The sequence below is a fragment of the Streptomyces sp. NPDC051020 genome (genome assembly GCF_040683105.1).
Taxonomy (GTDB): domain Bacteria; phylum Actinomycetota; class Actinomycetes; order Streptomycetales; family Streptomycetaceae; genus Streptomyces.
The window spans coordinates 1-55,185 of sequence record NZ_JBFBCG010000055.1 but is presented as its reverse complement, the minus strand read 5'-3'; the positions used below and the strand labels follow the sequence as shown (position 1 = coordinate 55,185).

At 69.7% G+C, this 55,185-nt stretch carries 49 protein-coding genes, 1 tRNA gene, 4 pseudogenes and 1 riboswitch; of the genes and pseudogenes, 27 read left to right on the top strand and 27 right to left on the bottom strand.

What is annotated here, in order from left to right; translation table 11 throughout:
* Positions 1–92 precede the first annotated feature (92 nt).
* The 4 genes and pseudogenes from AB0N06_RS26570 to AB0N06_RS26555 form a co-directional block, all read left to right on the top strand.
* Positions 93–506 (top strand): annotated as a pseudogene (locus tag AB0N06_RS26570) (transposase); the annotation flags it as partial.
* Positions 507–919: 413 nt separating this feature from the next.
* The gene (locus AB0N06_RS26565) at positions 920–1,894 is read left to right on the top strand and encodes an ABC transporter ATP-binding protein (protein ID WP_366137177.1); all 975 of its coding nucleotides are present in this window, start codon (positions 920–922) and stop codon (positions 1,892–1,894) included.
* Positions 1,891–2,772: an ABC transporter permease gene (locus AB0N06_RS26560; protein ID WP_366137176.1), complete on the top strand. Its 882-nt coding sequence runs from the start codon at positions 1,891–1,893 to the stop codon at positions 2,770–2,772. The genes AB0N06_RS26565 and AB0N06_RS26560 overlap by 4 nt, the downstream gene beginning before the upstream one ends.
* Positions 2,773–2,788: 16 nt before the next feature.
* Positions 2,789–3,283, top strand: a complete 495-nt coding sequence (locus tag AB0N06_RS26555; RefSeq protein WP_366137175.1) for a hypothetical protein — start codon at positions 2,789–2,791, stop codon at positions 3,281–3,283.
* A gap of 617 nt (positions 3,284–3,900) precedes the next feature.
* On the opposite strand, the gene AB0N06_RS26550 is transcribed toward AB0N06_RS26555, so the two are convergent.
* Positions 3,901–3,974, bottom strand: a tRNA-Pro gene (locus tag AB0N06_RS26550).
* Between the two features lie 126 nt (positions 3,975–4,100).
* Between AB0N06_RS26550 and AB0N06_RS26545 the strand changes: the two genes are divergently transcribed.
* Both AB0N06_RS26545 and AB0N06_RS26540 read left to right on the top strand, forming a co-directional pair.
* Positions 4,101–4,802 (top strand): transketolase, encoded by a 702-nt coding sequence (locus AB0N06_RS26545; protein ID WP_366137174.1) that lies wholly within the window; start codon positions 4,101–4,103, stop codon positions 4,800–4,802.
* A 57-nt stretch (positions 4,803–4,859) separates the two neighbouring features.
* Positions 4,860–5,762 carry a transketolase C-terminal domain-containing protein gene (locus tag AB0N06_RS26540; RefSeq protein WP_366137173.1) on the top strand — a complete coding sequence of 301 codons (903 nt, stop codon included), beginning with the start codon at positions 4,860–4,862 and terminating at the stop codon, positions 5,760–5,762.
* A gap of 92 nt (positions 5,763–5,854) precedes the next feature.
* On the opposite strand, the gene AB0N06_RS26535 is transcribed toward AB0N06_RS26540, so the two are convergent.
* Positions 5,855–6,232, bottom strand: a complete 378-nt coding sequence (locus AB0N06_RS26535; RefSeq protein WP_366137172.1) for an MmcQ/YjbR family DNA-binding protein — start codon at positions 6,230–6,232, stop codon at positions 5,855–5,857.
* Between the two features lie 259 nt (positions 6,233–6,491).
* On the opposite strand from AB0N06_RS26535, the gene AB0N06_RS26530 reads away from it, so the two are divergent.
* Positions 6,492–9,980 (top strand): ThuA domain-containing protein, encoded by a 3,489-nt coding sequence (locus tag AB0N06_RS26530; RefSeq protein WP_366137171.1) that lies wholly within the window; start codon positions 6,492–6,494, stop codon positions 9,978–9,980.
* Between the two features lie 27 nt (positions 9,981–10,007).
* On the top strand, positions 10,008–10,865 hold the full coding sequence (locus AB0N06_RS26525) for a sugar phosphate isomerase/epimerase (protein ID WP_366137170.1): 858 nt from the start codon (positions 10,008–10,010) through the stop codon (positions 10,863–10,865).
* Between the two features lie 60 nt (positions 10,866–10,925).
* Here the strand turns inward: AB0N06_RS26525 and AB0N06_RS26520 are convergent.
* The 4 genes and pseudogenes from AB0N06_RS26520 to AB0N06_RS26505 all read right to left on the bottom strand — a co-directional run.
* Positions 10,926–11,132, bottom strand: a pseudogene (locus tag AB0N06_RS26520) (epimerase); the annotation flags it as partial.
* A gap of 256 nt (positions 11,133–11,388) precedes the next feature.
* A complete protein-coding gene (locus tag AB0N06_RS26515; RefSeq protein ID WP_366137169.1) occupies positions 11,389–12,225 on the bottom strand; it encodes an ABC transporter ATP-binding protein in 837 nt (278 codons plus the stop codon).
* A complete protein-coding gene (locus AB0N06_RS26510; RefSeq protein ID WP_366137168.1) occupies positions 12,222–13,241 on the bottom strand; it encodes an ABC transporter substrate-binding protein in 1,020 nt (339 codons plus the stop codon). The genes AB0N06_RS26515 and AB0N06_RS26510 overlap by 4 nt, the downstream gene beginning before the upstream one ends.
* Before the next feature lie 72 nt (positions 13,242–13,313).
* The gene (locus AB0N06_RS26505) at positions 13,314–14,177 is read right to left on the bottom strand and encodes an ABC transporter permease (protein WP_366137167.1); all 864 of its coding nucleotides are present in this window, start codon (positions 14,175–14,177) and stop codon (positions 13,314–13,316) included.
* A 262-nt stretch (positions 14,178–14,439) separates the two neighbouring features.
* Here AB0N06_RS26505 and AB0N06_RS26500 point away from each other — a divergent pair, with 262 nt between their 5' ends.
* Positions 14,440–15,483 (top strand): LacI family DNA-binding transcriptional regulator, encoded by a 1,044-nt coding sequence (locus tag AB0N06_RS26500; RefSeq protein WP_366137180.1) that lies wholly within the window; start codon positions 14,440–14,442, stop codon positions 15,481–15,483.
* Between the two features lie 429 nt (positions 15,484–15,912).
* Here the strand turns inward: AB0N06_RS26500 and AB0N06_RS26495 are convergent, their stop codons facing one another.
* The gene (locus AB0N06_RS26495) at positions 15,913–16,104 is read right to left on the bottom strand and encodes a hypothetical protein (RefSeq protein WP_366137181.1); all 192 of its coding nucleotides are present in this window, start codon (positions 16,102–16,104) and stop codon (positions 15,913–15,915) included.
* Between the two features lie 12 nt (positions 16,105–16,116).
* On the opposite strand from AB0N06_RS26495, the pseudogene AB0N06_RS26490 reads away from it, so the two are divergent.
* The 3 genes and pseudogenes from AB0N06_RS26490 to AB0N06_RS26480 form a co-directional block, all read left to right on the top strand.
* Positions 16,117–16,887, top strand: a pseudogene (locus tag AB0N06_RS26490) (polysaccharide lyase family 8 super-sandwich domain-containing protein); the annotation flags it as partial.
* Entirely contained in the window at positions 16,879–17,268 is a 390-nt protein-coding gene (locus AB0N06_RS26485; RefSeq protein WP_366137179.1) for a polysaccharide lyase beta-sandwich domain-containing protein, read from the top strand. The pseudogene AB0N06_RS26490 and the gene AB0N06_RS26485, both read left to right, overlap by 9 nt.
* 162 nt (positions 17,269–17,430) lie before the next feature.
* A complete protein-coding gene (locus tag AB0N06_RS26480; RefSeq protein ID WP_366137166.1) occupies positions 17,431–19,371 on the top strand; it encodes a DUF2264 domain-containing protein in 1,941 nt (646 codons plus the stop codon).
* A 226-nt stretch (positions 19,372–19,597) separates the two neighbouring features.
* On the opposite strand, the gene AB0N06_RS26475 is transcribed toward AB0N06_RS26480, so the two are convergent.
* The 8 genes from AB0N06_RS26475 to AB0N06_RS26440 form a co-directional block, all read right to left on the bottom strand.
* Positions 19,598–20,317 (bottom strand): hypothetical protein, encoded by a 720-nt coding sequence (locus AB0N06_RS26475; protein WP_366137165.1) that lies wholly within the window; start codon positions 20,315–20,317, stop codon positions 19,598–19,600.
* Between the two features lie 441 nt (positions 20,318–20,758).
* Positions 20,759–21,988: a GNAT family N-acetyltransferase gene (locus AB0N06_RS26470; protein WP_366137164.1), complete on the bottom strand. Its 1,230-nt coding sequence runs from the start codon at positions 21,986–21,988 to the stop codon at positions 20,759–20,761.
* A 263-nt stretch (positions 21,989–22,251) separates the two neighbouring features.
* The gene (locus tag AB0N06_RS26465) at positions 22,252–23,895 is read right to left on the bottom strand and encodes an IS200/IS605 family accessory protein TnpB-related protein (RefSeq protein WP_366137178.1); all 1,644 of its coding nucleotides are present in this window, start codon (positions 23,893–23,895) and stop codon (positions 22,252–22,254) included.
* Positions 23,896–24,187: 292 nt separating this feature from the next.
* Entirely contained in the window at positions 24,188–24,793 is a 606-nt protein-coding gene (locus AB0N06_RS26460; protein ID WP_366137163.1) for a GAF domain-containing protein, read from the bottom strand.
* Positions 24,790–25,440, bottom strand: a complete 651-nt coding sequence (locus AB0N06_RS26455; protein ID WP_366137162.1) for an ATP/GTP-binding protein — start codon at positions 25,438–25,440, stop codon at positions 24,790–24,792. Before AB0N06_RS26455 ends, AB0N06_RS26460 begins: the two co-directional genes overlap by 4 nt.
* Positions 25,418–25,789: a DUF742 domain-containing protein gene (locus tag AB0N06_RS26450; RefSeq protein ID WP_366137161.1), complete on the bottom strand. Its 372-nt coding sequence runs from the start codon at positions 25,787–25,789 to the stop codon at positions 25,418–25,420. The genes AB0N06_RS26455 and AB0N06_RS26450 overlap by 23 nt, the downstream gene beginning before the upstream one ends.
* Positions 25,790–25,791: 2 nt before the next feature.
* Positions 25,792–26,226: a roadblock/LC7 domain-containing protein gene (locus AB0N06_RS26445; RefSeq protein WP_366137160.1), complete on the bottom strand. Its 435-nt coding sequence runs from the start codon at positions 26,224–26,226 to the stop codon at positions 25,792–25,794.
* A 7-nt stretch (positions 26,227–26,233) separates the two neighbouring features.
* Positions 26,234–28,096 (bottom strand): ATP-binding protein, encoded by a 1,863-nt coding sequence (locus tag AB0N06_RS26440; protein WP_366137159.1) that lies wholly within the window; start codon positions 28,094–28,096, stop codon positions 26,234–26,236.
* Positions 28,097–28,700: 604 nt separating this feature from the next.
* Here AB0N06_RS26440 and AB0N06_RS26435 point away from each other — a divergent pair.
* The 3 genes from AB0N06_RS26435 to AB0N06_RS26425 all read left to right on the top strand — a co-directional run bounded on the left by AB0N06_RS26435 (position 28,701) and on the right by AB0N06_RS26425 (position 31,288).
* Positions 28,701–30,344, top strand: coding sequence for an alpha/beta hydrolase (locus AB0N06_RS26435; RefSeq protein ID WP_366137158.1), 1,644 nt, complete (start codon positions 28,701–28,703; stop codon positions 30,342–30,344).
* Positions 30,345–30,449: 105 nt separating this feature from the next.
* On the top strand, positions 30,450–30,860 hold the full coding sequence (locus AB0N06_RS26430; RefSeq protein WP_366137157.1) for a hypothetical protein: 411 nt from the start codon (positions 30,450–30,452) through the stop codon (positions 30,858–30,860).
* Positions 30,857–31,288, top strand: a complete 432-nt coding sequence (locus tag AB0N06_RS26425; RefSeq protein WP_366137156.1) for a hypothetical protein — start codon at positions 30,857–30,859, stop codon at positions 31,286–31,288. Before AB0N06_RS26430 ends, AB0N06_RS26425 begins: the two co-directional genes overlap by 4 nt.
* A gap of 132 nt (positions 31,289–31,420) precedes the next feature.
* Here the strand turns inward: AB0N06_RS26425 and AB0N06_RS26420 are convergent, their stop codons facing one another.
* Both AB0N06_RS26420 and AB0N06_RS26415 read right to left on the bottom strand, forming a co-directional pair.
* A complete protein-coding gene (locus AB0N06_RS26420; RefSeq protein ID WP_366137155.1) occupies positions 31,421–32,665 on the bottom strand; it encodes an MBL fold metallo-hydrolase in 1,245 nt (414 codons plus the stop codon).
* Positions 32,666–32,768: 103 nt separating this feature from the next.
* The gene (locus AB0N06_RS26415) at positions 32,769–33,209 is read right to left on the bottom strand and encodes a PPOX class F420-dependent oxidoreductase (RefSeq protein ID WP_366137154.1); all 441 of its coding nucleotides are present in this window, start codon (positions 33,207–33,209) and stop codon (positions 32,769–32,771) included.
* A gap of 159 nt (positions 33,210–33,368) precedes the next feature.
* On the opposite strand from AB0N06_RS26415, the gene AB0N06_RS26410 reads away from it, so the two are divergent.
* From AB0N06_RS26410 to AB0N06_RS26390, 5 genes are all read left to right on the top strand, one after another.
* A complete protein-coding gene (locus AB0N06_RS26410) occupies positions 33,369–33,932 on the top strand; it encodes a carboxymuconolactone decarboxylase family protein (RefSeq protein WP_366137153.1) in 564 nt (187 codons plus the stop codon).
* A 118-nt stretch (positions 33,933–34,050) separates the two neighbouring features.
* Entirely contained in the window at positions 34,051–35,679 is a 1,629-nt protein-coding gene (locus AB0N06_RS26405; protein WP_366137152.1) for a 5-guanidino-2-oxopentanoate decarboxylase, read from the top strand.
* The gene (locus AB0N06_RS26400) at positions 35,676–36,899 is read left to right on the top strand and encodes a Glu/Leu/Phe/Val dehydrogenase dimerization domain-containing protein (RefSeq protein WP_366137151.1); all 1,224 of its coding nucleotides are present in this window, start codon (positions 35,676–35,678) and stop codon (positions 36,897–36,899) included. The genes AB0N06_RS26405 and AB0N06_RS26400 overlap by 4 nt, the downstream gene beginning before the upstream one ends.
* Before the next feature lie 100 nt (positions 36,900–36,999).
* Positions 37,000–37,131, top strand: coding sequence for a hypothetical protein (locus AB0N06_RS26395; protein ID WP_366137150.1), 132 nt, complete (start codon positions 37,000–37,002; stop codon positions 37,129–37,131).
* Between the two features lie 124 nt (positions 37,132–37,255).
* Entirely contained in the window at positions 37,256–37,846 is a 591-nt protein-coding gene (locus AB0N06_RS26390) for a TetR/AcrR family transcriptional regulator (RefSeq protein ID WP_366137149.1), read from the top strand.
* 58 nt (positions 37,847–37,904) lie between these two features.
* Here the strand turns inward: AB0N06_RS26390 and AB0N06_RS26385 are convergent, their stop codons facing one another.
* Together AB0N06_RS26385 and AB0N06_RS26380 are read right to left on the bottom strand one after the other, a co-directional pair.
* The gene (locus tag AB0N06_RS26385; protein ID WP_366137148.1) at positions 37,905–38,906 is read right to left on the bottom strand and encodes a DUF6745 domain-containing protein; all 1,002 of its coding nucleotides are present in this window, start codon (positions 38,904–38,906) and stop codon (positions 37,905–37,907) included.
* A gap of 66 nt (positions 38,907–38,972) precedes the next feature.
* Complete coding sequence (locus AB0N06_RS26380) at positions 38,973–39,299, bottom strand: hypothetical protein (RefSeq protein ID WP_366137147.1); 327 nt, start codon at positions 39,297–39,299, stop codon at positions 38,973–38,975.
* A 161-nt stretch (positions 39,300–39,460) separates the two neighbouring features.
* Between AB0N06_RS26380 and AB0N06_RS26375 the strand changes: the two genes are divergently transcribed.
* The 6 genes from AB0N06_RS26375 (at position 39,461) to AB0N06_RS26350 (ending at position 45,008) form a co-directional block, all read left to right on the top strand.
* On the top strand, positions 39,461–40,417 hold the full coding sequence (locus AB0N06_RS26375) for an STM4015 family protein (protein ID WP_366137146.1): 957 nt from the start codon (positions 39,461–39,463) through the stop codon (positions 40,415–40,417).
* A 6-nt stretch (positions 40,418–40,423) separates the two neighbouring features.
* Positions 40,424–40,681, top strand: a complete 258-nt coding sequence (locus AB0N06_RS26370; RefSeq protein ID WP_366137145.1) for a hypothetical protein — start codon at positions 40,424–40,426, stop codon at positions 40,679–40,681.
* Positions 40,682–40,695: 14 nt separating this feature from the next.
* Positions 40,696–41,850 (top strand): STM4014 family protein, encoded by a 1,155-nt coding sequence (locus tag AB0N06_RS26365; RefSeq protein WP_366137144.1) that lies wholly within the window; start codon positions 40,696–40,698, stop codon positions 41,848–41,850.
* 70 nt (positions 41,851–41,920) lie between these two features.
* Positions 41,921–42,736 (top strand): STM4013/SEN3800 family hydrolase, encoded by an 816-nt coding sequence (locus AB0N06_RS26360; protein ID WP_366137143.1) that lies wholly within the window; start codon positions 41,921–41,923, stop codon positions 42,734–42,736.
* Complete coding sequence (locus AB0N06_RS26355) at positions 42,733–44,082, top strand: STM4012 family radical SAM protein (protein WP_366137142.1); 1,350 nt, start codon at positions 42,733–42,735, stop codon at positions 44,080–44,082. Before AB0N06_RS26360 ends, AB0N06_RS26355 begins: the two co-directional genes overlap by 4 nt.
* A gap of 8 nt (positions 44,083–44,090) precedes the next feature.
* Complete coding sequence (locus AB0N06_RS26350; protein ID WP_366137141.1) at positions 44,091–45,008, top strand: STM4011 family radical SAM protein; 918 nt, start codon at positions 44,091–44,093, stop codon at positions 45,006–45,008.
* 143 nt (positions 45,009–45,151) lie between these two features.
* Here AB0N06_RS26350 and AB0N06_RS26345 read toward each other — a convergent pair whose 3' ends face one another.
* The 3 genes from AB0N06_RS26345 to AB0N06_RS26335 form a co-directional block, all read right to left on the bottom strand.
* Positions 45,152–45,997, bottom strand: a complete 846-nt coding sequence (locus AB0N06_RS26345) for an SGNH/GDSL hydrolase family protein (protein ID WP_366137140.1) — start codon at positions 45,995–45,997, stop codon at positions 45,152–45,154.
* Between the two features lie 326 nt (positions 45,998–46,323).
* Positions 46,324–47,256: a LysM peptidoglycan-binding domain-containing M23 family metallopeptidase gene (locus AB0N06_RS26340; protein ID WP_366137139.1), complete on the bottom strand. Its 933-nt coding sequence runs from the start codon at positions 47,254–47,256 to the stop codon at positions 46,324–46,326.
* Positions 47,257–47,259: 3 nt separating this feature from the next.
* A riboswitch (cyclic di-AMP (ydaO/yuaA leader) is annotated at positions 47,260–47,417 on the bottom strand.
* A 249-nt stretch (positions 47,418–47,666) separates the two neighbouring features.
* Positions 47,667–49,805, bottom strand: a complete 2,139-nt coding sequence (locus AB0N06_RS26335) for an alpha-galactosidase (protein ID WP_366137138.1) — start codon at positions 49,803–49,805, stop codon at positions 47,667–47,669.
* Positions 49,806–50,001: 196 nt separating this feature from the next.
* Here AB0N06_RS26335 and AB0N06_RS26330 point away from each other — a divergent pair, with 196 nt between their 5' ends.
* Positions 50,002–50,814 (top strand): tyrosine-protein phosphatase, encoded by an 813-nt coding sequence (locus AB0N06_RS26330; RefSeq protein WP_366137137.1) that lies wholly within the window; start codon positions 50,002–50,004, stop codon positions 50,812–50,814.
* Between the two features lie 22 nt (positions 50,815–50,836).
* Here AB0N06_RS26330 and AB0N06_RS26325 read toward each other — a convergent pair whose 3' ends face one another.
* From AB0N06_RS26325 to AB0N06_RS26305, 5 genes and pseudogenes are all read right to left on the bottom strand, one after another.
* Entirely contained in the window at positions 50,837–51,010 is a 174-nt protein-coding gene (locus AB0N06_RS26325) for a DUF6126 family protein (protein ID WP_366137136.1), read from the bottom strand.
* Between the two features lie 33 nt (positions 51,011–51,043).
* On the bottom strand, positions 51,044–51,652 hold the full coding sequence (locus tag AB0N06_RS26320) for an XRE family transcriptional regulator (protein ID WP_366137135.1): 609 nt from the start codon (positions 51,650–51,652) through the stop codon (positions 51,044–51,046).
* A 62-nt stretch (positions 51,653–51,714) separates the two neighbouring features.
* Complete coding sequence (locus tag AB0N06_RS26315) at positions 51,715–53,112, bottom strand: aspartate aminotransferase family protein (RefSeq protein ID WP_366137134.1); 1,398 nt, start codon at positions 53,110–53,112, stop codon at positions 51,715–51,717.
* Positions 53,109–55,010, bottom strand: coding sequence for a 1-deoxy-D-xylulose-5-phosphate synthase (dxs, locus tag AB0N06_RS26310; protein WP_366137133.1), 1,902 nt, complete (start codon positions 55,008–55,010; stop codon positions 53,109–53,111). The genes AB0N06_RS26315 and dxs overlap by 4 nt, the downstream gene beginning before the upstream one ends.
* A gap of 26 nt (positions 55,011–55,036) precedes the next feature.
* Positions 55,037–55,185 (bottom strand): annotated as a pseudogene (locus AB0N06_RS26305) (4-hydroxy-3-methylbut-2-en-1-yl diphosphate synthase); the annotation flags it as partial.

Genomic DNA, 55,185 nt, shown 5'->3' with positions numbered 1-55,185 from the left:
CGTACCGCCTCCACGGCCGCACGACGGAGAAGCGACCTCAGGAACGATCATCGCGGACCCGCCCTCATCCCCGCAGTGAATTGGGCAGCAGAGTCATGCTCGCCGACGGCAGCGAGGCGATCGCCGACCTGGCCCTACTGCGCGACCAGCGCGAGGTCTTCGGACCGGTGGCCTCCACCCCGACCGCCTGGCGCCTGCTGGCCGGCATCGATCCCGCCGCCCTCACAGCACTGCGCACAGCGCGGGCAGCCGCGCGAGAGGTCGCCTGGCTGCAGGGCGCCGAAACCAGGGCCGGCATACCCGGGGCCCAAGCCGGCGGGCGCGAACTGCCCGGCCTGGTCCTGGACATCGACGCCACGCTGATCACCTGCCATTCCGACAAGGAGGGGGCAGCGGCCGCCTACAAGCGCGGCTTCGGCCACCACCCGATGCTGTGCTTCCTGGACAATTCCCCTGCCTTCGGCGGGGAGACCCCTCCCGGCGAGGCATTGGCCGGGCTGCTGCGGCCGCTTCCCCTCCCGCCGATGAATGGGCGAACGACAAGAGTGTCAAGACCGCCGAGGTCGGCGCCTCCGACGTGCGTTACATCCGTCTCGAGGCGACCACCGGCGCCGGCGGGGACCTCGCAGCGGCTGCGGAGATCAAGCTGTTCGGCCGCCCGCTCGGGTGACGCAACGGCGTCGTTCCGGGCCCCAGATGGGGCCCGGAACGACACCCAAGAGCTCATGTCCGCCAAACTCCCCCAGAAGTTGGCCCAGATGTCGCCCGCCGATCACCGGTTTGCCCACGTTCGAGTGCCGATGCGGTCAAAGCTGAGGCAGTCAAACGATCATCACAAGCAAGGAGGGCACTCAGGGTGGATGGCGGAACTGGTGCCGGGAGGAGCCCGGCGGCCCTGTACGCAATCGAACTTCAGGGCTTGACGAAGAGCTTCGGCGAGGTCGCGGCAGTGGCCGGGGTGGACCTCCGGGTTCCGGTGGGCCGCGTCCACGGCCTGCTCGGCCCCAACGGCGCGGGAAAGACGACGCTGCTGCGGATGCTCTTCGGCCTGATCCGCCCGGACGGCGGTTCCCTGCGCATCCTCGGCAGGGCCCAGGGGCGTGGCGACGACCCGGCCCTCAGGGAGGGCATCGCGGGGATGGTGGAGAGCCCCCGCTTCTACCCGTACCTGTCCGGCCGGGCCAACCTGGAGCTGCTGGCCGGCCTGGACGGCGGCGCGGCCGGCACCCGCGTGGACGAGGTGCTCGAGCAGGTCGGCCTGCTCGGCCGCGAGAACGAGAAGGTCGGCGGCTACTCCTTCGGCATGCAGCAGCGCCTGGGCATCGCCGCCGCGCTGCTGCGCGCCCCCCGGCTGCTGGTGCTCGACGAGCCGGCGAACGGCCTGGATCCGGCCGGTATTCGCGATATGCGGGCGCTCGTCCGCCGACTCGGCGACAGTGGTCTCACCGTGCTGCTGAGCAGCCACAACATGGACGAGGTCGGAGCTCTCTGCGACAGCGTCACGATCATGCGCAGCGGCCGGGTCGTATACGACGGATCGATCGAGGATCTTCGGGCCCAGGCGCCGGCTCCCGCCCACCGCCTGCACACCGCCGACGACCGGGAGGCGCTGGTGCTGGCGCGCACCCAGCCGTCGATCAAGGTGGAGAAGCACCGGGACGGCGGCCTCGCCGTCCTGGCCGATCAGGACGGGCTCGACGACTACGTCCTCGCCCTGTCCGGGGCCGGGATCGCGGTGCGCGGGCTCCGTCTCGTCCAGACGTCGCTGGAATCGCTGTTCCACATGCTCACCGAAGCCCCGGAGGAGGTCGGCGACGGCCAGGCGGACGATCCCGACTCCACGACTCCCGAACGGCCGCAGACGGCCGACAGCGTGGTAGGAGCAGCCCGATGACAGAGACGACTGTCGACCGCAGCCTCCCCGCTGCCGTGCTTCCGGAGGGTCCGGCGCGCCGCTCCTGGGGTGCCGCTGCGGTCTACCGGTGGGAGCTTACGAAGCTGGCCGCGCAGTGGTGGGTCTGGGCGATCCTCTTCGGCTGCTTCGCTGGGCCGTTCGCGTTCGCCGTGGCCCTGCGGGTACAGAGCACCGAACCGACCGACACGCTCTTCGGCCGCTGGGTGCACGACACCGGGTTCGCCATACCTCTGGTCGTGCTGGGATTCGCAGGCCAGTGGGCGTTCCCGCTGCTGAGCTGCCTCGTCGCCGGGGACATGTTCTCCTCCGAGAACCGCCACGGCACCTGGAAGACGATTCTGACGCGCTCCCGCAGCCGCACCGACATCCTGGTCGGCAAGTCGCTCGCCGCCGCCACCTACTCGGTGGCCGTGGTCCTGGCCGTCGCGGTCGGAAGCATCGTCTCCGGCTTGCTCCTGATCGGCCATCAGCCGTTCGTCAACCTGTCCGGCACCCTGGTGCCGGCCGGCCAGGCCACCGTGTTGGTGGCGCTGAGCTGGGTCACCGTGCTGCCGCCCGTTCTGGGGTTCACCGCAATGGGCCTGCTCTTCTCGCTCGTCACGCGCAACAGCATCGCGGGTGTGCTCGGCCCCGCCGCCGTTGGCGTGGTGATGCAGATGTTTGCGTTCGTCAACGGCTTTGATCCCGTTCGGCACCTGCTGCTGACCACCCCGTTCGACGCCTGGCACGGCCTACTGGCCGACCAGCCGTACTACGGGCCGCTCAGGGAGGGATCCCTGGCCTGTGCGGCCTACGTGGTGATCTGCATGGCGGCCGCTTACGTCGTCATGCGCCGCCGCGACTTCACCGAAGGCTGAAAAGGAGCACGCTCACATGACCTTGCTGTCACCCGCCGGACGGACGCGCGGCAGGCGCGCGTACGCGAAGTCCGCCGCGGTCACCGCACTCGTGGCCGTGCTGCTCGGCGGCGCGACCGGATGCAGCGGCCCGGACGTCACCCGTGCGCGGCTCGAGGCGTCCATCGAACCTACCTTCATGAACCTGTACAAGCTGCAGCAGAACGTGCTGCAGGGCTCGTTCACCGACCAGTCGTCCCAGGACATGGCAGCCCACTGCACCAAGGGCGGCCAGGAAATACCCCAGTCCCAGGGCGGAGCCGGAGTCGACTGGTCCTGTCAGGTGCAGTGGCCGTCACCCACCGGTCCGATCCTGGCCATCGCCTACGAAGTGGCCGTGCAGCCCACGGGCTGCTACACCGCGCAGGGACCGGCCAACCTGGTCGGGCAGCAGAAGATCACGGGTGCCGACGGACGCGTCCACACCAACCCGCTCTACGAGTTCGACAACTGCCTCGACACCACCGGCTGAGGTACGAGCAGCGACCCGCGGAGCGCCACGCGCCATGGAGTCCGGGCCGGCCCGCGCTTTCGCGGGCCGGCCCGTTTCGTTCTGCTCGCTGTGCTCTCGCCGCGGGCGAGGTGGAGGCGGTCCGCGCGACCAGCTGGGAGAGCCCCGATCCGCAAGGCGTCGTACGGAACCCAACGGCCGCCAAGATCAACTCGACGCAGTCACGGGGTCGCAGCCACCAGGTGTACTCCCCCACCGGGACACGCACGCAGGCCGCTCACCTGCGGCGACGAGATGCGATGCGTTCAGGACTTCGCGACACGGCGCGCGCAGCGATAGATGCCGGGCGAAGTACCGGCCAGACAAGGGGCTTTGTCCGGGGCGCAAAGGGGGTCAAGCGGGATGACCTCATTTGACTGGGTCGGGAGCGGTGGTGCCCCTCGACCAGCCATAGGTGTATTTGCCGGCCCGTGGCCTGGGGAGCGACCGGAACGGGGGGCAGCAGGTCAACCCCATATTGACGCGGGTCGTGGTACAGGGAGCGATGGGAGCATGGGGAGCAGGAGGGGGCTCCCCGGTTGCTCCCGGATACGACTCAGGGGCCATCCGTAGATGACCCCTGAGCTGCGACGTTACCGTCGGGACGACAGGATTTGAACCTGCGACCCCTTGACCCCCAGTCAAGTGCGCTACCAAGCTGCGCCACGTCCCGATGCTCGCCTGACCTGGGCTTTCCCCCTGGCCGAACGCGCATGAGAACAATACCGCACTTGAGCGGGTGCTCACGAACCCATTCCATGCTTGACCTCAACCATCCTTGAGGTTGAATGCTGGTCGCATGACGATCAAGGCCGCCGCTCCGGCGCACACATACCGTGACCTGAACCGCCTGATGAGCCTGATGACCGGCGACGAGAAGCACGGGCCCGCCGCCACCTCCACCCTCGACGCCCTCTGGGTTCTGTACGACCGGGTGCTGCGCGTCACCCCCGACACCGTCGACGCCCCGGATCGGGACCGGTTCCTGCTCTCCAAGGGGCACGGACCGATGGCGTACTACGCCGTCCTCGCCGCGCACGGCTTCCTCGACGAGGAGTTGCTGCCCGGATTCGGGGGGTACGAGTCACCGCTGGGGCATCACCCGGACCGCATGCTCGTCCCCGGCGCGGAGATCGGCAGTGGTTCACTGGGACACGGATTGCCGCTGGCTGTCGGCAGTGTGCTCGGGCTCCGGGCACAGGGGCTGACCCTCCCCCGGGTCTGGGTGCTGATCGGTGACGCCGAGCTGGACGAGGGCAGCAACCACGAGGCGATCGCCTACGCCGGCCCGGCCGGCCTCGAGCAGCTGCACACCCTGGTGATCGACAACGCCTCCGCCACCTTCGGGTGGCCCGGCGGCATCGCATCCCGGTTCGAGGCGGCCGGCTGGTCGGCCGCGACCGTGGACGGGCGCGACCACGAGGCACTGTACGCGGCATACACGGCACCACACCCCGAGCAGCCACGGGCCGTGGTCGCCCGCGTCTCCCCCAAGAACTGACCGCCGCACCACCGCACACCAACGATTCAGCGATTCAGAACGAGGGAGAACCGATCCATGGACACCATGCGTGACCGCTTCATCACCACCGCGTCGCGGCTGCTGGACGACGACCCCAGGCTCGCCGTGGTGCTGGCCGAGATCAGCCGGGACGGCTTCGACCGCGCCGCGCGCGCCCATCCGGACCGGGTGATCAATGTAGGTATCCGGGAGCAGCTGCTGGTCGGCGCGGGGGCCGGACTGGCACTGACCGGGATGCGACCCATCATGCATACGTTCGCCCCGTTCCTGGTGGAGCGGCCCTTCGAGCAGGTGAAGCTCGACTTCGGGCATCAGGGCGTGTCCGGGGTGCTGGTCAGCGCCGGAGGTTCGTACGACTGGCCCGCGGGCGGCGTCACTCACATGGCACCCGGCGATGTCGCACTGATGGACACCCTCGACGGCTGGACGGTGCAGGTACCGGGCCATCCCGACGAGGCGGAGGCCCTGCTGCGGCAGGCTGCCGCCAGGGAGGACAAGGTCTACCTGCGGCTCTCGCTCCAGCAGAACGAGCGGGCCCGGGCAGTCGGCGTCGGTGCCGGGTTCACGCCGGTGCGAGAGGGGAGCAACGGGGCGGTGATCGCCGTCGGCCCCATGCTGGACAACGTCCTGGCAGCGACGGACGGCCTGGATGTGACGGTGCTGTACGCGACAACCGTGCGCCCCTTCGACGCGGCGGGGCTCCGGCGCGCGGTCGGGGTCCGGAAGACGGCGGACGTGGTGATCGTCGAGCCGTACCTGGCGGGCACGTCGACGAGCGCCGCCAACGATGCACTCGCCGATCTGCCGCACCGGGTGCTGGGGCTCGGGGTGGGGAAGGCAGAGCTTCGACGGTACGGACAGATGGACGAACACCTCGCCGCACACGGCCTGGATCCGCACGGGCTGCGGGAGCGGATCACCGGCTTCCTGGGCGCCTGACCGGGGTGTGGGCGGCCGCGGCCGGTCGTATCCGCCACCGGCGCCCTTCCGCATCCGCGCCCAACGCGTCCCGCTTCCCGGTCCAGCACCGGTCAGACAGCGCCGTCGCCGTGGGTCGCGACCCGGCCCAACTCCGGATGGGCGTCCTGGAGTTTTCGGGATGCCGCCTGGCGCCAGGAGTCGGTGAGGATCGCCGTCAGTTCCTCCACGTCGTCCAGTGCGGCGAGCCGCACCCGGACCCACGCATAGGTGTTGTCGTGGCCCTCGCGCGTGAAGAACTTCTCCGGTTCGGCGGCGATCAGCTCCGCCCGGTCCTCGACCGGGCACTTCACGCCCATCGTCGCGTCGTCGTCGCCGAGCGCGGCGAAAATCTTCCCGGCCACCCGGAATGTGGGCTGCCCCCAGGCCAGTTTCTCGGCTGTGTCGGGCAGGGCAAGAGCGATCGTGCGGACGTCGTCGGCGGTGGTCATCCACGGTCTCCGATCCGGTGAACCAGCCAGGTGCGGTCGGATTCGACCGTAGCGCCCGGCACTGACAATCGCCCGGGGCCCGGGACCCGGCCACCGCCCAGGGCCATCCGCAGCAGGGCCGCACCTGCCTCACAACAGAGTCACAGAGGGCCCTGCCGACCCATTGACCCCGTGGAAGACGTGAACCTACTCTGAACGGCGTACTCCAGAAAGCGCTTTCTAAACCCCGCAGTCGGCACCTACCGCACAGGGAGCGCCCATGAGTCACCATCCGTTCAGCAGAGACCCGTCGCGAGGATTACCCTCACCTGTCCTCGCTCTTACCGCACTTCTCGCACTGATCCTCGGCCTGTTGGTGGCCTCGCCGCCTCGCGCCCACGCGGCCCCGTTCCGGGTCCTGGTCTACTCCGAGGTCACCAACTTCAGGCACGACTCGATCCCGGCGGGGATCGACGCAATCAAGAAGCTCGGTGCCGAGAACGGCTTCGACGTGGAGGCCACCGACGACTCGGCCGTCTTCAATGACACCGATCTCGCCCGCTTCCAGGCCATCGTCTTCAACAACACCAACTCCACTCCGCAGACCGGCGACTTGCTGAATACCGACGAGCGGGCCGCCCTGCAGAAGTACATCCGTGCGGGCGGCGGCTGGGTCGGGCTGCATGCCGCCTCGGCGAGTGAGCGCGACTGGGACTGGTACGAGGGTCTGGTCGGCGCGATCTTCGATCAGCATCCCGCCGTGCAGACCGGCCGGGTCAAGGTGCTCGACCATGCACACCCCTCCACCAAGGGCCTTCCGGACCTCTGGGAGCGTACGGAGGAGTGGTACAACTGGCGTACCAATCCGACCTCCAAGGTGCACACGCTCGCGCAGATCAAGGTGCGCGACGGCATCAGCGGCCTGAACGAGGGCGTGGACCATCCGTGGTCCTGGTGCCAGAACTACGACGGCGGCCGCTCCTGGTTCACCGCCGGCGGCCATGCCTCGTCCGCCTTCCAGGAGGAGGGCTTCGTCAAGCATCTGCTGGGCGGCATCGAGTGGGCCGCGGGCGCCAAGTCCGGTGACTGCACGGCTACTCGAACCGGTTCCTTCCAGCGCACGGCCCTGGCCACCAGCGACCTCGCCGACCCGTTCGAGCTGGCGGTCGCCCCGGACCGCCGGGTGTTCTTCGCCCAGCGCACCGGGAAGCTCAAGGTCATCGACCAGCAGACCATGAAGGTCACGACGGCGCTGGACTTCGCGTACACGCCGGAGATGACCAGCCAGTCCGACGGGCTGCTCGGTCTCGCGCTCGATCCGGGCTTCGCCACGAACAACTGGCTCTATCTGCTGCATTCCGACAAGACCGAGAACCGGCTCAACCTCTCCCGCTTCACGGCCACCGGCAACACGGTCGACCCCGCCTCGGAGAAGAGACTGCTGACCATTCCGACCTGGCGCGGCGAGGGCCGGGCCAACTCCCATATGGCCGGTTCGCTCGCCTTCGACAAGAACGGGAATCTGTACGCGGCGACGGGTGACAACACCGACCCGTTCGCCTCGGACGGCTTCAGCCCGATCGACGAGGGCGAGGGCCGCCGAGCCTGGGACGCCCAGGGCACGGCGGGCAATACGAACGATCTGCGTGGCAAGATCCTGCGCATCACCCCGAAGGACGACGGCACATACACCGTCCCCGAGGGCAATCTCTTCGCACCCGGTACGGAGAAGACCCGTCCGGAGATCTATGCGATGGGGATGCGCAACCCGTTCCGGATCACCACGGACCCGGTGAGCGGCGCGCTGATGGTCGCCGACTACGGCCCGGACGCCAGGGCCGCGGTCGCCAATCGCGGACCGGAAGGCACGGTCGAGTACACCCGGATCACCAAGGCGGGGAATTTCGGCTGGCCGTACTGCATCGGCAACAACACCCCGTTCAACGACTACGACTTCGCAACGAGGACGTCCGGTCCGAAGTTCGACTGCGCGGCGATCGTCAATGATTCGCCGAACAACACCGGGCTGCGGAATCTGCCGCCCGCGCAGCCCGCGACGGTCTGGTACGCCTACTCCGCATCCGCCGAGTTCCCGGAGCTCGGGACCGGTGGCGGTGGCCCGATGAGCGGTCCGGTCTACCACTACGACCCCGACAACACGTATCGCACCAAGTTCCCCGAGTACTTCGAGGGGAAGTGGTTCACCTACGAGCTGACCCGGCAGTGGTTCAAGACGTTCTCCTTCCAGCAGAAGGACCAGACATTCATCAATCCGCGGTTCGCACCCGTCAAGGCCGGTGAACTCCAGTCGATCAACGGCGTCTTCGCGGACATGAAGTGGAACCAGCCATTCGATGCCGACTTCGGTCCCGACGGGGCGCTGTACGTCATCGACTTCGGGCGCGGCAGCGGCACCGGCCGTGGCGGCACCAACGAAGGGGCGGGCATCTACCGGATCGACTACGTCGGTGACGGACGGCTGCCCGACGCAAAGATCACCGCGAGCCGGGACAACGGTCCGGCGCCGCTCACCGTCACGTTCTCCAGCGCCGGTTCCGGGCTGCCCGACGGCCGGCCGGTCACCTATGCCTGGGACTTCGACGGCAACGGCACCACGGACTCGACGGAGCCGAACCCCTCGTACACATACCGCACCAAGGGGCTCACCACGGCGCGGCTGACCGTCACCGGACCCGGTGGTCTGACCGCGCAGGCGGTTCAGGACATCACCGTCGGCAACACCCGGCCCGAAGTGACGATCAAACAGCCTCCGAACGGGGGGATTTTCAGCTTCGGCGACACCATCCCGTTCACGGTGCAGGTGAAGGACAAGGAGGACGGGAGGAACGGACTGCCGATCGACTGCTCGCGGGTGGTCGTGCAGTCGCAGCTCGGCCATGACACGCATCTGCATCCGCTCGACAACTACACCGGCTGCACGGGCGAGATCGTCACGGATGCCGGGGACAGCCACGGCCCTGGCCAGAATCTGTACTACGGGATCACCGCCCGCTACGAGGACAAGGGCGCCCCGGACACCCCGGCGCTCACCGGCTCGACCTCATTGACGCTGCGCACCGCGTTCCGTGAGGCGGAGCACTTCACGGCGACGGGCGGAGCGCACGACGGGGTGGTGGTCGGCAACAGGACCGACGCCTCCGGCGGGAAGCGGCTGACGGAGATCGAGGACGGTGACTGGATCAGCTTTGATCCGGTGCATCTGAAGAACATCGACTCGGTGACGGTCGGCGCGGCCTCCGGCGGGATCGGTGGCACTGTCGAGTTCCGCGCGGGTTCCCCTACGGGGCAGCTGCTCGGGAAGGTGACCGTGCCGAACACCGGGGACTGGGGCAAGATCGTCTCGCCGACCACGGCCCTGGAGGACCCGGGAAGCAGCGTGAAACTGTACGCGGTGTTCACCAACCCGGAGTGGTCGAGCGACAAGGCCGACCTGTTCGCCGTGGACTGGCTGCACTTCAATGGGTCCGGCGTCGAGAAGAAACCCGGTACGCAGGTCACGGTGAAGGCGGACCCGGCCACAGGCAGCTCGCCACTCGCCGTCGCGCTGAGCAGTGTGATCAGGCCGGCGGCCGGGCGCACGATCACCTCGTACCACTGGGACTTCGGCGACAACGTCAAACCCGCAGGGCCCGAGGGCGCCACGGCGACGCACACCTACGGCCGCAAGGGTGCGTACACCGCGCATCTGACGGTCACCGACGACAAGGGCGACACGAGCACCGGTTCCATCCACATCGACGTGAGCTGAGCGGCGTCGGCTGAGAGGAGAGACGAAATGAACGGCACACGACGTGCGTTTCTCGGTACGGCTCTGGGTGTCGCCGCGGCCGCCGGGGTCGGTACGGCCCCGGCGTCCGCCACGGAATCCGGGCGCTCCCGCCCCATCCCGCCGTCCGGGATCGGCATGCACCTCTACACCATGCGGACCGCTCTGGCGACGGACTTCCGGGGCACGCTGGAGCGGCTGGCGGAGATCGGGTACGCGACGGTCGGGGTGAGCGGCCGGCACGGCAACAGCGCGGCCGACATCCGGCGGATGCTGGACGAAACACGGCTCAAGGCGGTCCTCGAACATGTCGCGTACAACATCGTGAAGGGAGCCGGGCTGCCGCAGGCGCTGGAGGACATCCACACGCTGGGCGGCAAGTGGATCGTCGTACCCAGTCTGCCCGGATCGCTGCACAGTCCGGCCGGATACCGGGAGGCGGCCCGGGAGTTCAACAAGGCGGGACTGGCCGCCCGCGAGTCCGGACTGAAGCTGCTCTACCACAATCATGGCACGGACCATCAGGTGGTGGACGGGGTCAGCCTGTACGACATCCTGCTCGCCGAGACCGATCCGGAACTCGTCGGCTTCGAACTGGATCTGTACTGGGCGGCCAACGGTGGCGCCTCGGCGCCGGGCGAGCTGTTCGTACGCCACCCCCGGCGCTTCCCGGCGCTGCATGTGAAGGACATGGCGCCGAACGGGGACTTCGCCGATGTCGGGTCGGGGGTGCTGGACTTCCCGGCGATGTTCGACACGGCGCGGCGGGGCGGGGTGAAGCAGTGGCTGGTGGAGCACGACTCACCGGCTGATCCGTTCGCCTCGGCGCTCGCCAGCTATACGTATCTGTCGCGGCTGCGGTACTGAGCGGACCGGCGCGCGCAGCGGCCCCGGAGAGCGTTCCGCCTCCCCGGGGCCGCTGTGTGCTCAGTGGGCGGCGACCAGCTTCCCGTACCAGGCGAGGGTCGCGCCCACGGTGGCCGGGAGCGGGTTCGGGGTGAGGCCGTACGCCTTCTCGATGGCCGAGGAGTCGACGAGCTGCGCCTCGGCGTACTCCGCCATGAAGGCCTCGTCGAAGGGGCCGACCGGCCGCGGCTCGTCGACGACGGTGATGTCGAGCGGGCGGCCCGTTCGCCGATGGGTACATGTCCGCGAACATCTCCGCCGGGAACAGCGCACCGCGATGCTCGGCCAGGAACGCGAACACACTCCCTACCGGGATCAACTCCCGGCAGTTCTCCCGGACATCCGGACCGATCGTCTCCCCTGCCCATTCCCCCATCCCCACGAAAACGAGTCCGGCCCCGCCGCTGAGCGGCGGGGCCAGAACCCCAAGATCTTCATGAATCCTCTTGGCTCCCCCGCGCGGTGGCGGGGCGGACCGCCCCGATCAGTCGTGGGCGGACGCCGCGCCGAGCAGATCGCGGATGCGGGCCGCCGCGTCCCGGAATTCCGGGCGGCCCACCGTCTCGCCGTACTCCCGTTCCGCGTCCAGCCCCACCTCGATGATCTCGGTGATGGTGCCGGGTCGTGGACTCATCACCACCACCCGATCGGCCAGATAGACCGCTTCCGAGATCGAGTGGGTGACCAGCAGCACGGTGGTGCCGGTCTCCCGCCAGATGCGGTTCAGCTCCATGTTCATCTGCTCACGCGTGAGGGCGTCGAGCGCGCCGAACGGCTCGTCCATCAGCAGCACCGGCGGTTCGTGCAGCAACGCGCGGCACAGCGCAACGCGTTGCTGCATCCCGCCGGACAGCTCGTGCGGATACGCGTCCTCGAAGCCGCCGAGTCCGGTCATCCGAATCAGCTCGTCGGCCCGGTCGCGCGCCCTGGCCGCGGGCATCTTCCGGATCTCGGCCTGCAGCAAGATGTTGCGGCGCGCGGAACGCCACTCCAGGAGGGCGGCTCGCTGGAACACGTAACCGATGTCGTGTCGTGGGCCCTTGACCTGTTCGCCGCCGAGCCGGACCTCGCCCGAGGAAGGCTTCAGCAGTCCGGCGACCAGCTTCAGCAGCGTCGACTTGCCGCATCCGGACGGTCCGACCAGGGCGACGAACTCGCCCGGCGCCACGTCGAGCGAGACCTCGCGCAGGGCGGTGACATCGCGGTCCTTCCCGCGGAACCGGACCGAGACGTCCGACACGCCGACGGCCGGGGTGACGGCGCGACGGTCGCTCGCACCGAGCGGGTCCCGGGGCTTCGCGTCCTGCTTCGGCATCGTCATCCCTTCAGCGCCGTCTTCGCGTCCCAGTACTCCGCCACGGACTTGGGCTTGCTGACCATTCCGGCCTCGGCGAAGACATCGATGGTCTGCTGCCAGTCGGCCTCGTCGTTGACCCCGGGCGCCTTGCCCTCGGTCGACGTGGTGTGCAGCAGCGTGAGCGTCGTCCTGAACTGCTCCGCGAGCACGGTCTTCGGCGGCAGTTGCTCCGACGCCCCGTCCATGGCCGCGACCGCAGGCTCGGGTGCCTTCGCCGCGGCGGCCCATGCCTCGCTGACTGCCTGCGCCATGCGTCCTGCCAGCTCGGACCTGGAGGCGAGAAGCTTCTGGCCGGCGAGCAGACCGTTGGAGTAGAAGTTCAGCCCGTTCTCGGAGAAGCGCAGATACGAGACGGTCTTCTTGGCCTTCTCCTGCATGGTCGGGCCCTGGTCGCTGGCGTAGCCGAGCAGTCCGTCGGTCTTCCCGGAGATCACCGCGGCGATTTTGCCCGCCGGGTCGGTGTTCTGGACCTTCACCTCCGACGCGTCGATGTTGTTCTTCTTCAGGAAGATCGGGAACGTCTTGGAGAGCGCGTCACCGGCCGTCCCGGCGATCGTCCTCCCCTTCAGGTCGGCGGGTGACCCGATGCCCTTGGAGTCGAAGGACTGCACGGATGCGGGGGTGGTCTGCAGAAAGACGCCGAGGCTCTTGACCTGCACTCCCTGGTCGACTGCGGCCAGCAGCGCGGGGGTGTCGGCCCAGCCGAAGTCGGTCTGTCCGGCGGCGGTCGCCTGCACCGTCTTCTGCGATCCCTGGCCCGCCTGGATCGTCAGGTCGATGCCGTGCTTCTCGAAGATCTTCTGCTGCTTGCCGTAGTAGAAAGGCGCGTGTTCGCCGTACGGATACCAGTTGAGCGTCAGAGTGACCTTGTCCAGCTTCTTGCCCGAGTCACTGGTGGAGGTCGACGCGTCGTTCCCGCCGCAGGCCGTGGCCAGCAGGACAAGAGGTACAACACCGATCAGAAGTCTGCGCGCGTGCATGGGCTGGCCCTTCTCGCAACGGGGTCCGTTACAGCAATCAATGGGTGATGCTCGGTATGGGGCGGGGGGCGTTCAGTACGAGGTGGTGGCCGGCGCGTCGCGGCGGCTGGCGTGCCAGGGGAGCAGGAGGCGCTCGGCGATCTCGACGACAACGAAGAGGACGACGCCGATCAGGGACATCACCAGCAGTCCGGCGAACAGCATCGGTGTGTCCAGGTTGCCGTTGGCCTGCAGGATCACATAGCCCAGCCCCTCATTGGCACCAACGAACTCGCCGACGACGGCGCCGGTGACGGCCAGGGTGACCGCGACCTTGAGACCGGAGAAGAGATGCGGAAGGGACGCCGGGAAACGGATCTTGAGGAAGGTCTGCCAGGGCTTCGCACCCATCGTCGCCGACAGCTGGAGCATCTCCGGGTCGACCGCTTTGAGTCCCGTGACCATGGAGATCACCACGGGGAAGAAGGCGATCAGGACGGCGATGAGGATCTTCGGCGCGATGCCGAAGCCGAGCCAGACCACGAACAGCGGCGCGATCGCGATCTTCGGTACGACCTGGGCGAAGAGCAGAATGGGGTAGAGCGTGCGCTCGACGGTCGAGGAGTACACCATGACCACGGCCGCCAGCACGCCGACGGCCACGGCGATCACGAAGCCGAGCAGCGTCTCGTACGTGGTCACCCAGCTGTGCTGCCAGAGGTAACTCGTCTTCCCCGTGAGGACATCGAGCGTCGCACCGGGCGACGGCACGAGATACGACTCCACCAGCTCGGCAGCCGAGATCACCCACCAGACGACGAAGCAGGCCAGCAGCAGGGCGACCGGGCGCCAGCTCTGCTCGGCCGCCCGCACCAGTCGCTCCCCCGCGGACGGCCCAGCCCGCCGGGCAACACCCGCCACTTCGGCGGGATTTCTGGTCAACGCGCTCTGGCTCACGGTGAACTCCATGCACTTAGGTGGTAGTTGTGGAGAGCTGTGCGATCCTGCGATGACGGAGAAGGCGCTTTCAGAAAGCGCTTTCTGATAAGGTGCCGCCACGCTAATGACTGCCTGCACGCACGGTCAATAGGTCGTCCTGAAGTTTCGGGGCCCTGCCGTCACTGCGCCCTTGGGGGTCGAGTTGAGTGATCGCGTGACCAGCGGACGAACGACGCGGGACCGTCCGGGAGCGCGCCGCACCGTCGCGGCCACGGCCCATGTGACGCTCGACGCCGTGGCCCGGGAGGCCGGCGTCTCACCGGCCACCGCTTCGCGGGCGCTCAACGGTACGGCCACGGTCCGCGACGACCTGCGACAGCGGGTGCACGCGGCGGCTGAACGGCTCGGCTACATCCCCAACGCACATGCACAGGCACTCGCCAGTGCCGCCAACAACCGTACGGTGGGCGTCATCTGCCATGACGTCAGCGACCCGTACTTCGCCGCGATCTCCAGCGGCGTGATGCGGGCGGCTGCGGAACGGGGGCTGCTCGTCATGCTGGCCTCCACGTTCCGGGAGCCGGCGCGGGAGATCAGTTACGTCTCCATGTTGCGGGCTCAGCGCGCGCGGGCGATCCTGCTGATCGGCTCGGGCTTCCAGGACCGCGCGTGGGAGCGGGCCATGGATACCGAGCTGGAGCCGTATGTCAGGGCCGGCGGGCGGGTGGCGGTCGTCAGCCGGCACCGCAGCCTGCGGGTGGACACCGTGCAGCCGGAGAACCGGGCGGGAGCGGCTGCACTGGCCCGGGCACTGGTGGAGCTGGGGCATCGGAGGTTCGCGGTGCTCAGCGGGCCGCCCGAGCTGACAACGGTCTCCGACCGGTTGGCGGGGTTCCGCGAGGGGCTCGCCGAGGCGGGCATCGGCCTCGACCAGGTGATGGAGGGGGCGTTCACCCGTGACGGCGGGTACGAGGCGGCGCGGCGGCTGCTGCTCGCCACGGCGCGGGTGCCGACCCGCGCCCGGCCGACGTGTGTCTTCGCGGTGACCGATGTGATGGCGGTCGGGGCGTTGGCGGCGCTGCGGGAGGCGGGGTCGCGGGTGCCGGAGGATGTGTCGCTGGCCGGGTTCGACGACATCCCGCTGGTACGGGAGTTGTCACCGCCGCTCACGACGGTGGCGCTGCCCCTGACATCGATGGGCGAGAACGCGATCGCGCTGGCGCTGCGGGAGGTGGGGGCCGGGAAGCGGGCCCGGGTGGTGCGGGTGGAGGGTGAGGTGGTGTTACGGGGCAGTACGGGAGTGCCGGGGAGTGGGGTGCGGTGACCGGGGGTGACGGGTCCGCTGCGTCCTCCGTCACCGGACGGGTTTGATCGTGCCGACCGGCTCGAACCCCCGCGCGTTGCACCGCGGAGAGCGGCGGCCCCGACCCGTCCGGCGATCGAGTCCGGGGGCGTCCGCCAGGAGCGCATCAGGAGCACGGAGAACGCAGGCGTGAAGATGCCGGACGGGCCAGGGCCCGTCCGGCGGCTGGGATCACCTGCGGTGAGACCGCAGCCCTACGGGTGAATCAGGACCTGGGACAGTGCCACGCGGCCCGTTCCCGGCAGTGCGATCTTCTCCGTGCGCTCCCGCTGTGGTCGAAGCCGCGGCTGCGGGCACTGGCGGGCGAGCCGAGGACGGGTACCGCGACCGCTGCCGCGACGGCTGCGCCGCCGAGCCGGAGAGCGGACCGCCTGCTGGTGGGGGCGCTCATCACTTCTCGCCCTTCTGGAAGGCCTCTTCGAATTCGCCGCGGGCCTGCTCGCCGCCCTTGGCCAGGTAGTCCTTGACCAGCTGGTCGTAGGCCGACATCGGCTTACGGCCGGCGATGACGTCCTTCAGGGCGTCCCCCTTCAGCGTGCCGAGGCTGCCGGAGCCCCCGCCGAGGCGCGCACGACCGGTCACTTCGTCTTCGCCGACATGGACCGGGTGGTGCACCGCCAGCCCCGCTGGGCCTGCACACTGTCGTTGTCGTCGAAGCGGATCTCGGCCTACGAGGCCGGCAACGGCGAGAATCTGCACGGCTGGTACACCGGCGACGGAATGACGTATCTGTACGACGGCGACGATCTCGGGCAGTTCAACGAAGGCTTCTGGCCGACCGTCGACCCGTACCGGCTGCCCGGCACCACGGTCGACACCAGGCAGCGGACCGATCTCGGCACCGGTGCCGGTACTTCCACCTACCGGCCGACGAACGCCGTGGCGGGCGGAGCAGTACTCCACGACCGGTTCGGTGCTTCGGCGATGGAGCTCATCGGTCCCTCGGGCAGCACCCTGCGGGCCAGGAAATCCTGGTTCCTGCTCGACAATGCGGTGATCGCGCTCGGCGCGGGTATCACCGCGAGCGACGGGCGCACGATCGAGACGGTCATCGAGAACCGCAATCTCGGTGCGGGCGGCACGCAGCAGCTGACGGTCGACGGCGTCCGACAGCCGGCGGACCAGGGCTGGACCAAGGAGTTCGGTCGCGCCCGGTGGGCGCATGTCGACGGCGTCGGCGGCTATGTCTTCCCCGACCCCACTGCTCTTCAGGCGCTGCGCGAGGAGCGGACCGGAACCTGGCGGGCGCTCAACACCGGCGCGGACACCGGCGGCAGCACCGATCCGGTCACCCGCCGCTATGTGACACTCTGGGTCGATCACGGTGTCTCCCCCACCGATGCGGGCTACGCCTATATCCTGCTGCCCGGCGCGTCCGCGGCTGCGACCGCCGTCTGGTCGCACTCGCGTCCGGTCCGGATCGTCGCCAACGACGCCACCGCGCAGGCCGTGGAGGTCAGCAGGCAGGGGCTGACCGCGGTGAACTTCTGGGCAGCCGCCACCGCCGCCGGGATCACCGCATCCGGACCGGCCTCGGTGCTGATCCAGCGCCGAGGCGAGGAACTCTCCGTCGCCGTCGCCGACCCGAGCCGCACGCAGACTACGGTCACGGTGGAACTGCCCTTCCCGGTGAGCAGGGTGGTCACCGCCGACCCCACCGTGTCCGTGACACCCGGCCGTCGCCCCGTCCTCACCGTCACGGTCGGCGGATCGCGCGGTCACACGCACACCGCCACCCTGTCCTGAGCAGGCACCTGCGACCGGCCTTCCCCTCCTTCCTCCGGGAGTACGCATGCACGCTTCCCTCACCTCGTCCCCGTTCAGCCGCCGCAGTGCCCTCGCCGCGCTCAACCTGCCCAAACCGCCCGTAGACCCGTCGACCCTGACGGACTGAGGAGCAAAGCCCGCATGACCCCGCCCTTCCTGCACCTCCCCCCGACCGACCGGCTGCTGTCCTCACGGACCGGCTGGACGCGCGCGCACTGGGAGGCCTCGGCCGACCGGATGCTCGACGCGCTCGTCCCGTACGCCACACCGGGCTTCGCGCAGTACCGGCTACCCGGCCGGGCCAGTTGGTCGGGCGTGGTGTCGGACGGGCTCGAAGGATACGCACGCTCCTTCCTGATGGCAGCCTTCCGTATCGCCGGAGCCCGGGGGGACGTCGATCCGAAACTGATCGAACGCTACGCGCACGGTCTGGCAACGGGCACGGACCCGGCCTCCACCGAGGCCTGGCCCACGCTCACCGACTGCTCGCAGCAGATGGTCGAGGCCGCCTCGATCGCCGTCGGTCTGCATGAGACCCGCCCCTGGATATGGGACAAGCTGGACACCCGGGTCCAGGAGCGGGTCGTCGACTGGTTCTCCGGCTTCGTCGGTGGCCGCACCTGGGACAACAACTGGCGTCTCTTCCAGGTGGTGTCCGAGCAGTTCCTCGCCTCGGTGGGCGCCCCCTACAGCCGCTCCGACATCGAGAGCAATCTGGACAGGATCGAGGACTGGTACGTCGGGGACGGGTGGTACACCGACGGGGACGGCCGAAACTTCGACTACTACATCGGCTGGGCCATGCATCTCTATCCGCTGCTCTGGTCGCGGATAGCGGGCCCGGACGACGACGGCGGCAGGACCGAGGTCTACCGGCAGCGGCTCTCCCGGTTCCTGCAGGACTATCCGCACTTCTTCGGCTCCGACGGTGCGCCGGTCCATCAGGGACGATCGCTGACGTACCGGTTCGCGGCACTCGCACCGGTCTGGATGGGGGCCCTGGCCGAGTGCACGCCGCTCGCACCCGGACTCACACGCCGGCTCGCGTCGGGCACCCTGCGGCACTTCGTGGAGCGCGGCGTCCCGGACGAGCGGGGGCTGCTGACCCTCGGCTGGTACGACACGTTCCTGCCGAGCACCCAGCCGTACTCCGGTCCCGCTTCCCCGTACTGGGCGAGCAAGGGCTTCCTCGGGCTGCTGCTCCCGGCAGACCACCCGGTGTGGACGGAGCGGGAACTCCCGCTCCCCGTCGAGGAGTCCGACCATGACACCGCACTGCCCGCACCGGGATGGCTGCTGCACGCCACACGGCACGACGGCATCGTCCGGCTGATCAACCACGGCAGCGACCACAACCCGCCCGCCGCCACCGACGACACCTCGGACGCGGACACGGGCGAGGACGACCCGCACTACGCGAAGCTCGCCTATTCGACAGTGACCGCGCCCGAGTCCGCGCCGCACGCCGTGACACGCGCCGTCGACGGCCATCTGGCGCTCCTCGCCCCGGACGGCACCCCGTCACGGCGACGGAGGATCCATCCGGTGCGCTGTGAGGACCGCGTCGCCTCGTCCTGGTACGCGGCCCGGCTGCCCCACGACGACCGTGCGTACCGGATCGAGACCACGAGTGTGCTGCACGGCCCGTGGGAGATCCGGGTGCACCGGGTCGAGGCGCCGGAGGGTGCGGTGGTGCGGGAGGGCGGTCACGCGGTCGCGCACACCGAGCGGCCGTTCTCCTCGTCGGGACCCGGCTGGGCGCTGACGCGCACCGCCGACGGTCTGACCAGTGCCATGGTCGCCCTGTACGGCTGGGACACCGCGGCGGGCGCGGCGCCCGAGGAGGCAGCGGAAGGGTCCGGCGTCGCGCGGGACGTGCAGTCCAACGCGTACGGGCCGCACTCCGCGATCCCGTATCTCCGGAGCGAACGGCATCCGGGCGGGCAGAGCATCCATATCTCGCTGGTCGCGCTGTCCCGCGACACTGTCCATCCGCGGGCGCTGCGTGAATCGGTGGCGGTGCGCGTCGACGCGGAGTCGGTGGTGCTGACCTTCCTGGACGGCACGACGGTCGAGGTCTGAGCACGGGCATCCAGGCACGGGCGGCGGCTCACACACGTCCGAGGCACCGGCGGCGCGACATATCGGAGCGCGATGCTGCCGTTGTCGGCCCCCGGGACGGGTGGGCGTCGTTGATCGGACGGTCTGTAGTGCGACACGGACGGGGCTGTACACCGCGCCTGGCGCGTCGTCCATGATCTCCGCTATGCGGAAGGTCCCCGCCACTTGGGCGGGGGTCAGCTGCCGGTCAGGAGTCGTGCAGCCAGATGCGAAGTGTGCCCAGTGTGTCGAATCCGCTGGCCTGTGCGTGCGCGAGATCGTCCCCGTGTTCGTATCCGACGAGGGGAAGACCGGGGAAATGGGCGGCGACTGCGGCGATCGCTGATGACCAGATGGCCGCAACGTCGCTGCTGTTGACGGCGAAGAGGTTGGAGAGGCCGATCAGCCCCGTGCTGCGGTTCAGGATGACACCGCCGGAGAGGCCTTCGCCGTCGTGGACGGCGAGCACCATCACGGAGGGATCGTCCAGTAGCGCTGGTCGGAAGACGTCCGGGGTTCCGTCACCGCCGTGCCAAGCGGCCTGCCAGTCGCGAAGCTGGGCTGCCGTGGAGACCCGCTCGGTGCGCAGGGCCGGCGTTGCTGGTGCGGGGAGTTCGGCTGGGCGGTGGATCCACTGGGCATGGAAGAGTTCGACGAAGCCGCTGGAGGTGAGGTCGAGCGTGGCGAAACTGTCCTTGATCGAGCACCCGGGGGCCGCGGTGTCAATCTCAGCAAGAAAGTCGGCCGGCACCGCGTCGTGGTGCAGAGTGACGGCGTCGGGGTAGTACCGCGGCGTGCGGCAGGAACTCCACCAGGCCGTCTGGCCGAAGGTCCCCGTAATGCCGTGGGACCGGCAGACCGAAGCACACCAGTCGGCATTGTTTCGAGCTGCGGCGGCCTGGATGGAGGTCGTCTCGATTGAGGTCACCCGGGACAGGGTGACACTCCTGAGGTCCGATCACACATCAGTTTCCCGCTTGGCTTGATCGGTTGTCGTCAGTGGCCTCGGGGGGCGTATCGACTCCAGGGAGTTCCGACTTCGGTGGCGAAGCGGGTGGGCCCTTGTCGTGGCAGCCGAGTGCTCGGAAGGTGGCGGAGGGGCCGGGCTTGGAGGACGGGTTTGTCCCCAAGGCCTTGGATCCCTGCGAGTTCGGGGAAACCGAAGGTTCTTCAGCACGAACCCACGGGTGCGATTCCCCGATTCTGGGGGAGAGACCCGTGGGTTCGCGGTCAGCCCCGGTCTCCTATCCCTGATCCACGGTGCAAAGCAGCCGACCCCCGGCGTACTCCCGTTGCTTCGTCTCCGACTTGTTCGTCAGGCCGAACGAGTAGCCGACGAACGAGAGTTGTGCAGGGTCTGCGAGCGCGGTCAGAACCAGTGCAGGCAGTGCGGGGAGCGCTCGGCGCGGAAGAGTGCGTCAGCGAGGGTGGCTGCGCCTGGGCGGTGGGCCCGGATGTGTCCGGCACGCACGAGCGTGCTCGGCGCAATGCCGCCGAGGTAGATGGAGCCCAGGTCGCTGATGTCCAGGGAAAGGTCGGGCTTCCGGTCCGTCGGGACGCAGTCGGCCTTGCTGTCCCGGACGGTCAGCAGGTAGCGGTCGTGTTCGCCGAGGAACGGGTCGTCGATGTCGAGGACGAGCTCGCCGTCCGTGAACCAGCCGCGCGCGGTCAGCGCACGCGGGACGTCCAGCAGCCGCACCCAGAGCCAGTCGGTGTCGCCGCTCACCTCGCCGGCGCGGAAGTCCGCGAACTGCCAGCGCAGCGGGTGATCGGGCGGGACGTGCTTGAACACGACCTGAGAGACCTGGTCGTGTCCGAGTACGAACCGGGCCAGGGCCGTGAAGACGGCGTCGTCGGTGGCGATGGTCTCGTCGACCGTCAGGGTGCCGGACTCGATCGAGTAGCTGGCGTACCCGTCCGGGACGCCGTCGGCGTCCCGGTGGACAGCGACGTAGCGCGGCGCCGGCGAGATCGGGGGCTGCCCCGCGCGCAAGGCCCACCAACGGTGCGGCCGGGACAGCGCGCCGGGCTGGGCGCGGCGATACCGGTCGTAGACCTCTTCCAGAATCTCGCCGCACTCGGCCCGACGCAGCACCTCGACCGAGCCGTTGTCCGAGCCGTTCGCTGGTGCCTGGGCCACTCCGCGCGCCCGGGGAACGGCGAGGGCGGCCTCGTGGCGCGGCACCGTCAGCCGCGCCGTGTAGGTCGCCGGTCCGTAGCCGAACCTGCCGTAGATCGGGGCCTCAGAGGCCAGCAGCACGGAAAGGAACTCCCTGCGGGCCCGCAACTCGGTGAGCTGATGCCGCATCATCGCGCTGAGCACGCCCTGGCGCCGGTGCGAGGGCAGGACGCCGACGGCGGTCACCCCGGCGGCCGGGACGAGGGTCTCACCGGGCAGGGTGAGCTCGAAGGAGTGCGTGGCGGCGGTGCCGACGGGCCGCCCGTCCGCCGTCAGGGCGAGCATGCACCGGTCTATTTCGAGCGCGGACCACCAGAGCCCGCCGCCCTCGATCGGGGTTTCCGGGAAGCGCCCGAACGCGGCATGGACTGTGTCGACGAAGACGTCGAGGTCCTTGTCGGTCGTGGGACGGATCTCCATTGCTGCTGCCTCCTCGGGATACCGGCACCACGACTCGTGGTGTCTGGCCACAGTGCAGCGTTGACCCGTGGCCAGGGCAAGCGAATTACGGCCGGGCCCGCGGCCGCATAGACGGCCGCCGCCCTGTGGTGGATGCCGATAAGTGATGAATGATCCTCGCCCGCCGCGCCGAAGCCAGTCGATCCGCGAGATCGCCGCCGCAGTCAAGGTGTCGGTCGGCGTAGTGCACAAGACCGTTCCTAGCCAGTGTGCATAAGTGAGTTCTAGACCCACTGCTGCGTACTGGGCGCATCCCGAACGGTGTTGGATGCGCTGGGTTCCCGCTTTCGCGTCCCGCTCGGCGACGGCCCTCCGGGGAGCCGGTCCGTGGCAGGTGGGCGGGTTCCCTCACGTCCCCGGTCACCTGGTCCGGCCTGGATGGTCCGATGCCCCGCACGATCGCTCCGGTCGTGCGGGGGCGGTGCCGTCCTTCCCCAAGCTCTCAACTCCGTTCGAGCAGGGGATACCCCATCCCGGACCGGGTGTCCGAGGGCGCGTCGTCCGATCGCGATACCGGCGGCATCGTGACGGGACATGGTGCGGTGCGGGGTGGCCAGCGGCTTCTGCCAGTGCTGGGCACCCCACCGGGAGGTGTAGGCGGGGTCGACCGCGACGATGCTCAGGCCGTGTTCGGCGGCCATCGACACCAGCCGGGCCTTGAGTTTCCCGGTCGGCATGCCGGAGATGAGCTGCCGGAACCGCTTCCGGCGGCCGTGCTTCTCCCGGGTCTTCTCGGTGGTGAAGTCGAGGTCTTCGATCCCGATCGCGGCGACACCGGCCTGCCTGGCCCAGTTGACCAGGCGGGTCAGGGCGTGGCGGATCTGTGCGTCGCGGTGATCGGCGGTTCCGGACAGGTCGTAGGGGAAGCGGCGCGGGTCTCCGATGGGGTTGCCGTGCTGGTCGAGGTGGTAGGCGGCGAAGTGGTCGGCGTTGGTGTCGACGCCGATCATGCCCCGGGCACGGGCGGCCTCCAGCGGGATGGTCTTCACGACGGGGCGTTGCCAGGATGCGGTGAGGTACCAGCGGCCACGGTCCACGTCGAGGTGGATGCGGTAGGCCACAGCCCGGTTCGCGGTGATGCGGTCGGCCCACTCCGCACCCCGGTGCGCAAACGCCACGGTGGAGGTGAGGATGTACCGGCCGTGCCCGGCGTTGGCCAGGTGCGCGAGCGGAGCAGGCAGCTTGATGCTCACCTCGCCGTCCGGGGTGACACGGATCGTCTCGTTCCCGAACCGCTTCCCCGACTCACCATCCGCAGCGAGAAACCAGCGTCCCGCCTCCCAGTTTTCCCGCCACTGCTCCTCGGTGAGCTGGGCCTCGGCGAGGTGGTGGCGGGTGTTCAGGAGACGTCTGCCGCCCCGTACCTCCCGCACCCGCCCGGCCTGCCACTCACGGACCGCAGCAGCATGCCGGTCTTCCAGCATCGCGAGCCAGCGGGACTTGCGGAACCACTCGTTCTTCGACCGGTAGCCGCCCGCCGCGCGCTTCCTTCCGGGCGCACCGATCGGGAGGGACAGGCGGTGCCGCAGCATGTTGATCCCGGCTGCCAGCTTCTGGATGTGCGCCGCCTGGCAACGCCGCGCCAGCGCCCACTGATCATGCGTGGCCCTCGTGATGGCCCCGGCGATCCGCGACGACGACACCCCGGTCAGCTCCCGCTTACGCAACGCCCAGGCGTCCGCACTGTGCTCCAGACCGTCCGCACAGCGCGCCTTGAGATCACGCGAAGCGAGCGCACCCTGATGCTCACCGACCGCACGCAGCACCTTCTCGTCCCGGAGCGTGAGGTACTTGAGACGGTCCCGGATCGCCACCCCGCAAGGCCCCGGCACCACGAAGGACGCCGCCAACTCCCGCACACCACCCACCACACCACCCCCTCCCACAAGGGCCGGACACTCGTCACCCAGCCCAACGAGCAACAGCCGCCAAGGTCACCCATTCGACCCCAGAACCCCCGTTCCTACCCGCGCGAACCTGCCGGCAGGGCTCACTCCTGCTCACCAAACCTCACTCCCGCTCAGCAAACCGACAGCAGTTCACCACCCTCAACCCCGCCGCAGCGAAGACCACCGGCATGTGAGCGTCACCGGAAGCCGAGGGCTACTGTGCACAGAGCACCCGAAGGAGGAAGAACCCGCTGGCCACAAGGGCAAGGACTCAGCGGAACTCTGGGAAATTCACGGGATGTCTCACATCCTCCCGTCGGTGGATGTGGCCGATAAGTTCCTGCGCCAGGGACTTGATCGTGTCGAGACCGGCCCGCCCCCAGGGGCGGGGCACGGTGTCGACGGCGCAGACCGCCCCCAGCGCGATGCCCGTACGGTCGATGAGCGGAGCCCCGAGATAGGAACGGATGCCTATGTCGTCGACGACCGGATTGCCGGCGAATCTCGGGTAGTCGCAGACGTCATCCAGGACGAGCGCCTTCCGCCGTGCGACGACGTGCGGGCAGTAGCCGTGATCGAGGGCCACATACCGCCCGCCACGGCCACTGCCCGCGGCCATGGCGCCCAGGTCGGAACCGGTGTGCGTACCGGCCGGCGTGTGCAGTCCGGCGAAGAACTGCCGATTCCCGTCGATGAAGTTGACCATCGAGAAAGGAACATCGGTTATTTCGGCCACCTTGTCCGCGAAGGCGTCGAAGCTGTCGAACGATCCACCGGCCGGTTCCCCGAGTCCGAGCGTCCGCAGCCGCTGGGCTCGGACGGGGGCATCGCGGTCGACGGGGGTCAGCAGCAGCCGGCCGTTGATGCGTCCGTTCACGGGTGGGCTCCGAAGGTGGAGAGCGGGGCGGGGTCGGAGGTGGCGTTAATCAGATGCTGGACCAGTGTGATCAGAGCTCCGGTGCCCGAGTTCGCGATCCTGGCGTCGCAGAGGACGACCGGTACCTCGGGCGAAAGGTCGAGCGCGGCCCGTACCTCGTCGGGGCCGTAGCGGTAAGCGCCGTCGAACTCGTTGATTGCGACGATGAATCCGATGCCTCGCCGCTCGAAGAAGTCGACCGCCGGGAAGCACTCCTCGAGCCGCCGGGTGTCGGCGAGCACGACTGCTCCCAGCGCGCCCTGGGAGAGCTCGTCCCACATGAACCAGAAGCGTTCCTGGCCCGGGGTGCCGAACAGATAGAGCACGTGCTGCTCGTCGAGGGTGATGCGACCGAAGTCCATGGCGACCGTCGTGGCGGTCTTCGACTCGATACCCTCCAGGCTGTCGGTCGCCACACTGACCTGGGTCAGCAGCTCCTCCGTGCTCAGCGGTGCGATCTCGCTGACGGCGCCCACGAACGTCGTCTTGCCGACGCCGAAGCCGCCCGCCACCAGCACCTTGAGCGCGACGGGGAAGCACTCGGGGCCCCCGGGAGCGTCCCCTCCGCCCGAGGTGCCGAAGCCGTCAGAGCTGTCGTCGTAAGCCATCGAGCACTGCCTCCAGCAGAGATCGGTCTGTGGGCATGTCATGGAAGGCGGGCGGATGCGCGGTGACTGCGCCGCAGTCGACCAGATCGGAGACGAGCACCTTGGTGACGACTGCGGGCAGCCGCAGATGCGCGGCGATCTCGGCCACCGAAGTGGGTCCGCCGCACAGCCTGAGCGCCACGAAGTGCTCCGGGCCGAGATGCGTCTGCGGATCGGTGCCGGTGGCCCTCACCAGGGAGAGCAGATCGAGCACGGCGGTCGGACGGGTACGGCCGTTGCTCACGGTGTACGGACGGATGAGCCGGCCCGCGGCGTCGTCGAGCAACGGCCCGTCCTGCGTGGTCGGCACTCTCACAGCCCCGTGGTGCTCGGTGCCCCGGCCGCTTGTCTGGCCGGGGTCGTCAGATACGGCCGGACGCTCTTGACCAGCATCGTCATCTCGTAGCCGAGCACCGCGGCATCTGCCTCGCGTCCGGCGAGGACAGCGAGGCAGGTGCCGGAACCGGCGGTGGAGACGAAGAGCAGCGTCGAGTCGAGCTCCACCACCACCTGCCGGACCTCCCCGTTGTCCCCGAAGCGTGCCCCGGCGCTGCGGCCGAGGGAGTACAGACCGGCGGCCAGCGCTGCCATGTGGTCGGCGCTGTCCGCGTCCATGCCGTGGAGGGACTTCACCAGCCCGTCGGCGGAGAGCAGGACCGCGCTGCGCGTGTACGGCACACGCTGTACCAGCCCGCTCAGCAGCCAGTCGAGGTCGGCGACCTGGCCGGACGGCATATCGGTCGTCATGGTGCATCTACTCCTTCAAGGTATGCGTTTCGAGGGGGTCCGGTTCGGGAGGGAGCGGGGAGGTGGTCGCGGTGCTTCCGCGGACAGGCAGCGGTTCGAGGGGCCGCCGGGCCGGCGGCCCGGCCGCGTCGAGGCCGCCGACCAGGGGCTGTGCGGTGTCGGCGTCCGCTTCGCTCCGGGCGTCGGCGAGCTCGGTGCCCCGCCGGAATGACGCCATCAGCCCCGGGTCGTGCAACGGGGGTGCTTCGTCCTCGGCACGGGGGGCGGGGGCTTCGCGCAGCTGCGGGACCAGGTGTTCCTGGTGGGCGCGCCTGGGGAGTTGGGGCCGGCCCATGGTGCCGCGCACGGTTCCGGGCTCCGGCGGGAGGGCCGGAAGCGTGTCGTCCGGGCGCTGAATGCCGGGCCGGGCTTCGGCCGGGGTGGGCCAGGTGACACGCTCGGCACGCAGTGGCAGCGGTGGCCCCTCGCCTTGCCTTCGCGGCTGCTGGGACGTTTGGTGCAGGCGGAGCGGCTGACTGGGCACCTGGGCCTGCCGGTTCGGGGCCGGGCTCAGTTTCCGCTGGTGCGCGGTGGCGTCCTGGGCGGGCGGCCGGCGTACGGGCCCGGGCGGCGGGACCGGGACGGCGTCGGCCGTGGTGGGTGCCTCGGTGTCGGCGCCGAGCAGGGACTGCGGGAGTACCAGTACGGCCTGGGTGCCGCCGTAGATGTTGCTCTGCAACCGGACGGCGATGCCATGTCTGCGGGCCAGCGATGCGACGACGAAGAGCCCGATCCGGCCGTCCTGGAGCAGATGGGCGACGTTGACCTGGTCGGGGTCGGCGAGCAGGGCGTTCATCCGCTTCTGCTCGTTGCCCGGCATGCCGAGCCCCCGGTCCTCGACCTCCAGGGCCAGTCCGGCGGTGACGTGCTGGGCCCGCAGCAGCACCTGGGTGTGCGGGGCGGAGAACACGGTGGCGTTCTCGACGAGTTCGGCCAGCAGATGGATCACATCGGCCACGGCGTGACCGCGCAGGGTGCCGTCGATCGGCGGCACCAGTTTGACCCGCGGATACTGCTCGACCTCGGCGATCGCGGAGCGCAGCACCTCGGTCATGGTGACCGGGTTGCTCCACTGGCGCCGGGAGACGGCCCCGCCGAGGACGGCGAGGTTCTCGGCGTGCCTGCGGATGCGGGTGGCGAGGTGATCGACCTGGAAAAGGCCCTTGAGGAGATCGGGGTCCTCGACCTCATGCTCCAGCTCGTCGAGCAGCTGGATCTCCCGGTGGACGAGGGACTGGAGGCGGCGGGCGAGGTTGACGAAGACCTCGACCCGCTGTTCCTCGCCGGAGTTGCTGCTCAGCTGTGCTACCTGGACGACGGCGGCGATGGCCCCTTCGTGCGACCGGCCCATTTCCTGGGCGAGAAGGTCGAAGGCGTCACTGCCGGGGGCGACGGGCCGCGGGGGGCGCCGCGCGGGCGCCGGTTCTCCATTGCGGAGCTTCTCCACCAGCCGCTGCAGGTCGGCCTGGCCCTGGGCACTGGCACGGCGCAGGGCCAGGCAGCGGCCGAGGACGGTGGTCGTGACCCGGTTGGCAGCGAGGAATGCGGCGCCCACGGCGGCGACGGCCAGCGCCCCGAACCCGCCCAGTGCGGTCCAGAGTTGGGTGGTCGGGCGGGCACCTGTGGAACGGATGGTGAAGATGACGGCTGCGGCACCGCTCAGCACCACGGCGATCACCGGGAGCAGGGCGATACGCAGAATCTGGGGGCCCAGACGGGCGTCAGGAGACGGCGGCTTGGCCGCGGCCGAGTGGGCACGGGCACCCGGCCGGCCGTGCCGCGCGCCCTCTCGGCGTTCCGGTCGCGCTTCAGGTGCGCGAAGTTGAGACATCAGCGTCCTCGGTACATGGGGCACCTGGAATCGGCGTTCATGCGGTGGCACCTACGGTCGTCGGTCAGGCTCGGGTCAGCGCTCGGCCATGCTCGAACGATATGAGCCCAGCGTTGATCACCGGCCACACACAGTAGTCACCAATCGAGCTGCCGCGACGGGCAGTTGTCAAACTTGCCCGCCATCCATCCCGCTCTGGTATGAGCCCTCGCACAAGGGACCGATAACGCCGCATTGATATCGGTAGCCCGGCAGCCGGACCGCCGGGCGGTTTCGTAGCGCTCAGTGAGACGCAACGACAGGTCCAGTTCGGTGGTCCGCGTGGGCAGGTCGAGGCGGATGGTGCGCAAGCACGGGAGTTCCCAGGGGCCCCACGGTTCGGCGACCCGTGTCCCGGCCCCAACCGACGTCCGCCACCAGGCGTTGACACTGCTCCATCTCCGCCATCGGTCAGCCCGTCGCACGGCGCGTACCGCATGAACCCGGCACAGGTGACAGGGCACCACGATACGCAACGCCCCCGGCCCGACGCCTTGCACGAGATCTTTACCACCCCCTCAAGTACTGCCATGCTGACCGGGTTTGAGAAATCGAAGGAGGTTCCTTGTCTCGCATATCAGTTCTGGCGACGGCACTCACCAGCGCTTTCGCCCTCATTTCCGGCAGCGCCGTCACGGCGTCGGCCGCACCCGCGATGCCCGCCGGAGCAACGACCCCCGCGACCGCCCCGGCCACCACCGGGCAGCAGGTCGACTCGGTGGTCTGGACGCCCTGCAACCCGGACCCGTCCAAGCCCGATCCCAAGATCTACGACTGTGCCGTGTACCCGGTGCCACTGGACTATGCGAACCCGTCAGGCGAGAAGATCGGCATCGCCATGATGCGGCGGCGGGCCGGCGACCCTGCCAAGCGCATCGGTTCGCTGTTCCTCAACCCCGGCGGACCGGGCGGCAGTGGTTACCTGTGGGCCACCACGACCCGGTTCGAGCCCCGCGTCATGGAGCACTTCGACCTGATCGGCTTCGATCCCCGCGGCGTAGCACGGAGCAACCCGCTACGGTGCTTCAAGACCAACGAGGAGGCCGACGCGGTCTTCGGTCGAATCACCGGTGTGCCCGTCACGCCGGCCGAGGTGGACGGCACGCTCGCGGCCACCAAGGACTACACCGACGCGTGCGCCCGTAACGCGGGTGCACTCATCCAGCACATGTCCACCATCAATGTCGTGCGCGACCTCGACCGCATGCGTCAGGCCGTCGGTGACGCCCAGCTCAACTTCGCCGGGTTCTCCTACGGCACGTTGATCGGCGCCACCTACGCCAACATGTACCCGGACAAGGTGCGCGCCCTCATCATCGACGGTAACGTCGACCCGCAGCTGCGCCTGCACAACGGCCTGGAGTACGACCGGCAGCGCGCCGCAGGCGGCTTCGAACTCTCCCTGGACGAGTTCCTCAAGCGCTGCAAGACCGCCGGTGCGCCGCGCTGTGCGTTCGCCGAGGGCGACACACGCGCCAAGTTCGACGCGATCCGCGACCACCTTCGCACCAGCCCGGTGACTTTGCCGAGCGGTTCGCAGGTCACCCTGAGCAGCTTCACCAGCCAGGTCGCCGACGCCCTGTACGCGCAGACCCGACTGGCACCGCTGGCCCGCTCGTTGCAGGCACTGCACGAGGCGATCAACCCGAAGCAGGGCTTCGGCGCGGGGGCAAGGACGGTATCCACGGACGAGGCGGACCGGCTGGCCAAGGTTGTCCCGGCGGCGCTGCGTGAAGCCCCGGCCGACTCCCCGTACACCGCCGACGACTCCTACTACGGCGTCAACTGCCAGGACAAGCCGTACCCGACGAACCCCAAGGTGTTTGCGAACCTGGCGCGCCCCTGGGAGCATGACGCCCCCACCTTCGGCCGGTACCAGGCCTACGACGCGCCCGCATGCGCGACCTGGCCGTCGCCCGCACGTGCCGCTGAGCAGTACCCCGGCCCGTGGAACAAGCAGACCGCCAACCCGGTCATGGTCATCGGCAACACCTTCGACCCGGCCACCCAGTACAAGTTCTCCCAGAACATGCAGCGGGAGCTCGGCAACGCCGTGCTGGTCACGGTCGACGTGATCGAGCACTGCGCGGTCGGCCGGAGCAAGGCGCTGAACGGGCTGGTGACCTCCTACCTGGTGGACCAGGTCACGCCGAAGCCGGGCCAGGTCCTCAAGCCGGACCTCGACCCGTTCCCGGTGCCGGGCGTCTGACATATCGTCTGAGACCTGGAAGCACGTACACCACCGCGGGCGCGATGACGGCCGAACCGCCAGTCACCGCGCCCGCCGCCCTCCTCCAGTGATCCGAAGGCGGCCGTGACGCCTGCCGAACGCAGCTACTGCTTCTGGAACCCGTACGACTGCTTCACGGCACGTGACCTGGCGGAGGCCGCTCTCACGTACGCCAAGGAGCTCTACCCCGACAAGACCCTCTTCCAGGGCACGGGCGACGCCTTCCGGCACTGCTACTGGAACGCCCCGATGGAGGTCTTCGTCGACCACGAATCGGCGTACGACGTGGCGACCCGCCACGAATCCCAGTCCCGGGGCGTCGACAAGGAGATGGACCTGAAGAACAACAAGAAGGGGCGCGCTAAATCGGCCGCTGCTACAAGGCCCGCTGCTCCAACGCCGAGGCGGAAAACCCGGAGTCCGTGCAAGAGCCATGTCTCGACGGGCAAGCTCTGGATCATCAAGAACGGTCGTCTGGTAAAAAGCAACGCATGATGACCGTGTTCCACCGCCGAGTCGTGCCGGTGCTGCTGCTCGGCCAGGTCGCATACGTCGCCCTGCTGGAGCTGGCGTTCACTTTGGTGCCCGACACCGCGGAGATCGACCACACCGATCCCAGCACCTCCTCCGCCGTGCTGTACGCACTGCTGATCGCTGTGGCCCTCTTGGCCATGACCGGCGGAGCCGCCCTGCTGGGCTCGGCACGGGCCAGGGAGAGGACACCTCGTGCGCTGCACGTGGGCTGGCTCACCCTGCTCGCGCTCGGTGAGCTGGCCATCGCCGTGATGTTCCTGAGAACGGTCGCCACCGGGTCCTTTGGCCCGGACACACTGATCGGCGTGCTGGCAAGCGTGGCGAGCTGCGCAGTCGCATGGTCGTGTCTGACCGAAACGGGCGCGGTGCTGCGACGCACTCCGGCCTGAGCCGGGTCGGGCGGAGCATGCACAGGCTCCGCCCGACCTGCTTGCTCACAGCGAACGACGGCGGGGCCGACCTGCGATCTCGCAGGGGGCGACGACGAAGTGCGAGGCCGCGGAATGCGGGCGCGATCGCCATCAGCGTTCGCCGGCCAGGTCAAGATCACCCTGGAGGGTGTCAGCCGAGGGCACGTCCACGGGCTCCGGGCGCCGCCACGGGTGGGCGATCGGCGGGGAGACCGCGCGCCACCACCGATCGACCGGCAGAACGCCAGCGGGCTCGAAGGGCTCACCCGGGCACGGGACCGCCACCGGCTGGCCGACTTCCTCGGCCGCGTCCATCGTCCACTCCCCCGGCTCCGCCCAGGGATGGAGCGCGAGGTTGAAGGTGCCCCAGTGGATCGGCAGCAGCACACCGTGCGGCCTCGATCCCTGCAGGTCAAAGTGCGCCTGCACCCCCTGCGCAGGCGTCATGTGAATGTCCGGCCACGCGCCCGGCAGCGGCCTATGGTCCGTGTGGTTCTTGGGCCAGTACTCGGAGTAGGCGCCGATCTGGATCATCGTCGCGTCGAACGGGCCGTGCTCGGCTCCGATGTCCTGGAAACCGGGGAAGTAGCCGGTGTCCCCGCTGTGGTAGATCCGGTGCTCCGGGCCCGCGACGGCCCAGGACGCCCAGAGAGTGTGCTGCTGGTTGCGCAGGCCGCGCCCGCAGAAGTGCCGGGCGGGGGTCGCGGTCAGGCTGATCCCCGCGATGTGCGTGGTCTCGTTCCAGTCGAGCTCGCGCATCCGGTCGGCGGACACGCCCCAGCGCTCCAGGTGGGCCCCGACGCCGAGCGGCACGGCGAAGACTGTGTTCGAACCCGCCAGGGACTCGATCGTCGGCAGGTCGAGGTGGTCGTAGTGGTCGTGGGAGATGACGACCGCGTCGACCGGGCCGAGTGCGGCGAGCGGCAGAGGAACGGGGTGCAGCCGCTTGGGCCCGGCAAACGCGAAGGGCGAGCATCGCTCGCCCCACACCGGGTCGAACAGGACCCGGCGGCCGTCGATCTCGGCCAGCACGCTCGAATGACCCATCCAGGTGAGCCGCAGCCCCGTGGCGGGCGGAGCGGCGAGATCGGCGAGCGTGGTGGCGTGGACGGGTACCGTGCCGGTCGGCGTCCTGCGGGCCCGCTCCTCCTTGCGAAAGAAGACCTTCGCGAACTCCAGCATGGAGCCGGACGGCCTGCTCCGCGCTCCCATGGGGTTCTGGAAGACGCCGTCGGCGAAGTTGGGTGAGCGCCGGATGCGCTCCATGCGGTCGCCGTCAGGGTCGGCGCCGAATGCGACAGGACGCAGCGTACGGAGCCGGGTGCGAAGCGGGTGCAGGGAGTCAGCGCCGGTCACAACATCTCCTGAGGGAGTCGGTGTCGTTTCATTATCAGCAGGGGGTACGACCGTGCGAGTAGGGGACGGCCAGGGGAATGAATGACGGCCGGATCTCGCTGCCTCAGCCACGCGGCTGCCCGTACACATGCTCCACGTGCAGTCGCAGGACGATCCGCCGGTCGCGGACCATGGCACTGCGGTAGTCGTCCCAGTCGGGGTGCTCGCCCTGCACGTCGCGGTAGAGCGTGATCAGCTCCTCCACGGTCGCGTCGTGCGGATCGGCGGCGACCGGCGACAGCTCGGCGGTCCCGTCCGCGACCGTCCAGGCCCAGCGGTCCTTGCTGGTGACGTGGTAGCTCGCCCTCGGATCGCGCCGGAGGTTCCGCGTCTTCGCCCTGTCCTCGGTGATCGAGACGCGGATGATGCGCTCCTCGGGACAGTAGAAGTGATTGACATTGGACAGCTGGGGCCGGCCGTCCCGCTTCAGCGTCACGAGCACCCCACCGTCCTCCTCGGCGATCAGCCGGAGGAGCGCGTCCTGCTCTGCATCGAATCCCGTCATGCCGGAACCAACGTCCGTACCCGTCGCAGGATTCCGCGATCCACCGCTCTGCGATGTCACATCCGGCAGCCCCCGGCCGTCGCATCCGTGACCGCAGCCGCCGACATCCCCAGGGGGGAGCGCGCAGCGAGGTCGGAGCCGAACCGAAGGAGACCCGTCATGACCGCCCGAATCTCGCTCGACCCGCCCCGCAGCCTCCTCTTCCGCGCCGTGTCGGGGTATTCGAACCGTACGTACGGGAGGGTCATCGATCCCGTACGGGCCACCGCCCACCACACCAAGGTGCTGTGGGCCGGGCTCCGCTTCGAGCTGGCCGTGCGCCGGTGGAAGGCACTGGACCCGCAGCTCAAGGCCCTTGCGGTGATGACGTCCGCGGCGACCGTGGGCTGCAGCTGGTGCATGGACTTCGGCTACTGGGAGCACCACCGGCACGGGATGGACCCCCGCAAACTGCGCGAGGTGCCGGTGTGGCAGGAGAGCGAGGCGTACACAGCGCTGGAGCGTGACGTCATGGAGTACGCGGAGGCGATGAGCCTCACCCCGCCGGAGGTCACGGACGAGTTGGTGGACCGGCTCAAAACCGCGCTCGGTGAGAAGGCCCTGGTGGAGCTGACGACCATGGTCGCCGTGGAGAACATGCGCTCGCGGACGAACTCCGCACTGGGTCTGACCAGCCAGGGCTTCAAGGACCAGTGCGAGGTGCCGCGCCCCGCCGCCCCCTGACGGTCGCACTTCCACCACTGAACACCGATTCAGCAAAGATCGGATTGACAGGGGCGCTCCCGCCTCTCAATACTGACTGGCTATTCAGTAAATCGACCTGTGAGTGGAGGGAGGCGGTGTGTCCGAGCAGCCGAGGTCGACCTCGTTGACCGGTGGCGAAGCCGTGGTTCGCGCACTGGCGGAGCACGGTGTGACGCAGGCGTTCGGGATTCCGGGAACGCACAACCTGGAGATCTACCGGCATCTGGACCCGTACGGCATCGCACATGTCACCCCGCGCCACGAGCAGGGCGCGGGGTACGCCGCCGATGCGTACGCACGGGTCACCGGACGCCCCGGTGTGGCGATCACCACCACCGGTCCGGCACTGCTGAACATCGCGGCGGCGGTCGGGCAGGCGTACTCGGACAGCGTGCCGCTGCTGGTCGTCTCGCCCGGCATGCCTCTGCGTCACCCCCGCCAGTCGACCGGTCTGCTGCACGAGATGCGCAGCCAGACCGAGGCCCTGCGGGGGGTCTCAGCTTTCAGCCACCGGGTGTCGACGGTCGAGGAGATCTTCTCCGCGGTGGCGCGCGCCTTCACACTGTTCCGCACCGGGCGCCCGCGCCCGGCCCACATCGAGGTGCCACTTGATCTGCTGGAGACAATGGAACCGGCGGGTCCGGTTCGGCTCGCCCCGCCGACTCCCGCGACCTGCCCGTCCGGGCCCTCGCTGCGGGACGCGGCGCAGGTGCTGCGATCGGCCCGGCAGCCCGCACTGGTCCTCGGCGGCGGTGCCAGGAACGCCACGGCGCAGTGCCTGACGCTGGCCGAGGAACTGGGTGCACCGGTGGTCACCACCGCCAACGGCAAGGGGATCGTCGACGAGACGCACCCGCTGTCGCTCGGGGTTTCGCTGCACAGCCCGTCCGTACAGCAGTGGCTGGCCGGGTGCGATGCGGTGCTGGCCGTGGGCACCGAACTGGCCGAGTCCGATCTCTGGTCCGCGCCGCCCGTGCTGCGCGCCACCCTGATCCGGATCGATGTCGACCCGGATCAGATGTACGCGGGACTGCCCGCGCAGCTGCCGCTCGTCGGCGACGCCCGCACCACCCTGGAAGCCCTGCGGCAGCAACTCGCCGCGACCCACGGCGCACCGGCCTCCGGGGCTCCGGACCGGGCCGGTTCCGTACGGGCACTGCGCGCCGGGCGGGACGCGGAGACCGCGGAGCGCGATGCCCACTGGCTGCCGTATCTGCAGGCCGTACGAACCGTCCTGGACGCGGACGCGATCCTGACCTCGGACAGTGCGCAGTGCTGCTACTACGGCGCGATCCCGCATCTGCCGGTGGGTCCGGCGGGGCGCTATCTCCATCCGACCGGCTTCGGCACACTCGGCTATGCCCTGCCCGCCGCGATCGGCGCGAAGACCGCGTATCCCGCCCGCCAGGTGGTGGCGCTGAGCGGTGACGGCGGGCTGCAGTTCTCCGTGCAGGAGCTCGCCACCGCCGCCCAGCTGCGACTGCCGCTGCCCGTCGTGGTGTTCGACAACGGCGGTTACGGTGAGATCCGCGACGAAATGGCGGCGCGCGGCGACACCCCCACGGCGGTCGATCTGCCGTCTGTCGACCTCCCGGCGCTGGCCCGCGCGTACGGCGGCCACGGTGTCCACGCCGATTCACCCGAGGTGCTCACCCGCGCCCTGTCCCGGGCCCTGACCACCCCTGGGCCCACCCTGATCACTGTGACCGAGGAGACCCCCCGATGACAACGCCGACGACGCCCGCGTCCCCGACCGCCCCGCCGGCTCCGCTGATCTCGCTGACCTGGACGGACCATGTCACCGGACGCCAGGGCCATCTGGTCGTCGACCGGCTGGTGCGGGGTGTGTCCAGCGGCGGGCTGCGGATGCGGGAGGGCTGCACGCTCGACGAGGTGGCCGGACTCGCCCGCGGTATGACGATGAAGGAGGCTCTGCACTTCAACGCCGACGACGCACAGGCCCGCTACATACCGCTCGGCGGCGCCAAGGGCGGCATCGACTGCGACCCGCGCGCGCCGGAGGCGTACGGGGTACTGGTGCGCTATCTGCGGGCCGTGCGACCGTACATCGAGAACGTGTGGACGACCGGTGAGGACCTCGGACTGACGCAGGACCTCGTCGACCGGGCGGCCGCCGAGGCCGGGCTCGTCTCCTCGGTCCAGGCCGTCTATCCGCTGCTCGACGACGAGACGGCGGCGCGGCAGCGGCTCGCCGACGCGTTCGCCGTCGAGGTGGACGGCATCGGGCTCGACGAGCTGGTCGGCGGCTGCGGGGTCGCCGAGTCGGCGCTCGCCGCGCTGGACCGGGCGGGCGTGGCGTACCCGGAGGCGCGCGTGTCCATCCAGGGGCTCGGCACGATGGGCGGGGCGACGGCGCGGTTCCTGGCGCGGGCCGGGCTGAAGGTCGTCGCCGTCGCGGACATCAAGGGCACCATCGCCAACCCGGCGGGCCTCGACGTCGAGGCGCTGCTCACCGCTCGCGACGCGTACGGAACGGTGGACCGCGGTGCGCTGCGGGACGGGGACCGCGAGCTGCCCGCCGACGCCTGGCTGGCCCAGGAGGCGGAGGTGCTCGTCCCGGCAGCGGTCTCGTACGCCATCGACGCCACGAACCAGGCTCTGATCACTGCCCGTTGGGTGGTCGAGGCGGCGAACATGCCGGTGCTGCCGGAGGCGGAGGCGCTGCTCGCCGGGCGCGAGATCACCGTGCTGCCCGATGTGGTCGTCAACTCCAGTACGAACGCCTGGTGGTGGTGGACCCTGTTCGGCGACATCGGCGCCGACGCCGAGGAGGCGTTCGGGCACACCCGTCGCTCGATGCGCGCCCTGATCGACCGGATGCTGGCCCGCGCCGAGGCCGACGGCTCCACGCCCCGTGCGGCAGCCCATGCGCTCGTCGCCGAACGGCTGCCGGTGATGGCCGAACGGTTCGGCTGGTACCGGTGACCCTCCGCGGACCTTCTCTCAACTCCCTCTGATCCAAACGGTTTACGGCGAATAGCCGCCATGGCAGCTTTCCGCCGGCACCGACCGGCCCTGTGCCGCCGTGCTCCTGACACTCTCGGGCTCCTCGGCCGACGCGCTGAAGCTGCTGCTCTCGCCTGCACCACCTCGGTCTGCGCTGACGGAGACCCTGATCGACGCGTACCACTCCGGCTGCGCCGATATCTGGTGCTGACCGGGGCCGAAACCCCAGGTGACAGGTGGTGAGGAGGGGGCGGGGCCGGATGCGGTTCCGCCCCCGACCCGTCCGGGACCGGCGCATTGGTTAGGGTGACGCCGTGGCAAGAGTGCGGTTGAGCGTGGCGGAACGACGCGAGGAGCTGCTCCGCGCTGCCGTCGAACAGATCGAGGTGCGAGGCGTCGCGGCGGTACGGATCGCCGATGTGGCCTCCGTGCTCGGCGTGAGCAACGCCCTGGTGCTCTACCACTTCTCGACGAAGGAGAAGCTGGTCGCAGCCGCCTTCGCGCATGCGGCCGAGGCGGACCTCGTCCATCTGCGCAAGCTCCTGAGCCGCCGCACGAGTGCGGTACGGCGGTTGCGCGCCGCCGTCCGCTGGTACGCACCGACCGGGCAGGCCAAAGGTTGGCGGCTGTGGATCGAGGGCTGGGCGGCGTCGCTCCGGGACCCGGCGCTGCGCAATGTGGCCGGCGATCTCGACCAGCAGTGGAAGGCGGAGCTGGCCGAGGTCATCGAAGAGGGCGCCGCCGCGGGTGAGTTCCACTGCGACGACCCGATGTCCGTGGCCTGGCGACTGACCGCACTGCTGGACGGCCTGGCCGTCCAGATGACGTCGTACGCCGGTCCGCTCTCCCGGGCCACGATGCTGGCGTGGACCGACGAGGCACTCGCCCGCGAACTGGGCATCGACCACGCGGCGCTGACGGCCTGACCCTGCCGGTCGCTCCGCCTCCTTCGCTTCCTTCGCTTCATTCCGCCCTGTCGGCCGATCAGGTCTGGCGCAGAGGCGCGTACGCCTCTGCGTCCAGGCCGAAGGTCCAGGCGACGCCGTCCTTCGCGGTGCGAGTCGAGGGCGGTACCCGCAGCCAGTACGTGCGATGGGTCCCGTCGGGCTCCGGGGTGGAGTTGACCACCTCGACCATCACCACGTCCTCGTCGCCGTCCAGTGCGATCCGCCACAGGACGCCCGTCTCGTCCCGGTGCACCGGCTCGGCGCCCGACTCGGTGAGGTAGCGGTCGTAGCCGTAGAACTCGAGCATGACGCGGCGCAGCTCCGCGTTCTCCTCCTCGCGTATCCGCGCGGGGGTCAGGGCCGTCAGTTCCGCAAGGAACTCGGCGGGAACGGGCATGCCGCGCCAGGCGTACAGCGCGAACCCGTCGCGGTAGGAAAGGGCAGGGCCGTCCCCGCGGTCGAGCCGGCCCGCCTCGTCGCGGTGGAGCGTCTCCGGGCGTTCGCTGATCACCACGGTGCGCTCGTACGGCCACCACCAGCCAGCGTGCCGGGCCACCTCCGCCAGGCCGACGAGCCGGTCCCCGCGGCCGTCGAACGCGGCGAGCCACGCCGCGTCGTGCTGGCCGAGGACCGCGTCGAGCAGCACCAGGCGTACATCCGACTCGTCCTCGGGGCTTTCGGCGAGGGCCGAGACGACACCGGTCCGTATCCGCTCGGCGAGCGCGGCCGTGGTCTCCCAGAGCTGGGCGCCCGTGGCCGACCAGAGAGAGGACCAGCCTGCCGGGCCCAGCTCGTCGTACATCCGGCGCCGCTCCTCCGCCCATGGGCGGGTCCGCACCTCGTCGCGCACGGAGCGGCCCGCGTCGACGAGCTTCCCGACCGCCTCGACGGCCGCCTTCGGCGAGTCGGCCCAGACAATCTGCTCCGGCTCGGCCAGCCCCGCGCTGCGGTAGGCGAGGCGGACCCCGTCCTCGGCCGCTCCCCGGTCCGCCGCACCGGTCGCCGCTGCCACGGCCCGCCATGAGTCCACGTACTGCATCGGTTGTCCCCGTCCCCTGTTCACTCTCGGATCTCTGCTGTTCGCTGCCTGCCCGGACCGGTCGGCTCAGTCCGCGACGATGCGGACCGCACCCGGTGCGTACTCCCGCTGGCGCACGACGCGGTACCAGCCCTTCGACAGCGGTATCGCCGCATGCTCCTCGTGCACCACCCGCCCGCCGTCGGGGAGATGGAGCAGCATCGGGCCGAAGGCGTCCGCCTCGCGCATCAGCCGGCCGGGCCCCTGGACTGCATGCGCATGACCGGTGACCTCGCCCAGCGCGAGCACCATCCGCCCGCGGGCGTCCCTCGGCTCCCCCGGCGCGTCGGCCAGGTGCGCGGGCACCTCGGACTCGTCCAACGACACGATCAGTACATCGCCCTGCCGGTACACAGACGTCTCCTCTCCGGGGTGGCACCCGCTGTGCCGGCCCTGGAGAAAACGCTAAGGGGAGGGTCTGACAATCGGTCACAACCGATCCCGCCCGCTGCGTTGTCAGTGGGGCTTGATAAACCTTGCGGACATCAGTCCCCCAGTCTCAGGAGCTCAGGGTCATGTCCGGTGTGGATCATCTGCATGAGTTGCTCGGCCTGCCGGCCGTCGACTTCCGGCACGCGACGAACGAAGCCCCGGCGCAGGCCGCCGATGCCGCGGCCTGGCGTATCGCGGTCGACCCGTACGACGACGAGTCCGAGATGACCTGGGAGCAGGCGTTCCAGGCATTTCTCGCTGCTGTCGACCCTGCGGGCGTGCGGGCCCTGATCATTGGCCAGTGGGGCGAGTCGTACGAGGAGCCGTCGTCCTACCCGATCGATCTCGTGATCGCCGCCGCCGACCGGCTGACCTCGCTGGAAGCCGTCTTCGTCGGCGACATGACGGCCGAGGAGAACGAGATCTCCTGGATCGAGCAGTCCGACGTCACCGCGCTGCTGAGGGCGTTCCCCAGCCTGCTGGAACTGGGCGTGCGCGGCGGCACGGACCTGGAGTTCTCCCCGTCGAAGCACGAGCGGCTGCGTTCGCTGACCATCGAGACGGGCGGGCTGCCGGCCGGAGTGATCCGCGGCATTCTGGACAGCGAGCTGCCCGCGCTGGAGCGGCTCGATCTCTGGCTCGGTGTCTCCGCATACGGCGGCGACGCCGGGGTCGCCGACCTGGCCCCACTACTCTCCGGCTCGCGCTTCCCCCGCCTGCACCACCTCGGTCTGCGCAACAGCGAGGTGCAGAACGAGATCGCGACGGCCGTCGCGGGCGCCCCCGTCGTCGCCCAGCTGCGCACCCTCGATCTGTCGCACGGGACGCTGGGCGACGAGGGCGCGGCCGCGCTGCTCGAAGGCCAGCCGCTGACCCATCTCGAACAGCTCGATCTGCACCATCACTTCCTCACCGCGCCGATGGAGCGCCGGATCAAGGAGGCGCTGGAACCGCACGGTGTACAGGTCGATGTGTCCGAACGCGAGGAACCCTGGGACGACAACGGGGCCGAGGGCCGCTACACCGCGGTTTCGGAGTGACGCCCCATGACTGACATCGACCGTCCCGAGACGTTCCACGGCCTGCCGGTCCTCACGCTGCCCGCCCCCGGCCTGCCGCGCACCGGTCCGCTTCCGGCGGCGGACGCGGTCGCCTGGCGGCTGGAGAGCGCCTGGCAGGGCAGTCTGACGTTCGCCGCTCTGTGGCAGCACTTCCTCGACACGGTCGACACCACCCATGTGCGAGCTCGGTGCCGGCCGGGTCAATGGCGAACCGGACGAGGTGGAGTACTGGGATTCGGATGAGGACGACGAGCGCTATGTCGCAGTCACCGAGTAGGGCTGGCGGCCCGGCGGTGCGCTTCGCCGTCGTGGGAATTCCCGGCAACCGCCGGGTCACACTCTTCCGGGACGCCGTACGCGCCGCCGGGCTGCCGGCCGCGCGCATGGTGCCCTGGCTCGACGTCCTGGGCGGCAAGGCCGTTTTCCGGCCGGGCGAGACCGTACGGATGGACTCGCCCGGTGAGGACGCCGAGGTCGAACGGTTGCTGCGGTCGGTGGACGATCCGACCAGGGTCGAGGGCACCGCCCTCTGGTACACCCGGTTCACCGGAGCGGTGCGGACGGTCGCGCGGGCGGCCGACGCGGCCGGAGCGGTACTGCTCGACGCCCCGGGCGATATCGCGGTGCTGTTCGACAAGCGACTGTGCCACGCCGTGCTGGACGGCGCCGGGGTGCCTGTACCGGCTTCGCCGACCTCCGGCTCCGCGGCGCCCGTGGTGCGCGACTGGGCGGATGTGCGCGAACGGCTGGCTCAGCACCGCATGCCACGGGCCTTCGTGAAGCTCGCGCACGGCTCGTCCGCCTCGGGGGTGCTGGCCGTGGAAACGGCAGGTCCCGGCCGGGTGCGGGCGACCACGTCGGTGGAACGCGACACGTCCGGACGGCTCTTCAACTCACTGCGGGTGCGCCGCTGCACGACGGAGCGCGAGGTGGCGGCGATCGTCGACGCGCTCGCACCGGACGGGCTGCACATCGAGCGCTGGCTGCCCAAGGCATCGCAGCGAGGGCGCTCGGCCGACCTGCGGGTCCTGGTGGTGGCGGGCCGCGCCACCCATGCCGTCGTACGGACCAGCCACTCCCCCATGACCAATCTTCACCTCGGCGGCGAGCGCGGAAGCCTCGACGAGGTCCGCGCGGCCGTCGAGGCGGCGGGTGGCAGCTGGGGCGATGCCCTGGCCGTGTGCGAGCGCGCCGCTGCCTGCTTCCCGGACACGCTGTGTGTGGCCGTCGATCTGCTGCCCGCGACCGGCTGGCGGCGGTTCGCCGTCGGCGAGGTCAACGCCTTCGGCGACCTGCTGCCACGCCTGACCGGGCTGCCCGGCAGCGGCTTCGAGGGCCTGGACACCTATGCGACGCAGGTCGTCGCCGTACTGAACAGAGCAAGGAACCACCGTGCAAGCGCCACCCCCTGACACCGGAGAGGCCGTCGCCGACATCCGCGACGCGGACGCCGCTCCCTCGGAACACGCCAGGAATCCAGACATGAGCGAGATCGTGAGCAGTCACGATCTGCTGCTCATCACCCTCGACACCCTGCGCTACGACGTGGCGGCGGAGCTTGCCGCCGCCGGACGCATCCCGCATCTGGCCCGCCACCTGCCGGACGGCGTCTGGGAGAAGCGGCATGCCCCGGGCAGCTTCACCTATGCCTCGCACCAGGCGATCTTCGCGGGATTCCTGCCCACGCCCGCCGCCCCCGGCCCGCACCCCCGGCTGTTCGCGGCACGCTTCGCGGGCAGTGAGACCACCGCTTCCCGGACCTTCGTCTTCGACACCCCCGATCTGGTGTCCGCTCTCGCCGGGGCCGGTTACCGCACGGTGTGCATCGGAGGCGTCGGCTTCTTCAACCGGCAGGGCCCGCTCGGTTCCGTGCTGCCGGCCATGTTCCAGGAGAGCCATTGGGAACCCGAGTTCGGCGTCGCGTCGCCCACCTCCTTCGAGGCCCAGGTGGCACGGGCCGAGCAGGTCGTCGCGGGGCTTCCCGCCGAACAACGGCTGTTCCTCTTCGTCAACGTGTCGGCGCTGCACCAGCCCAACTGGTTCCACCAGCCCGGCGCCACCCGCGAGTCGGGTGACTCCCGCGCCACGCACGCCGCCGCCCTGGAGTACGTCGACGCACACATCGGCCGGCTCCTTGCCGCCGCGAGCAGCCGCCGGCGCTGCTTCGCCATCGTCTGCTCCGACCACGGCACGGCGTACGGGGACGACGGCTACACCGGTCACCGGCTCGGCCACGAGTCCGTCTGGACCGTTCCGTACGCGCACTTCTTCCTGGAACCGGGGGTCACCGCACGATGACCAGTCCGCACACCGTCCGCCCGTACCAGAGCTACGTCTACGCCTATCCGCACAAGACGGCGTACCGCCCGCTCACCGGCCACCCCGTCGGCCGGCCCGCGCTGCGCGAGCTGTGGGCGGGAGAGCCCAAGGACGCGCTCTCGCTCTATCTCCACATACCGTTCTGCGAGGTCCGCTGCGGTTTCTGCAACCTCTTCACCCGGATCGGCGCCCCCGACGAGCTGACGACCCGCTATCTCGACGCACTGGACCGGCAGGCCACCGCCGTGCGTGACGCACTGGGTGACGACGAGCCGGTACGGTTCGCCGCGACGGCGTTCGGCGGCGGCACCCCCACCTTCCTGACGGCCGCCGAGTTGGAGCGGCTCTGCGACATCGCGGAGAAGCGGATGGGCGCTGACCTGCGGTCCGTGCCGCTGTCGGTCGAGACCTCGCCGTCGACCGCAACGACCGACCGGCTGGCCGTCCTCGCCGACCGCGGGACGACCCGGATCAGTATCGGCGTACAGAGCTTCGTCGACGCCGAGGCACGCGCGGCGGTCCGTCCCCAGCGCCGCGCCGATGTGGAGGCGGCGCTCGGCCGGATCCGGGACGCACGCATCCCGGTCCTCAACATCGACCTGATCTACGGCATCGACGGACAGACCGAGATCAGCTGGCGTTCCTCTCTGGACGCGGCCCTCGCCTGGCTTCCGGAGGAGCTGTATCTCTATCCGCTGTACGTGCGCCCGCTGACCGGCCTGGGCCGGCTCGGTGCCGAAGCAGACGCGGCCTGGGACGAGGAACGGCTGCGGCTGTACCGGGCGGGCCGGGACCATCTCCTCGCCCACGGCTACGAGCAGGTGTCGATGCGGATGTTCCGCCGCACCGACGCCCCGCAGCAGGGCCCCGCCGACTACGCGTGCCAGACGGACGGCATGATCGGGCTGGGCTGCGGCGCACGCTCGTACACCAGTCGGCTGCACTACTCCTTCGACTACGCGGTGGAGATGCGGGAAGTGCGGGCGATCATCGACAGCTACACCGCCGCCGAGGACTTCTCCCGCGCGGAAGTGGGGCGGTATGTCGACGGCGACGAGGCGCGCAGGCGCCACCTTCTGCAGTCCCTCCTTCAGGCCGAGGGGATGCAACTGGCTGAATACCGCGAGCGGTTCGACGCCGCTCCCGGTGACGACTTCCCACGTGAGCTGGACCGGTTCGAGGCGCGCGGCTGGCTGGACGGGTCCGCCGGGGCGTCCGGGGTGCTACGGCTCTCGCCCGAGGGGCTCGCCCACTCCGACGCGCTGGGTCCCGAACTGTTCTCCCCCGCTGTACGGGCCGCGATGGCCGCGTACGAACCGAAGTGAGCACTCCCATGGATCTGACGATCCTCTATCGGGGTCCCCTGGCGTCGTGCGACTACGACTGCCCGTACTGTCCGTTCGCCAAGCGGCGCGACAGCCCGGAGCAGCTCCGTGCCGACCGCGCCGCGCTGGAGCGGTTCACCGCGTGGGCGGCGGCGCAGACCGGGGACAGGATCTCGGTGCTGTTCACGCCGTGGGGCGAGGGGCTGGTCCGTTCCTGGTACCGCCGCGCGCTGGTGGAACTGGCGCAGCTGCCGCACATCGGCCGGGTCGCGATCCAGACCAATCTCAGCGGTCGTACACGGTGGCTGGCCGAGGCCGGTGGAGTCGGCCGCGACAAGATCGCGCTGTGGTGCACGTACCACCCGGGGCAGACACCGTACGACCGTTTCCTCGCCAGGTGCCGGGAGCTGTCCGCTCTCGGTGTCCGGTACAGCGTCGGTGTCGTCGGTCTCGAGGAGCATGTCGACGAGGCGCGGCGGCTCCGTACCGACCTGCCCGACGAGGTCTATCTCTGGGTCAATGCCGCTGAGGGGCAGAGCTACACGGACGAGGAGGCGGACCGCTGGACGGCCCTCGACCCCCTCTTCCCGTACAGCCGTCACCCGCACCGCTCGGCAGGCATGCCGTGCCGGACCGGCGAGTCCGTCATCTCGGTGGACGGCGACGGCACGGTGCGCCGCTGTCACTTCGTCCCGGCCGAGCTCGGCAACCTGTACGACGGCAGCTACCGGCGTGCGCTCGGTCCGCGGGCCTGTCCGCTCACCGTCTGCGACTGCCACATCGGCTATGTACATCTGGAGACGCTGCCGTTGTACGACGTCTTCGCGGGTGGCGTCCTGGAGCGCATACCTGCCCGACGCCCGGGCATACCGGCGCCCTCGGGGCGCCGGTTCCTGCCCGTGTCCCCCGTCGCCGGACAGGCCTGAAGCCCCGGAGAGACAGAAAGGGAGCGGGGGGTGCGTGCATCGCAAGGCGGAGGATTGAGCGGTGGCGGAGCCATGGTGATGGACGACAACGCCGCGAGGTGAGCGCCCCAGCCCCGTGACCGCGTCCCCAATTGACGGTCGGTCTAAAGCGGCAGGAGGTCCGGCCGCTTCGCCTCGACGTGGTCGCCGGAGGACTCGCCGCGCAGGCGCCGCCCTATCCACGGAACCAGGTACTCACGCGCCCAGTGGATGTCGTCACGCCGGACCTCCAGCGTGCCGCGCTGTGCCTGCGGAGGCCATTCCTGGTCGGGATCGGCCGGCACATCGAGGCCGAGGACCTGGGCGGCGCGCAGCGCGACCCGGGTGTGCCCCTCGGGCGACAGGTGGAGCCGGTCGTCGTCCCAGGCCCGCCGGTCCTGCACGGACTTCAGCGACCAGAGGTCGAGGACCGGGCAGTCGTAGCGATCGGCGATGGAGCGCACATGGGCGGTGTACGTGGCGATCTTGCCGCGGAGATGGCGCAGGACGGGAACGCCGCGGGTGTCGAAGCCGGTCGTCACCAGGACGGTGCCGATCGAATCGGTGAGCTCGGCGACCGCGCGCTCGAAGCGCTCGGCCACGTCGTCGGGGTCGGTGCCGGGCCGGATGATGTCGTTGCCGCCCGCACAGAAGCTCACCAGATCGGGTGCGAGCTCCTTGGCGCGCGGTACCTGCTCCTCGACGATCTGATCGAGGAGGCGTCCGCGTACGGCGAGATTGGCGTACCGGAAGTTTCCGTGCGCGGAGCCCTCGGGGCTCGTCGCCGCGTCGGGGTCCGGGAGCTGGTCCGCGAGAAGTACCGCGAAACGGTCCGCCCAGCCGACGAAGGTTCCGTCCGGGCCGGGGTCTCCGACTCCCTCGGTGAAGCTGTCGCCAATCGCTGCGTACGACCCGATGGCGCCATGCCGGTTGCTGACGCCACGTTGATTGTTTCTCGAATCGTCTGCCACAAGCGCATATCCTGCACCGCCGAATGTGACCTACGCGACCGTAATAAAGGGTTGACGGGTGGTGAGATAGGCCACCCGGTCAGGTTTTGGTAAACGGGGAATAAGGCTGACCGGCACATGGGGGGCGGGAGAAGGAGCGGGGCTGGGTGCCTGCAGCTGCAAGGCGGAGGATTGAGCCACGGCGGAGCCATGGTGATGGACGACAACGCGGCAGATGTGCGTGCCCAGCCCCGCGACGCCGCCCCCATGTGCCGGTCGGCCTGAGCGAAGGGGCGGCGCGCCGCTGCGCACCGCCCCTTCACCGAGCCGACCGGATCAGCCGTGGATCAGACGTAGATCCCGTGCGAGGCCAGGTAGGCGATCGGGTCGATGTCCGACCCGTACGCCGGGCCGGTGCGGATCTCGAAGTGCAGGTGCGGGCCGGTGGCGTTGCCGGTGGCACCGGAGAGGCCGACCTGCTGGCCTGCGGTCACGGTCTGGCCCGCCGAGACGGAGAGCGAGGACATGTGGCCGTACTGCGAGTAGTGGCCGTCGGCGTGCTTGATGACGACCTGGTTGCCGTACGCGCCACCCCAGCCGGCGGTGACGACGGTGCCGGAGGTGATCGCCTTCACGCTGGTGCCGGTGGGGACCGGGAAGTCGATACCCGTGTGGCTGCCGCTGGACCAGTTGGAGCCGGAGGCACGGTAGGCGGTGGTGTGGTTGCCCGGGACCGGGTGGACGTAGCCGGAGCTGTTGCTCTGGCCGGCCGAGGCGGAGGCCGTGGTGGTCTTGACGGAGTCCGAAGCCTTGGACTGCGACGCAGACTTGTCGGCCGAGGAGGTCGACGGAGCCTTCGACGGAGCCGGGGCGGACTGCGTGGTGTCCGTCGTCGCGGCGGAGCCGGCCGACTTGCCGCCGAGCGTCAGCTTCATGCCCGGGAAGATCAGGCTCGGGTTCTCGCCGACGACCGTGCGGTTGTCCTGGTACAGCTTCTGCCAGCCGCCCTCGACCTGCTGCTCGGCGGCGATCTTCGACAGGTTGTCACCGTCGGCGACGGAGTACGTCCGGGTCTCGGCCTGCTTCTTGACGACGGGCGCGGCCTCGGCGGCGGCGTGCGTGGCTGCCGACTGCGCGGTGGGCGCGGCCTGCTCCGCAGCGTGGGCACCGGTGGCGCCGAGCAGCGGAAGGGCGATAACAGCCCCACCGGCACCGATGGCGGCGACGCCACGGGCGATCGTGCTGGACTTGGTACGGCGATGCTTACCCGATGCGGGCATGAAGAATTTCCTCTCCGGCGCCTACGAGGTGAGCTGTCGGGTTCGGGCTGGAGATGCCCGGTCGCAGTTCGCGACTTCACCCCGAGCCGACCGGATCTCTCCGGGCGGCGGCTTACCTGGTTCCCCCGCTCCTGCCACACGTGAGTGGGTGCGAATTCCGGGCGGCGGCAGGATTAGGCGGTCCGTCCGGATTGAGGGTGACCGTAGGCGAGCGAGGACGGCGGAAACAAGCCACTCATTACTCAATGGATTCCGCGCCGGGAAATCGGCGCGGAATCCTGGTCACCCTCCGTGGATTACGGATCTTGGCTTTCCGCGCGTCGCCCGGAATACCCATCCCTGGCACCACCACACACCGTCACGAATATGATCCCGCTCACGAGAAGGGCATCATCTCCCGTAGAAATAGGCTATGTTCCGCTAAAAGACGCAATACGGACATGTCGCGGGCGTTCGCCACGTCGGAGCCTCAGCACCTTCGCGTCCAGGTCCCCCCTCAGCCCGGTGTGCAGACCCTGATGCAGCAGCGCGGCACCGTGGTGGACCGCCCCGGTGTCCAGGTCGGTGTAGGTCGCCGCGGGGTCGAGCCCGCGCAGCCGCAGGGCCGGCGGCCGCTCCCCGTACCGCTGTGCCTCCAGCCACATCAGCACCACGGCCTCGTCGCCGTGCACGTACTGCACGGCGCTGAGCCCGCCGCGGGGGGCACGCAGCCTGTACAGCGCGCCGTGCTGCACCGCGGGACGGATCTCCTTGTAGAGATCCACCCAGCTCCGCGCCTCGGCCAGCTCCTCGTCACTCCACTCGGTGAGATCCCCGCCGACCCCGAGCACCCCGGCCATCGCGCTGACGAAGCGGAAGCGCAGCGAACTGACCCTACTGTTGAGCTGGACATTCGGACTGTCGGTGACCCAGGCGGCCATCACCCGCGCCGGATGGATCTGCCCGAAGCCCTCCTGGATGGCGAGCCGGTCGAGCGGGTCGGTGTTGTCGGAGGTCCACACCTGGTCGGTACGGGCGAGGATCCCGAGATCGATCCGGCCACCGCCGCCCGAACAGGACTCGAAGGCGACGCCGGGGTGGGCGGCCCGCAGCCGGTCGATCAGCGCGTAGAGCGCGTCCACATGCGCGATCCAGAGCTTCTGCGGATAGTCCTCGCCCGGCCAGCCCGCATCGGTGAAGCAGCGGTTGAAGTCCCATTTCACATAGTCGATCGGGGCACTGGAGAGCAGCCTGTCGAGCTGCTCCCACAGATGGTTCTGCACATCGGTCCGGGCCAGGTTGAGCACCAGCTGATGACGGAATTCGGTCCGGGTCCGCCCAGGGAAGTGCTGCACCCAGTCGGGGTGCGCGCGATACAGATCACTGTCGGCGTTCACCATCTCCGGCTCGACCCAGATGCCGAACTGCATGCCGAGTCCGTGCACTTCGTCGGCGAGCGGCTTCAGCCCGCCGGGGAATCGCTCGGGGTTGGGGGTCCAGTCACCGAGTCCGGCCCGGTCACTGGTGCGCTGCCCGAACCACGCGTCGTCCACGACGAACAGCTCGACGCCCATCGCCGCGGCGCGCTCGGCGAGGGCGCGCTGCTGGTCCTCCGCGATATCGAAGCCGGTCGCCTCCCAGGAGTTGTAGAGCACCGGCCGCAGGCTCTCGGCGTCCGGGACGACATGGGCCAGTTGCCAGGCGTGCCAGGACCGGCTCGCCCCGCCGAACCCTTCGGCGCTCCACAGTCCGGCGAACACCGGTGTGGTGTACGTCTCCCCCGGTGCGAGCCGCAGCAGCCCGGAGTCGTCGTATCCGGCGCCTCCGGTGATCTGCACGAGCCCGTCGGGGAGCTGCTGCACCGCGATCCGCCACGAGCCGGACCAGCCGAGCGCGCAGCCGTACACCTCGCCGCCCTCCTCGGTGGCGGCGCCGTCCGCGTCGAGCGCCACCCAGGGCAGGAACTGGTGTCCGGTGTGGCCGCGCCTGCTGGAGAGGACCTTCTCGCCGTACGTCAGCTCCGACCGTACGAGCTGTGACTCGGCCGCCCAGCGACCGTGCAGCTGGCTCAGCCGCCAGCTGTCGCGGGCGGGCAGCGCCCAGGCCGCCGCGTCGGCGCGCAGCAGCTCCAGTGGCGGACCGTCAGGACCTGTGTGGGTGACGGTGGCCCAGCGCTCGACGACATCGGAGTCGTCCCGCATCCGGTAGTGCAGCGTGAGCGCGAGCCGCTGCACTGAGTCGGCGAACGCGATACGGAGTTCGTCGCCGTCCACGGCGGCCCCGGCGAACACCCATTCGGTGCCACGGACTTCGGGGGTGCGTACGGAGAGAGCGGGCCGGACGAAGCGGGGGCCACCCTCGACCGGGTACTCCTCGCGGCCGTCCATCTGCGACTCGAAGCCCCGCAAGGGCGGCTCGGGCGCGGCGGCGAGGGCCTCGGCGGCCGCGAGGGAGATCTGCGGTCCCCAGTGCAGATGCAGCAGTTCGTCCCGGCCGGTGAGGTGCAGCGCGTAGCTGCCGCTCGCCCCGGTCAGCAGCCAGGTCCGGCCCTGGTCACCCGTCTCGATCATTTCATCCCCGCATTCCCACAGTTCCGCACATCATCGACCGCCGGCCGACGGCCGGGCAACGCCCGTGCGAGGGGAAATCCGTGGGGTGTTCAGCAGGAAACGACCGAGATCATTGCCAGAGAATTCAATGTCGTATCGTCGCAGGAACTGACCTCGCCGGCGAGCCGCGCCGACGCCAGACACTCCAGGAGACACCGTGACGCAGCAGGTGCCGCAGGTCCCGTCGACGGAACCCGAGCTGGCAGGTGTGCGCAACTTCCGCGATGTGGGCGGACTGCCGACCGTGGACGGCCGCCGGGTGCGGCATGGACGGCTCTTTCGCAGCGGTCACCTCGCGCACGCCACCGACGAGGACGCGGCGTTCCTCGGCGGTCTCGGGCTGCACACGATCTTCGACTTCCGCAATGCGGCGGACCACAGGCTCGAAGGCCCGGACGTGGACCTGCCGGGCGTGCGGAATGTGAACATTCCGCTCTCCGATCCGGCCGACGGCGCCGAGTTCTGGCGGATGGTCCGCGACGGCGACATCGCACAGCTGCGCTCGGTCCTTGCCGACGGCAAGGGAGCGGCGCAGATGACCGCCTCGTACAAGTCGATCATCAGGGATCGTACGGCTGAGCACAGCCGGGTACTGCACGCCCTGGCCGAGGACAGCGTTCCCGCTCTGATGCACTGCGCGGCCGGCAAGGACCGTGCCGGTCTCTCGATCGCGGTTTCGCTGCTGGCGGTCGGCGTCGAGCGCGAGGCCATCGAGGCCGACTACCTGAAGTCCAACGATCCGCACCGCCGGTACAAGGTCCGGCGCACCGACACCTCGGCGACCGGGATGTCGCCCGAGGTGATGGAGCTGCTCAGCCCGCTCTTCGACGCCCGCGCCGAGTACCTCGCCGAGGCCTTCAGCACCATCGAGGAGACCTGGGGCAGCACGGACCGCTATCTCGCCGAGGGCCTGAAGCTGACTCCGGAGATCCTGGAGCGGCTGCGCGGACGGCTCCTCGAAGAGGCGTAGCCGGACCGCACGCCGGCCGATGTCAGCCCTTTCCGGCCACCGCGAAGAGCAGGTACAGGAAGGCCGCGAAGATGTGTCCGGCAATGAGGTAGGCGAACAGCCTGATCACCACGCCGCGCGGAAACTTCCGCTCCTGCGCGTCATAGTTCTTCTGGGACCTCGGGGTGAGCGGATCGAAGTGCTCTGAATCGGACATGACAGTCCTTTCTGGTGACCGGCCGGGCCGGTCTCAGCGACGGTGGGTACCGCTGCCGAGGCACAGCTCGGCGGCGGGGCTCTGCAACAGGGTGTGGACGAAGAGCAGCTCGGATCCGTCGCGGTCCACGGCGGCGATCCGGTGCGGGGTGAGCGAGTCGAAGTGGGCACTGTCGCCCGGGTCGAGATCGTGCACGGTGTCGCCGAGGCTCACCCGCAGCCGCCCGACAAGGACGTACAGCCACTCCTCGCCGGGATGGACCCGCACGAGATCACCCTGGGTGCCGTACGGGACCCGGACGCGCAGGGCCTGCATCGCCCGGCCGGACCCGCCGGCCTGCTGGTACATCCAGCCGTCGGCCTCGGCCCCCTCGAACCGGCCACCGCGGACGATCGCGTCACGTTCGGGGGCGATCTCGCCGAGCAGCTCGGAGACCGTCGTACCGTAGATCCTGGCAAGTCCGAGGAGCATGGGCAGCGACGGCTGCCTCCGGCCCGTTTCGAGCCGGGACAGATGGGCCGGGGACAGCCCGGCGTGCTGGGCGGCGGCCTCCAGGGTCAGACCACGGCGGCGGCGCAGATCGCGCAGGCGTGGCGCGACGCCGGGCAGCTCGTCGGCCACCCCTCCATCGGGAGAGTTCATGTACCTATTGGGCCAGCATCCTGCCTCTGAGGCAAATGTTTTGCCTCAGAGGCAATTCAGCCTCAGCGGTTGGCGATGGTCTGTCTGACCAGCGTTCTTCCGAAATCCCACATCAGCCCGCCGCCGCTGTGCGCGTCATCCATCACCGCTGTGAACGCGGTCACGAACCGGTCCACCTCCGGCTCCCCGATGACCAGCGGCGGAATCAGCTTGATCACTTCCAGATGGTCGCCGGAGACCTGGGTGAGGATCCGGTGCTTCTGCAGGAGCGGCACGACGACCATCTGCGCGAAGAGGCCCTTGCGTGCCGCCTGCAGCATGGTCCAGCGGCTGCGCAGCTTCAACGAGCTCGGCCGTCCGAACTCGATGCCGATCATCAGCCCGCGGCCACGGACCTCGTGCAGCAGTTCGTAGCGGCCGGTGAGCGCGGCGAGCCGCTCGCGCAGCAGATCACCGGTGCGGCGAGCGTTCGCGACGGTCTCCTCGTCCTCCATCACCGCCAGGACCGCGAGCCCCGCCGCCATCGCCTGGGCATTGGAACCGAAGCTCGCCGAGTGGACCAGGACCCGGTCCATCGACGAATAGACGCGTCTGAAGATCCAGTCCTTCCCGAGGGTCGCCCCGACCGGTACATAGCCGCCGGAGAGCGACTTGGCGACACAGACCAGATCGGGTTCGACGCCCTCCTCGTGCTGGTACGCGTAGAAGTCACCGGTCCTGCCGAGACCGGTCTGCACCTCGTCGGCGATGAGCAGCGCCTTGTGTCGGTGCAGCAGCTCCTGTGCGGCGCGCAGGTAGCCGGGCGGCGCCTCGTGGACGCCCTTCCCCTGGATCGGCTCGACGACGAGCGCCGCCACATCGCCCCGTTTCAGTTCGCGCCGCAGTGCATCGAGGTCGCCGAGCTCGACGGCGGTGTCGGGGAGCAGCGGTGCGAAGCCATCCCGGAAGCCCGATTCGCCGTTGACCGAGAGCGAGCCGGTGGTCAGGCCGTGGAAGGCGTGGGTGCAGTAGAGAATGCGGGGTTTCCCGGTGGCGTACCGGGCGAACTTCAGCGCGGTCTCGACGGCTTCCGTACCGCTGTTGCCGAAGAAGACCCGGTCCAGATGCGGACTGTGGGTGAGCAGCTTCTCGGCCAGCAGCCCGGGCAGCGGCTGGCAGTCGAAGCGGGTGAGGTCGGCGAGCGAGGCGTCCATGACGTCGTGCAGTGCCTTGCGGACGACCGGATGGTGGCGACCCAGACCCATGACGCCGAAGCCGGCGAGCATGTCGAGGTAGTCGTTGCCGTCCGCGTCCCAGAAATGGGCACCCTCGGCCCGCTCGTACACCTTGTCGAAGCCGATGGTGTGCAGCATCCGCGGGAGCTGGTGGTTGAGGTACTTCGAGTGCAGCTCGTACCGCTCGGCCCCGCGTTCCGCGAGGAGCTGCGCCAGATCGAAGCCCTTGGGCCCGTCGTCCTTCATTCCCCGCTCTCCTCAATCCCCCGGGCCGCTTCCTTGGCGGCGAGCGCACCGCTGATCCGGCCGGCGATCTCGACCGGCGTGAGCCCGATGTCGGCCAGCACCTCCGCACGCTTACCGTGCGCGAGGAACTGTTCGGGGATACCGAAGGTCCGCAGGGGTACGTCGACATCGGCGTCGCGCAACGCCTGCCCGACCGCCGAACCGACGCCTCCCGCCCGGCTGTTGTCCTCGACGACGGCGACCATCCGGTGACGTGCGGCGAGCGGGGCGAGCTGCTCGTCGACCGGCTTCACCCAGCGCGGGTCGACGACCGTGCAGCGGATCCCGCCGCCCGCGAGCAGGTCTGCGGCCTGCAGGCACACGGAGGCGAGCACACCGACCGCCACGACGAGGACGTGGGGGTCGTCGGCGCGGTGCAGTACGTCCATGGCGCCGATGCGGCCCACCGCCGGCACCGGCTCCCCCACCGACTCCTTGGGGAAACGCAGCACGGTCGGTGCGTCGTCGACTGCAACGGCCTCGCGCAGCTCCTCCCGGAGCCGCTCCGCGTCACGCGGGGCGGCGATCCGCAGCCCGGGCACGACCTGGAGCACGGACATGTCCCACATGCCGTTGTGCGAGGCGCCGTCGGGACCGGTGACCCCGGCCCGGTCGAGGACGAACGTCACCCCGCACCGGTGCAGGGCGACGTCCATCAGCAGCTGGTCGAAGGCGCGGTTGAGGAAGGTGGCGTAGACGGCGACGACCGGATGCAGTCCCCCGGTGGCGAGCCCCGCCGCGGAGACCGTCGCGTGCTGCTCGGCGATCCCGACGTCCCAGACCCGCTCGGGGAACGCCTCGGCGAACTTCGTCAGCCCGACGGGGTGCAGCATCGCCGCGGTGATGGCGACGACATCCGGCCGCTCGGCGCCGATCGCGACGATCTCGTCCCCGAACACCGAGGTCCACGACGGACTCACCATCGGGGCGACCGGTGCGCAGGTCAGCGGGTCCATCGCGCCGACGGTGTGGAACCGGTCGGCCTCGTCCCGCAGCGCGGGCGCGTAGCCGCGGCCCTTCTCGGTGAGGCAGTGCACCAGCACCGGGCCGTGGAAGCGTTTCGCGCGGCGCAGCGCGGATTCGACGGCTGCGATGTCGTGCCCGTCTATCGGCCCGACGTACTTGAGCCCCAGGTCCTCGAACATGCCCTGCGGGGCGAAGGTGTCCTTGAACCCCTTCTTCGCGCCGTGCAGCGACCCGTACAGCGGCTGTCCGACCACCGGGGTGCGCTGCAGGACGTCCTTGCCCCATGTCAGGAAGCGCTCGTACCCGTCGGTGGTACGGAGGGTGGCCAGGTGGTCGGCGAGCCCGCCGATCGTCGGGCCGTACGAGCGCTCGTTGTCGTTCACCACGATGATGAGCGGCCGGTCCCGGGCCGCCGCGATGTTGTTGAGCGCCTCCCAGGCCATGCCGCCGGTGAGCGCGCCGTCCCCGGTGACGGCGACGACATGGTCGGGGCGGCCGAGCACCTCGTTCGCCTTGGCCAGGCCGTCCGCCCAGCCGAGCACGGTCGAGGCGTGCGAGTTCTCGATGATGTCGTGCGCGGACTCCTCGCGGGAGGGATAGCCGGACAGGCCGCCCTTGACGCGCAGTTTGGAGAAGTCCTGCCGCCCGGTGAGCAGTTTGTGCACGTAGCTCTGGTGCCCGGTGTCCCACAGAATGCGGTCCACCGGTGAGTCGAAGGCCCGGTGCAGGGCGATGGACAGCTCCACCACCCCGAGGTTGGGCCCCAGATGCCCGCCGGTCCTGGCCACTGCCTCGACCAGGAACCTCCTGATCTCCTCGGCGAGTTCGTCGAGTTCCGCTCCGCTCAGCGCCTTCAGGTCGTGCGGTCCCCTGATGGTCTCCAGAATGGTCACGCTCGGGCCCCCTCTCCGGTCCTGTCTCAGCTCACGGTGACGGCGGGGACCCCCGACGGTGTCCCTGCGTCGTCCATGCCCTCGGCGATCTTCAGGGCTTCCTCGATGAGGGTCTCGACGATCTTCGACTCCGGAACCGTCTTGATGACCTCGCCCTTGACGAAGATCTGCCCCT

Coding starts and splice junctions, on each gene's coding strand:
- AB0N06_RS26560 (WP_366137176.1), top strand. CDS start 1,891: ATGACAGAGACGACTGTCGACCGCAGCCTCCCCGCTGCCGTGCTTCCG.
- AB0N06_RS26555 (WP_366137175.1), top strand. CDS start 2,789: ATGACCTTGCTGTCACCCGCCGGACGGACGCGCGGCAGGCGCGCGTAC.
- AB0N06_RS26545 (WP_366137174.1), top strand. CDS start 4,101: ATGACGATCAAGGCCGCCGCTCCGGCGCACACATACCGTGACCTGAAC.
- AB0N06_RS26540 (WP_366137173.1), top strand. CDS start 4,860: ATGGACACCATGCGTGACCGCTTCATCACCACCGCGTCGCGGCTGCTG.
- AB0N06_RS26535 (WP_366137172.1), bottom strand. CDS start 6,232: ATGACCACCGCCGACGACGTCCGCACGATCGCTCTTGCCCTGCCCGAC.
- AB0N06_RS26530 (WP_366137171.1), top strand. CDS start 6,492: ATGAGTCACCATCCGTTCAGCAGAGACCCGTCGCGAGGATTACCCTCA.
- AB0N06_RS26525 (WP_366137170.1), top strand. CDS start 10,008: ATGAACGGCACACGACGTGCGTTTCTCGGTACGGCTCTGGGTGTCGCC.
- AB0N06_RS26515 (WP_366137169.1), bottom strand. CDS start 12,225: ATGACGATGCCGAAGCAGGACGCGAAGCCCCGGGACCCGCTCGGTGCG.
- AB0N06_RS26510 (WP_366137168.1), bottom strand. CDS start 13,241: ATGCACGCGCGCAGACTTCTGATCGGTGTTGTACCTCTTGTCCTGCTG.
- AB0N06_RS26480 (WP_366137166.1), top strand. CDS start 17,431: ATGACCCCGCCCTTCCTGCACCTCCCCCCGACCGACCGGCTGCTGTCC.
- AB0N06_RS26470 (WP_366137164.1), bottom strand. CDS start 21,988: ATGGAGATCCGTCCCACGACCGACAAGGACCTCGACGTCTTCGTCGAC.
- AB0N06_RS26455 (WP_366137162.1), bottom strand. CDS start 25,440: ATGGCTTACGACGACAGCTCTGACGGCTTCGGCACCTCGGGCGGAGGG.
- AB0N06_RS26445 (WP_366137160.1), bottom strand. CDS start 26,226: ATGACGACCGATATGCCGTCCGGCCAGGTCGCCGACCTCGACTGGCTG.
- AB0N06_RS26440 (WP_366137159.1), bottom strand. CDS start 28,096: ATGTCTCAACTTCGCGCACCTGAAGCGCGACCGGAACGCCGAGAGGGC.
- AB0N06_RS26425 (WP_366137156.1), top strand. CDS start 30,857: ATGATGACCGTGTTCCACCGCCGAGTCGTGCCGGTGCTGCTGCTCGGC.
- AB0N06_RS26415 (WP_366137154.1), bottom strand. CDS start 33,209: ATGACGGGATTCGATGCAGAGCAGGACGCGCTCCTCCGGCTGATCGCC.
- AB0N06_RS26410 (WP_366137153.1), top strand. CDS start 33,369: ATGACCGCCCGAATCTCGCTCGACCCGCCCCGCAGCCTCCTCTTCCGC.
- AB0N06_RS26400 (WP_366137151.1), top strand. CDS start 35,676: ATGACAACGCCGACGACGCCCGCGTCCCCGACCGCCCCGCCGGCTCCG.
- AB0N06_RS26385 (WP_366137148.1), bottom strand. CDS start 38,906: ATGCAGTACGTGGACTCATGGCGGGCCGTGGCAGCGGCGACCGGTGCG.
- AB0N06_RS26375 (WP_366137146.1), top strand. CDS start 39,461: ATGTCCGGTGTGGATCATCTGCATGAGTTGCTCGGCCTGCCGGCCGTC.
- AB0N06_RS26370 (WP_366137145.1), top strand. CDS start 40,424: ATGACTGACATCGACCGTCCCGAGACGTTCCACGGCCTGCCGGTCCTC.
- AB0N06_RS26365 (WP_366137144.1), top strand. CDS start 40,696: ATGTCGCAGTCACCGAGTAGGGCTGGCGGCCCGGCGGTGCGCTTCGCC.
- AB0N06_RS26360 (WP_366137143.1), top strand. CDS start 41,921: ATGAGCGAGATCGTGAGCAGTCACGATCTGCTGCTCATCACCCTCGAC.
- AB0N06_RS26355 (WP_366137142.1), top strand. CDS start 42,733: ATGACCAGTCCGCACACCGTCCGCCCGTACCAGAGCTACGTCTACGCC.
- AB0N06_RS26350 (WP_366137141.1), top strand. CDS start 44,091: ATGGATCTGACGATCCTCTATCGGGGTCCCCTGGCGTCGTGCGACTAC.
- AB0N06_RS26340 (WP_366137139.1), bottom strand. CDS start 47,256: ATGCCCGCATCGGGTAAGCATCGCCGTACCAAGTCCAGCACGATCGCC.
- AB0N06_RS26335 (WP_366137138.1), bottom strand. CDS start 49,805: ATGATCGAGACGGGTGACCAGGGCCGGACCTGGCTGCTGACCGGGGCG.
- AB0N06_RS26325 (WP_366137136.1), bottom strand. CDS start 51,010: ATGTCCGATTCAGAGCACTTCGATCCGCTCACCCCGAGGTCCCAGAAG.
- AB0N06_RS26320 (WP_366137135.1), bottom strand. CDS start 51,652: ATGAACTCTCCCGATGGAGGGGTGGCCGACGAGCTGCCCGGCGTCGCG.
- AB0N06_RS26315 (WP_366137134.1), bottom strand. CDS start 53,112: ATGAAGGACGACGGGCCCAAGGGCTTCGATCTGGCGCAGCTCCTCGCG.